Origin of the sequence: Actinoplanes sp. GCM10030250 (assembly GCF_042666575.1) — a bacterium.
Classification (GTDB): domain Bacteria; phylum Actinomycetota; class Actinomycetes; order Mycobacteriales; family Micromonosporaceae; genus Actinoplanes.
The window spans coordinates 1-45,163 of the sequence record NZ_JBHTDO010000056.1; the positions used below are offsets into that span (position 1 = coordinate 1).

Consider the following 45,163-nt stretch of genomic DNA (forward strand, 5'->3'; position numbering starts at 1 on the left):
GCCGTGCCGAGCAGGCGGTTGCCGGACGCCGACGCGGCCATCAGCGCCCTGGAAGCGGTGATGTTCGACCGGCTCGGCGACCGCGATGTCCTCGTCGCCACCAAGGACGGCCTGCTGGTGGTCATCGCGCCGGCGGAGATCCCGGCGGGTGGCCGGCCGCCGTCCGCGACGGGCGCGAGCAACGATCTGGGCCGGCTCATGCACCAGGAGCTGAGCCGGCTGCCCCGCGGACGGCCGTGGCGGGTCGCCGTCGGCCGTGCCCACCCCGGTCTGTACGGCATCGCGCGCTCCTACGAGGAGGCCCGCGAGGCTCTCACCATGGCCGACCGGCTGCACGCGGACAGCCCCGTCGTCAGCGCACAGGACCTGCTCATCTACCGGGTTCTGCTGCGTGACCAGCCGGCCATCGTCGATCTGGTCCAGGCCGTGCTGACGCCGCTGACCCAGGCTCGTGGCGGTGCCGCGCCGCTGCTCGACACCCTGGAGGCCTACTTCGCCACGGGCACGGTGGCCACCGAGTCGGCCAAGCGGCTGCACGTGTCGGTGCGCACCGTCACCTACCGGCTGGCCCGGGTCAAGTCGCTCACCGGATACGACCCGGCCGACCCCGCTCACCGTTTCACCCTGCAGGCGGCGGTGCTCGGCGCCAAGGTGCTCAACTGGCCGGCGGAGCCGCTGCCCATCCCGGGTTGATCAGCGGTCAGACCTTCTGCTTCACACTCCGGTCTCCGCCCAGGACCCGGGCGCGGATGGCGAGGACCGCGACGACGACTGTCGGGGCCAGTGTCAGATGGCACCGGGCCAGCGGGTCCACCTCGGCCGGCTCGCCCGCCGAGGTGAACCGGAAGCTGCCGCCCGCCGCGCGGCCGACGGCGTACACCGCCAGGTTGAGCGCCACGGCGGCGACCACGCTGATCCCGTTGGTCAATGCACAGTCCGGGTGCAGGGGTGACTGGGCCGATCATCGGCTCCACGATGGACGAACGGTCATATCCTTGTTGATCTTAATCGATCGATGGCTGCCGTCCGTGTTCGACGTGTGGTGGGGCGATGCTCACGCCCCGTACCCGAGGAGAAGAACGCATGCTTTCCACGACTCGTTCGCGGATCCGCGCGGTGGCGGCAGTGGGGATGGCCGCCGTGACGGTATCTGTCGCAGCCGTGACCTACCAGGCGTCGGCGGCGGAGGTGGCCGCGCCGGCGGCGGTCGGCCCGGAATCCCGCGCCGTCGCCATTCCGGGAATCCCCGCGGCGATCAAACCGCCGAATGGCTCGAAGCCCATCGGTGCCTACGTGGTGACCTCCGGAACGCAGACCTACACCTGCACCGGCGGCGTCTACACCGGCGCATCGGTCCCGGAGGCGCAGCTCAGCGGCACCGGCGGCCGCCTGCACCACTTCGCCGGCCCGAGCTGGCAGTCCAAGCGCGACGGCTCGCTCGTCACCGCCGCGAAGGTGGCCGAGAGTCCCCGCGCGGGCACCATCGCGGAGCTGCTGCTGCAGGTCAAGACCAGCACGGGCAAGGGCGTGCTGAGCCGGGCGACCTACATCAGCCGTCTGCTGACCTCGGGTGGCACCGCGCCGGGGGGCGCGTGCACCGACGGCAGCACCACGGCGGTCCCGTACGGCGCGGTCTACGTGTTCTGGACCAACTGACGGACCCTCTGAGGGACCGGCTGACGGACCAGCGCATGCACCACTGAAGGATCCACCGGCACGTCTGAGGGTGATCGCCAGCACCCTCAGGCGCCGGGGAGCACGTCACCCAGGCCGAGCACGTCACCCAGGCCGAGGAGAGCGACGAGGCCGGTCAGGTCCGGGCCCGCGCCGGTGATGACGAGCCGGCTGCCGAGCCGCCGGGCGGTCAGGGCAAGCCGGGTGAGCAGTTCGACGGTCACCATGTCCGGCCGGGTCACGGCGGTGACGTCACAGACGGCCACGACGCCGCTGTTGCCAGTGGTGCTGAGAAGGACGGCGAGGTCGGCGCAGAGCAGCGGAATGTCGGCGCGCGTGATGGCCGCGCCGACCGCGAGGGTGGCCGTCATGCACAGTAGGACCACCCGAAGCCCCGAAACTAATCGGCCGGCCGGGGAGATCAGGCGCCGAGGCCCGGCCGGGGAGATCAGGCGCCGAGGCCCGGCCGGGGAGATCAGGCGCCGAGGCCCGGCTGGGATGCGATCAGGCGGCGTGGCCCGTCTGGGCGGCGTGGGCGATCGCCCGCCGCAGGACCGCGACCGACACCGTGACGTCGCCGGCCATCTCGGTCAGGCCCAGCTCGATCCACTCGCGGACCAGTTGTGAATACGGAACGCCGGACTGCTCGGCGGCGGCACGCACCCGCTGGGCGAGCGCGGGCGGAACCCGGACACCCAGCGGCACCATCGGCTCGGCCTCCGGGGCGGGCGGCAGCAGGGCCGGCGCCGACGTGTCGTAGCGGACGTCACCGGCGGCGAAGGCGATGGCCGCCGCGGCCAATTGATTGTCGCTGTACTGCTGGGTCATGACCGCTCCCATGCTTCGAACCGCGCCAACTCTGCCGGGGTCATCGTGCGGGCGCCGATGATCTGCTGGTGGTACCCGCTGAGCAGCCGGACCGCGACGACAAGCGGGCGGCCGGTCTCGGTGCGCCCGCTGATCGTCAGGAAGTGCACTCCGGCGCTCTCGGCCGCCAGCGGCAGCCGCCGTTTCGCGGACAACACCTGAGTCACCTCCGACGTCTCGACGTCCCGGAGCGCGGCCAGCGCCTCGGTCAACCACTCGTACCCCACCCTGCCAGCGTATGACGTTCGTCAGACATCGTCGAGCGGCGGCCGACAGTGGATCGAGAGCGGATCCACAGCGATGGTCGTCAAGATCGCCTGACGCAACGATGTTGCGCGATGAAGGGGGACCCTTGCACCGATTCTTCACCCGCTGTCTCACAGCGGCGTTGATCCTGGTCACGGCGGCTCTCGTCCCGGTGGCACCGGCCGCCGCCGACGACGACGTCTCGATCATGATGGTTCGTCAGGCTGCTCCGATGTTCAACAAGAAGTCCGGCCAGGTGATGGCCATCCTGGGCGCCTCCAAGGACCACGGTGCCGCCGCCGTGCAGTTCGACTACACCGACGTCGACGTGTCGCCGAGCAACGACGTGATGATCGAGGAGATCGACGGCATCTACGTACGGCTCAAGCCGTGGCACACCTACACGTGGGAGACGCCGCTGAACCCGCACAACGACATGTGTCTCGCGGTGAAGGGCGCCTCGATGAAGAAGGGTGACCCGATCGTGCAGGCCAGGTGCACCTACGACTCGACCGACAACGATGTGTGGATCCGCACGCAGTTCGGGACATCCAGCTACTACCAGTACATGAACAAGGCGAGCACCTGGTGCCTCGTGGTGCAGTTCGCGTCGACCGAGCTGCGTCAGCCGCTGATCCAGCACGACTGCAACGGCACCGACAACGGCCGGTGGGCCCGGATGAAGGCCTTCGGGATCCCGGAGCTGCCCTTCTAGAGGAGCTGCCCTTCTAGAGCAGCTGCGGCACCGCGGCCGGTGCGGGCACGACGATCGAGCGCTCGACGTTGATGGCGTGCCAGAGGCAGAACATCGCTACGGTCCAGACCTTGCGGGACCGGTCGGCCTCGCCGCGGCGGTGTTCGGCCAGGAGGCCGCGGGCGTAGTTCAGGTCGATCAGGTGCCCTGCTTGCGAGCCCGCGAGCAGGGCGTCGACCCAGTCGCCGATCGGGCCGCGCAGCCACAGCCGGGTCGGGGTGGGGAAGCCGAGCTTGCGGTTGGAGCGTACGGACTCGGGGACGATGCCGCGCATGGCCTCGCGCAGGGCGTGTTTGGTGGTCTGCGTGCCGGAGGGCAGCTTGAGCTCGGTGGGCAGCCCGGCCGCGGCGGCGTAGACCTGCTGGTCGAGGAAGGGCACGCGCAGTTCCAGGCTGTGGGCCATCGACATCCGGTCGGCCTTGGCGAGGATGTCGCCGGGCAGCCAGGTGTGCAGGTCCACGTACTGCATGGAGGCGACGTCGTCGACGTCGGCGGTCTCGGCGTACAGATGCCCGGTTATATCGGTGTGCGGTTGCGCGGTGTAGCGCATCAGCCGGGCCTTCTCGTCGGCGGTGAAGATCCGGGCGTTGCCGTAGTAGCGCTGCTCGATCGGGGTGGTGCCGCGTTCCAGGAACGAGCGGCCCTTGACGCCCTCGGGCAGGACCTCGGCGAGGTGGCGCAGGCCGCGTTTGACGCCGACGGGTAGCCGGCCGACGCCGGCGAGGGAGTGCGGTTCGCGGTAGATGCGGTAGCCGCCGAACAGTTCGTCGGAACCCTCGCCGGACAGCACGACGGTGACGTGGCGGGCGGCGGTGCGGGACAGGAAGTAGAGCGGGATCAGCGAGGGGTCGGCGATCGGGTCGTCGAGGAGCTGGACGATCCGGGGCAGCGCGGCCAGGACGTCCTCATCCGTGACGACGGTGGGGGTCAGGCGTACGCCCAACTGGTCCGCCGTGTCCTGAGCGACCTCGATCTCGGAGTATCCCTGCGCGGCGAACCCGGCCGTGAAGGCGTGGATGTCCGGCCGTTCCCGGGCGGCGAGCGCGACGATCGCCGACGAGTCGACCCCGCTGGACAGGAACGTGCCGACCGGCACGTCGGCGTGCAGGTGGCGGCGCACGCTGGCGGTCAGGGCGTCCTGGATCGCCTGGTAGGCGGCTTCCGGCTGAACGTGCAGCGGCCGCAGCGACGGGCGGAACCAGCGGTACTCGCGGACCCCGCCGCCGGGCGTCCAGACGAGCCGGTGGCCCGGTGCCAGGCGGCGCACGTGCCGGTGCAGGGTGAGCGGCTCGGGCACGTACTGGAAGGTCAGATAGTGGGCGAGCGCGTCGGTGTCGAGGGCGCCGCCGGCGCTCGCGGCGAACGGGACGAGGGCCTTGCGCTCGCTGGCGAGGAACAGCCCGTCGGCGGTCTCCAGCAGGTAGAGCGGCTTGATGCCGAACGCGTCGCGGGCGGCGTGCAGGGTGCCGGTGCGGTGGTCGAACGCCACGAACGCGAACATGCCCCGCATCCGGGGCAGGGCCGCCTCGCCCCAGTAGTGGAACGCCGCGGCCAGGACCTCGGAGTCGCCCTCGGTGGTGAAGACCGCGTTGTGCTCGCGGATCAGGTCGGCCCGCAGCTCCCGGTAGTTGTAGATCTCGCCGTTGAAGACGACGGTCCACCGGTCGGCGTACCGGATAGGTTGCACCGAATGCTCGCGGTCGATGATCGCCAGGCGGTTGAAGCCGAACGCGTACCCGTCGCCGTACTCGATCTGGGTGTCGTCGGGGCCGCGGTGCCGCATGGTCTCCAGCGCGGCGGCGAAGGCCGCCGCCGTGTCGGCGTCGGGCGGACCGGCGTCGGGCCGGCTACTGACGAAAGCACTCAGACCACACATCGAAAAGCCTCCAGTACTGAGCGAGGGGAGGCTGACCGTAGAGCGCCGGTTGTGAAGAACCTGTGGGGTTCCGGCAGGGATCCCGGCGCCCACCGGAACCCGGACGGTTCTTCACCGGAACCTGACATTTCTTGGTGGGGTGGACACGCTGGGCGAGAATGCGAATCGTGACCGCCCGTATTCTGGTAGCCGACGACGATCCCAAGCATGCCCAGCTGATCCGCCTGTACCTGGAGCGGGAAGGCCATCAGGTGCTGACCGTCGGTGACGGGCGGGCGGCACTGGAGCAGGCCCGCTCGCGCAAGCCGGACCTGGTCGTGCTCGATGTGATGATGCCGCTCGTCGACGGGCTGGACGTGTGCCGGATCCTGCGCGCGGAGTCGGACGTGGCGATCGTGATGGTGACGGCCCGGTCGGCGGAGAACGACATGCTGCTGGGCCTGGACATCGGCGCCGACGACTATCTGAGCAAGCCGGTGAGCCCGCGCGAGCTGACCGCGCGGATCCGCGCGCTGCTGCGCCGCGTGCGCGGCGGTGAGACCGCCGAGGTGCTCCGGGTGGGCGAGCTGGAGGTGGATCCGGCGCGTTTCGAGGTACGGGTGGACGGCACCGCCATCAAGCTGACCGCCAAGGAGTTCGGGATCCTCGAGCTGCTCGCCCGCGATCCCGGCCGGGTGTTCACCCGCGGCCAGATCCTGGACAAGGTGTTCGGCTTCGAGAACGACGTGTCCGAGCGGACCGTCGACGCGCACGTGGTCAACCTGCGCCGCAAGGTCGAGCAGAACCCGGCCGAGCCGCGGTACGTGCAGACCGTCTACGGCCGCGGATACCGGATGGCCGAGCGGTGAGCTTCCGCCTGCGGATCTTCCTGCTGGTGCTGGTGGTCGCCGTCACGGCGATCGGCGCCACGGCGTGGCTGACGCTGAGCCTGACCTCGCGGGAGATGACCCAGGCGGATCAGGCCCGGGACCAGCACCAGGCCACCATCCTCGAGGAGATCCGCATGTTCGGCGTGCGGCAGGGCCGGTGGAGCGGCATCGACAAGGTGGTGGCGGAGCAGTCCGAGCGCACCGGCCTGCACATCCGGGTGGTGACCCGTGACGACGAGGTGCTGACCGACTCGGACGCGATGGCCGGCCGGAGTGTCGGCCCGGTGCAGATGGTGCCCGCCGGCGTGGCCCCGGTGCCGCGGCTCGACCCGTCGATCGTGCGCTGGGCGGAGCAGCAGGCGGACGTCATCGAGGTGAAGAGGAGGAGTGCCCAGGCCAGACTGGGGCGTGACCCGGCCGCCGCGTTGCGGGTGAAGATGCGCCCGTTCGATGAGGGAACACTGGCGGCGCCGGAGCTGCCGGCGAACCTGTTCGGGCCGATTCCGGCGGCGGGTGCGTTCACCGATCCGGTGGCGCGGGCGCTGTTCCAGATCGCGCAGTACCGGGCCGCCCTGGTGGCATCGCGGTGCATCGCCGAGACCGAGCCGGTCGAGCCGATGATGGGGCTCGACGTTCCGCCGTACCTCACCGGGCAGCAGCTGGCCTCGGATCGGTGCGTGCGCAACGCGGTGGTCAAGGTGCGCGGCGACGGCTACTGGCTGGACCTGACGTTCACCGAGCTGTCCGGCTGCATGCTGCCCGCCGCGCCGGAGCCGTTCCCCAGCTGTCTGAGCGGTGCGTTCTCGGAGACGGCGGCGAGCACGACAGCCGTACCGGTGGAGATCTATTTCGGTGCGCAGCCCCGTTCGGAGATGGATCAGCTGAGCCGGCCGGCGGTCTTCGGTGCTGCCGCGCTGCTGGTGGTGGCCGCGCTCGGGACGGCGTGGATCGCCCGGCGGGTCAGCCGGCCGGTGCGGCTGCTCACCGGTGCGTCGCTGCAGCTGGCGGCCGGCCGGCTGGACGTGCGGGTGCCCGCCGGCGGCGAGGACGAGCTGGCCCGGCTGGCGGCGTCGTTCAACACGATGGCGGAGGCGCTGCAGCGCAGCGAGGAGCAGCAGCGGCGGCTGATCGCCGACGTCGCGCACGAGTTGCGTACGCCGCTGTCGAACCTGCGCGGCTACCTGGAGGGCCTGGCCGACGGGGTGATCGAGCCGACGCCCGAGCTGTTCGCCTCGCTGCACGAGGAGACCCTGCTCCAGCGGCGCATCCTCGACGACCTCCAGGTGCTGGCGCTGGCCGAGGCCGGTGACCTGGCCTACTCCCGGATGCCGCTGGACCTTGCCGAACTGGCCGAGACCGGTGCGACAGCGCATCGTGCGGTGGCGGCCGCGGCGGGCATCGAGCTGGTGGTGGAGGCACCGCGGCCGGTGCGGGTGGAGGCCGACCCGGACCGCATCCGGCAGGTGCTGAGCAACCTGCTGAGCAACGCGATCCGGTACACCGACGCGGGTGGGCGGGTGGAGATCCGGGTGGAGCGCGTCGCGCATTCGGCCATGTTGAGCGTACGGGACTCCGGTGTCGGGATGACCCCGGAGGAGGTGGCTCGGGTGTTCGACAGGTTCTGGCGTGCGGACCCGGCCCGTCAGCGGGCGACCGGTGGTTCGGGGCTCGGCCTGACGATCGTCCAGCGCATCGTGGGAGACCACGGCGGGACGGTCGAGGCGGTGAGCGCTCCGGGTCTGGGCACGACCTTCACCGTACGATTCCCGTCCGCACCGGCGAATTCGGCGGCAACACTATCGGGTGTCCTGTCGAGCCGGGCCCGCCGTGAGATAAAGGGCAAGTAATCGGCGTCCCCGGTTGATGTGGGTGCGGCTGGCACCCGGGCCTCGACCCCTACTTCCGCGAGGTCAACGTCGGGCCCGGCCTGAACGCGGCCCCGAACGTCAACGACTGGTTCGAGCCGAACGCGATGCCGGGCGGGTTCGCCGGCGCGTCCAGCCGGGTGGTCGCGGAGGCGAAGTTCACGCCGGAGGTGCTGGCGAAGGTCTTCGGGCCGAACGGGTGCACGGCTGAGGGGTCGGGGCCCTTCACCATGGACCGGCTGAAGATGACCGGGCGGTGGGGGACGTGGGTGTGCGGTTACGGTGCGCGCTGGCGGTACACCTACGTGTGGCCGGCTGACCATCGGTACCTGGTCGCCCTGCAGATCAAGATGGTGCGGGCCGAGGACGAGGCCGTCTGGGAGCACATGCTGTCGTCACTCACCCTCCACGGACACTGGTGACGTCTTCCGTCAGTCCGGGGAGGGCTGGGCGTCGGCGAGACGGCGCGCCGCGGTGGCCGCGCCGGACTTGCCGGCGCTCTCGAGCTTGTCGGCCAGCCGCCGCAGGTCGCCGCCGCCGTCCCAGTCGGGGTGCACCTGGGACACCATGACATGGCCCTGCACCGCGAGCCGCCACCAGGCGGCGCTCTGCTCCGGCATGGTCAGATCGGCATAACGGTCGCCCACCAGTTCGCTGAGGGCCGGTTGGCTCCGCCGCATGGTGGGTGACATGCGCTGTGCCAGAGTGAGGATGGCGTCGAGGGCCTTCTCCGGATTCCCGGCGTTCCGGTACAGCTCGGACTGCAGTTTGACGGTTTCGATCCAGCCCGAGATGAGGGTGACCGGAGCGTCGTCGGCCAGAAGCATCATCAGATCCGTTGCCTCGGTGACCGCGTCGAGTGCGGGCTCCGCCAGGCCCATCACCGCCCGGACCCGGCCGAGAGCGACAAGGGCCGCCGCCAGCGTCTCCCGGGCCCATCGGTTGTCCGGCTCGGGTGTCCGCCGTGCGGCCTGGACGGCTTCGACGGCGACCCGCAACGAGTCGGGCCGCCGTTCAGCGGCCAGATAGCAGCTGCTGAGTACCACCAGCGCGTTGGCGAATGTCTTGCGGTGCCCGACCGGATCGGTTTTGACCAGCCGTCGGTAGACGGTCACCGCTTCCTCGGCCGCCTCGATCGCCTCGACTGTCCGGTCCAACTGCAGGTAGCACCCGCTCAGGTTGGTGAGACAGTCCGCCACGGCTGCGTGATCCGGGTTGCCGGCCGCGTCGGCCAGGCGATACAGGCGGAGGGCCTCCTCGGTCGGGCCGACCCCGTCGGCCCAACGGGTGGTGCGCAGCCAGCAGGAACCGAGGCTGTGCTGTACCGCGGCGAGCCGCCGGAGACAGCGGCGCTCGCCCGCGGCGAGAAGAGCCTCATAGATCGACACCGCTTCGCCGAGCACCGGGGCGGCCTCCTCCGGGTTGCCCAGCCGCGACCAGCTGTTGCCGAGCAGGTGCAGGCACACGGCAAGTTCGGCGCGGGTGTCCTCCGGCCCGGTGGTCCCCAGCCGCCGCAGTGTCGTAATCGCCTTGCTGAAGTGCTCGATCGCCGTTCGCGGCTCACCCAACTCCAGCAGGATCTCGCCGACCCGCGTCTGTGCCGTGACGTAGGTGTGCGCGTCACTGCCACTCGAGCCGGCGGCCGCCTCGAGCAACGACACGGACTCCCGGCCGGCCTCGAGTGCCTGCCTCGGCTGTTTGGCGTCGAGCAACAACAGCGTCAGCAACATCAGGCCCTGTGCCAAGTCGTCCGGGGGGTGGTTCCGGTCGTCGTCAGTGATCTGCCGGTGCACAGCGATCGCCTGGCGATACGACTGAATGGCCTGCGGGCGGCACCCGGCCAGCGTCTGGGCGGTGGCCAGCGCCGTCAGGGCGCGGGCGAGCAGCTTGCGGTGCACCGACGTCCCCCGGGCCGCCAGTTCGGTGCTGAGCCGGACAGCCTCCTCGGCAGCCGCCAGGCTGCCGCGCCGCCGTACCCTGCTCGTCAGGATCAGCGCGTCGATCAGGTCCGGGGCATACCGATGGGGGTTCGTGGCCATCAGGGACCGCACCAGCGTCAGCGCTCGATCGGCCACCCGGGCGGCTGAGCGTTCGTCGTCCAGCCGCAGGTGGCAGTGGGCCAGATTGTGGAGACATCCGGCCAGCTCGTCGCCGTCCCCGCCCGGTGCCGCGCCGAGAAGCTCGGCGGCCTCGGTGAGCGCCGTCAGCGCCTCGGCGTACCTCTGCATCGCGAAGTAGCAGCCACCGAGATTGTTGACAGCGGCGCCGAGCCTCCGGCGGTCGGTGACCGCCGCCGACCTGCGGATCGAGACCGCTTCCTCGGCCGCGAGCACCGCTGCGGGAAGCTGTTTCGACCGGGCCAGACACGCACCGAGGTTTCCCAGTCCGGTCGCCAGGCTCGGTGCCAGGCCGGGCTCGCGGGCGGCCAGGTCACGCAGGATGGCGACCGCCTGCTCGGATTCGCGCACCGCCTGCTCACTCTCGCCCGTGACGGAGAGGCTGGTGGACAACTTGAGCAGAGCCTGCGCGAACGCGAGACGAAACGCCGGGTTGTCCGGCTCGCCCGAGGTCCGCGTCAGCGCGCGGTAGCCACGGACGACCAGGTCGCTGAGGGTGACCCCGAGGGCGCCGAGCGTCGGATGCGAGTCGTCGACCTCGTCCAGCGCGGCGGCCGCGGCCCTCGCCAGCCTGGGCAAGCCCTCACGATGGGCTGTGCACAGCACGACCGCGGCGTTGAGGGCGCCGATGAGCTGGTGGTCGTCGAGATCCAGAGCGGCACCGACCATCCGGGTGAGGCCGGCGGCGAGGATCTGGACGAGCGCCGTGCGGCACGCGGCATGATGCTCGGCCGCGAGCCGCACCGTGTTCAGCAGGTGTGCCTGCCGGTCGGCGTCGAGGCCGGCCCGGTCGAGCACCACCTGGGCGATCTCGCCCAGATCGGGGAACCCGGCGAGGAAGGCGGACGCGACGAGGTCGGGGCCGATGCTTTCGAGCCGTCCGTCGCCGGCGAACACCCCGTCCAGCCACGCGGCGACGGCTTCCAGGCGTTCGTTGCCGGCATCGGCGAACGCGTCGAGCAGGCGCAGCAGCTCACGTGACCGCTCCCTGTCCGGGGCTGCCAGAAGGGCGATCAGGACGGCGCGTTCCGGCAGGCGGGTGAGTCTCGGCGTCACCCCGCCCGGGAAACCGCGGTACCAACTGTCTTTCTCACGCTTCAGCAGCACCGTCAGCAGCTGCGCCTGCAACTGGCCGGGCATCGCGTCGCCGACCGCCTCGCCGCGGACCGCGAGCAGGGCGGCGACCTGGACCAGCAGGACGTTGTCGTACTCGTCGGAGTCGACGCCGACCGGATCGGGAACCGGACGTCCGAGCCGCTGGGCGAACGCTGTAGCCGCCGCGGTGACGTGGGCCGAGCGCTCCGCGGGGCTGAAGGCATGGCTCTCCAGCTCCAGAACGAGCGCGTCACCTCGCCGGGTGCCGGCGATCACGGCCGGGTGGACCCAGTCCCACCAGGATCCGGCGTGCCGGGCGAGGAGCAGCAGGCGTACGGGGTCGCCGCCGGGCCGCTCCGACAGTCTGACGATCAGGTCCTGGAGGGCGTCGAGGTCCTGGTGCTCGGCGTAGTCGACGACCAGCAGGGTGCGTGCGCGCAGCCGATCGACGGCGACGCCGCGCGGGTCGTCCACTCGCCCGACGTCCCACTGATCGCGCCGCAGGCGCTCGCACAGCTCGATGGCCAGCCGTGTTTTCCCGGTGCCGCCGGCCCCGACGACGAGTGCCACGTCCAGCGGGTCGGCGCCCGAGGCCCAGTCGAGCAGTGCGGCGTCCGGCGCGGCCCGCTCGACATAGGGCACGATCCCGAACTTCGGCATCAGCAGATGGATGTCGGTCATCGTGGACGGTGGCAGCTGCGACATCGGCCGCAGGAACTCGTGCTCGGGCAGCACGGTGATCGTGCCCGGCCCAGCATCGAGCAGCTCCCGGAAGGCCGGCTCGCGGAGCAGGTAGGCGACCGGCACTGCCTCCAGGCGCGACGGTTCGAACGACGCCGGGTCCTCGATGAGCACACCGAGCAGGTACCGCCCGTCCTCGGTGAGCACCGCGGCGCCCGACATTCCGGCCCACAGCGAGGTGCGGGAATCCGGTTCCTTGGGCAGGGCGCTCGTCACGTTGATGCCGTACCGGGCGCTGCGCCGGCCGGTGCCCGGCATGATGAAGCCGGAGATGCTCTCCTCGACACACAGGCCGCCGGGCGAGATCTGCGCGTCCGGGTAACCGGTTGCCACACAGCGCACCGCACGGATGCCGGACAGCTCACCCCAGAGCGCCGGCGGTTCGGCGGTGTCCCACAACGGGGCCGGGAGCCGGATCAGGGCGGCGTCCAGGGTGTCGTGGCGCCAGACGACAGTGGCGGTCACGCTATCCGTGCCCCGGTCATGCGGCGTGACCTCGACCTCGGTGTCCTCGCCCACCACGTGCGCGGCGGTCAGGACGAGGTCGCTCGCCACCGCGTAACCCGAGCCGCGGTCGGCGGGGCGCCGTACCTCGACGACGCGAGAGAACATGATCGGCCCTCCGATGTGTACCGACACATCCTTGGGCCTGCGAGTGGTGCGCGGAAGTCCCCGATGAGTTTCGGTGTCAGAACCGTCCGGCGATGTCACCCGGACGAGTGGTCATGGTGTGCGGGTGCGCAGGGCGGTCAGGACCGCGGTGATCTCGGGGCGCGGGGTGGGTGAGCGGCGGGCGGCGGCGGTGATGCGGCGGGTGATGGGCGGGGTGAGGGTACGGGTGGCGACGCGGTAGCGGGGGTCGATGGCCAGGCGGGGGAGCAGTGCGATTGAGCGGCCGCCCTCCACGTGCTGCAGGGCGATCATGTAGTTGTTGAAGCGGCAGATCACCGCGGGTTCGAAGCCTGCCTCGCGGCAGAGGCGGGTGGCCAGCTCGGACATGTAGGAACCCGTGACGTCGAAGGTCCAGCGCTGGTCGGCGCAGGACTCCAGGGTGACCGATTCGTCGGCCGCCAGGGGGTGGCCGGGCGGCAGGACGAGCACGATTTCGTCGGAGGCGATCGGGACCAGGTCGATGGCCGGGTCGAGTTCGGCGCCGGTGAAGTCGGTGGTGGTGATGATGACGTCCACGTCGCCGTGGCGCAGGGCGGGCATGCTGTCGTGCGGCTCCAGCTCCAGCAGGACCACGGTGACGTCGGGATGGCGTACCGAAAGGCGTTTGATCGCGGGCTCGGCCAGCGCGTGCAGCGCGCTCTGGAAGGCAGCGAGGGTGACCGTGCCGGCGGGCTCGTCGGTCAGGCCGCGCAACTCCGCCTCGGCCGCGTCCATCGCGGCCAGGATCTCCCGGGCCCGGCCCGCCAGCAGGACGCCGGCGGCGGTGAGCCGGACCCGGCGGCCGGTGCGTTCGAGCAGGGCGGTGGCGGTCTCCCGCTCCAGGGTGGCCAGTTGCTGCGACACAGCGGACGGGCTGAGGTTGCCGCGGGCGGCGACGGCCCGGACGGTGCCATAGGTGGCCAGGTCGGCGAGAAGCCGCAGCCGCCACGGGTTGAGCGTCATCTGTGCAGTTTTGCTTAACAGGCGCGGTGCCAATGTGAGATGGACGTGATGCTCGGAGAGTTTCTACCGTCGGGGTATGACTTTCTGGTCCGACGCTGAGCGTCACCTGGTCCGCTACTCCGGCGCCGGCGGTTTCGTGCCGGAGATCATCGAGCGTGCCGAGGGCAGTTTCGTGCACACCGCCGGCGGGCGCCGGATCCTGGACTTCACGTCCGGGCAGATGAGCTGCATCCTCGGCCACTCCCACCCGGCGGTCGTCGCCACCGTCCAGCGGCAGGCCGCCACCCTCGACCACCTGTTCAGCGGCATGCTCAGCCGGCCCGTCGTCGACCTGGCCCGGCGGCTCGCCGAGGCGCTGCCCGAGCCGCTGAGCAAGGTGCTGCTGCTGACCACCGGCGCCGAGTCGAACGAGGCGGCCATCCGGATGGCGAAGCTGGTCACCGGAGGGCACGAGATCGTCTCGTTCGCCCGGTCGTGGCACGGCATGACCCAGGCGGCGGCGAGCGCCACCTACAGCACAGGGCGCAAAGGGTACGGTCCCGCGGCGCCCGGCAACTTCGCGATACCCACGCCGAACGCGTACCGGCCGGACTTCACCACCGCCGACGGTGAACTGGACTGGCGGCGGCAGCTGGACTACGCGTTCGAGATGTACGACGCGCAGTCCGTCGGCAGCCTGGCCGCCTGCATCGTCGAGCCGATCCTCAGCTCCGGCGGCGTGATCGACCTGCCACCGGGCTACCTGGCGGCGCTGCGCGACAAGTGTCACGAACGCGGTGGGCTGCTCATCCTCGACGAAGCGCAGACAGGCTTGTGCCGTACCGGAGACTGGTTCGCCTTTGATCGTGACGGTGTCGTCCCCGACATCCTGACGCTCTCCAAGACCCTCGGCGCGGGCCTCCCGCTGGCGGCGGTGGTGACCAGCGCGGAGATCGAACAGACCGCCCACGAGCGCGGCTATCTCTTCTTCACCACCCACGTCTCCGACCCGCTGGTGGCGGCGGTCGGCAACACGGTGCTCGATGTGCTGTACGCGGACAAGCTCGATCAGCGTGCGCGGGAGCTGGGGGCGCACCTGCGCGACGGGCTGCTGGAGCTGGCCGAACGGCATCCCGTGATCGGGGACGTCCGCGGCCGAGGGCTGCTGGTGGGTCTGGAGCTGGTCCTCGACCGGGAGACCAAACGGCCGGCGGATGAGCTGGGGTCTGCGGTCACGCGGCGGTGCCTGGAGCTCGGGCTGCACGTGAACGTGGTGCAGCTGCCGGGGATGGGCGGGGTGTTCCGGATCGCGCCACCACTGACGTCGACGCCGGAGGAGATCGACCTCGGACTGGAGATCCTGGACCAGGCGATCAGCGACACGGCGGCGTGAACGATCAGCGGACAGCGCGCCGGCGGCGTGCTCGGGCCGCCCACAGGGCCGCCGCGAAGGCCGCGGTGGCGATCGCCGCGGAGGTTGCCGCGGTGAGGGCGAACCAGGTGGTGGCGAACCCGTCGTACCAGGAGGCGACGTGGTCGTCGACCATCGACCAGGCGTCCGGGTCGCCGCCCCAGTTCGCCGTCACCGGGTCGAACACGAACTCGAACCAGGCCAGGCCCAGGGCGAGGACCGCGGTGACGCCGGCGCGCACGAAGGTGCCGGGGCGCATGGTGTGCAGTTGCCTGGCGGTCGGCATGAGGACCGCGATCAGCAGCAGGTTGAAGAACGCGAAGAAGCCGGCGATCGTACGGCCGGGCCCGTCGTAGTTGGAGATGAAATACCGGCCGTCGGCGTCACCCGGCGCAACCGCGGCATAGGCGGCGGTCGTGGTGTCGGCCACGCCGGCCCACCACAGCAGCGGGCCGGCCAGAACCATCAACGCCAGGAGCATCCATCGACCGACGGCCATCGCCGGAGTCTACGGAGCGGAACGGGCCCGCGGGGGGCACGGTCAGCGCGGGCAGGTCCCGAAGTGGGTCGGCCCGGTGAGGCGCAGCAGCCTCGTGGCGAGCACCTCGCCCGCCACCGAACGGCCGGCCTCGAGTCCCGCCTGGTTGCTGAACTCGAAATGCTGGCCGCCGAAAATGCGCGACCGGCCGGCCTCGGCGGCGGCCGCCGAGAAGCCGGGATAGGTACGCGGTGTGCCGCCCGGCGCCGAGTCGGTGGTGAGGGCGAACGGGATCGCGTCGGAGCAGAAGAACCCCTGCAGGGCCGCGGCGCCCGCACCGCTGTACGAGCTGTGCCCGGAGACGTACTCGGGTGTGCCGCCGACGCTGCCGGCGCGGGCTGACCAGGCCGGGTCGGGAGCCGTCCACGGGTTGCCGTCCGTGTCGGCCTCCCGGATCGCGGTGGTCGGGCGCCAGTGCCGGTACGCGTACTTGGCCGACACCGTCGTCACCGTGATGTCGGCGAGTGCCATCGTCAGCAGGGCGGTCATCCGGGCCTGCTCGCCGAGCGGCAGGTGCCGGCCGCCGGCGACGGTCAGCGCGACCTTCAGCCACTCGCCGGGCGGCTGGTCGGATCCGGCGGGCAGCGACCAGTACTGGTAGGTGGCGAGCAGGTCGGGTGCCGGGACGGCGGCGTTACCGAGCACCGCGACCTCGGCGAAGGCGCCCGCGTACCGGGCCGAGTCGAGGGCGGGCGGCGGTCCCGGAACGTAGCGGGCGGGATCGGTGACGGCGAACGGCCGGACGTTGCGGTACTGCGTTCCGGACCAGGCGGCGCGGAACACGCCCGGGCCGGAGCCGGCGGGCTGCGTCTCGACGGGTGTGGAGCCGTCGTCGGTGCGCGCGGTGACCACCCGCTCGCCGACACCGCGGCCCCAGGCGGCTCCGCTGGCGACCTTGCGGCTGTCACCGAGCCGGGCCAGGTCGGCGGCGAGCGTGGCGTCGTAGCCGGCGGCCCGGGCCGCGTCCAGCCGCACCAGAACGGCGTGTGCCGCCGCGGCCGCTGCCGCCTGCTCGTCGGCGTCGCGGGGACCCCGGTCCGGTACGAGCGCCGGCGCCCGGGATCGGCCGATGCCGTTGACGGCGTCGTAGATCGCGACGTTGACCATGGCGTAGAGGCGGGCGGCGTCCGCGTCGGTGGACCGGTTCGCGCGGACCGCGTCCAGGGCGAGCGCGTTCCAGCTCCGCACCGCTTCGATGTCGACCCGGCCTGATCCCGCGGTTGCGGGAACGCCGAGCCCGTTGACGGCAAGGCTGAGCACGACGGCGAAGAACAGCTTCATCGCTGTACCGTGCTCCCACCCGGCCCCCCACAGTGCCTCTCTGTAGGAAATCGGACCCGCCCTCGCCGGTCCGGTCGGCCCGAGCACTGTTTTCAGGGCCGTGTGGCACCGCTGAGGCCCAGCCGGTCGGGCCGGCTGGGCGTGAGCGTTGGTTTCGGGGCCGCGAGGCACCGCTGAGAGCCAGCTGGTTCGGTCAGCTGGTCGTGAGCGGTGCTTTTGGGGCCGCGAGGCACCGCTGAGAGCCAGCTGGTTCGGTCGGCTGGTCGTGAGCGGTGCTTTTGGGGCCGCGAGGCACCGCTGACGGCCAGCCGGGCGGGGTTGGCCCGGGACTGGAGGGGTTAAGGGCGGTGGGCTACGACCAGCTCGGTGGCTGGGTCGTGGGGGATGTGGGCGGGGCCGGCGACGATCAGCGTGGCGCGTGACCACGGCTGTTCGCGGAGGAGGAACGGTAGTTCCTCACGGAGCCAGTTCGCCACGTGTTCCCGCTGCTCGGCGGAGTCGCCGTCGCGGGCGGTGAGCAGGCGTTCCTGCGCGTCCAGATCGCCCTGCATCCAGACCGAGGCGTCCAGCCACGGGGCCAGCTCCTCGCGGATCACGCCGGTGCCCTCGACCCAGACGACGCTCGCGCCGGCGGGAATGGTGATCGAGCCGGGCCGGTTGTGGGCGATCCAGGCGGCGGGGCGGAAGTCCACCGCGGCACCGCGGTGCAGGGGTTGCAGAATGTGCTCGGCGAGGAGGCCGCCCCAGTCGAAGTAGGCGTGGTTCCACGCGACGTCGTCGGTGTGCACGACGGCGGAGCCGGGCACCGCCGCGCGTAGCCGCTCGGCCAGGGTGGTCTTACCGGCCCCACCCCGCCCGTCGATCGCGATCACCCGAGGGCGCCCGGTTACGGCAGCCGAGAGCAGCTGCCGCACAACCTCGGGCACGGTTGTCACCCGCCAGCCGACGGCCTCAACCTCGCCGGGATGCAACCGCATCGGGATCAGTGCGGGCCGACGTCGGTCACCGTGATGGCGGCGGTTCCGGCCTCGTCGGATGCCGCCAGATCCACCGTCGCCTCGATGCCCCAGTCGTGGTCGCCGTCCGGGTCCTCGAAGACCTGGCGTACGAGCCACACCGCGGGCCCCTGCTCGATGTGCAGGAACGCCGGCCCCCGCGCCGCGGGCCCGGTGCCCAGGGTGCCGTACTCCTCGAAGTATTCCTGGATCGCCTTCTGCCAGCGTTCGGACGTCCAGCCGTGCTCGGCGTCCATCTCGCCGAGCAGGTCCCAGCGGCGCAGAGCGGCCAGCTCGACCCGGCGGAACATGGCGTTGCGGACCAGGACGCGGAAGGCACGGGTGTTGCGGGTGACTGCCGGCGGCTTGTCGTCGATGCGGACCTCTTCGACCTCGGCGCCGGGGTTCTGCAGGCGGGCCCACTCGTCGAGGAGGCTGGAGTCGACCTGGCGGACCAGCTCGCCGAGCCATTCGATCAGGTCGGTGAGTTCCTCGGTGCGGGCGTCCTCGGGGACGGTCTGCCGCAGGGCCCGGTAGGCGTCGGCGAGGTAGCGCAGCACCAGGCCCTCGGAGCGGGACAGGCCGTAGAAGGAGATGTACTCGGTGAAGGTCATGGCCCGCTCGTACATGTCGCGGACCACGGACTTCGGCTTCAGTTCGTAGTCGGCGACCCACGGGTGCCCGCCACGGTAGGTCTCGTAGGCGGCCTCGAGCAGCTCTTTCAGCGGCATCGGCCAGGTGACGTCTTCGAGGAGTTGCATCCGCTCCTCGTACTCGATGCCCTCGGACTTCATCGCGTTGACCGCCTCGCCGCGCGCTTTCTGGCGCTGCGCCGAGACCACCTGGCGCGGGTCCTCGAGGGTCGACTCGATCACCGAGACGACGTCCAGGGGGTATTCCGGCGATTCCTTGTCGAGCAGTTCCAGGCTGGCCAGAGCAAAGGGGGACAGGGCCTGATTCAGCGCGAAATCGAGCTGGAGATCCTCGACGAGACGGTAGGTCGGCAGGCCGTCGGCATTGGTGACCCGCTCGATGACCCCGCCGGCGATCAGGGCCCGGGCGATCGCGATCGCACGGCGGATATGGCGGCGTTGTGCGGGCCGCTCCTCGTGGTTCTCCGTGAGCAGGTGCTTCATCGCGACGAAGGGGTCACCGCCGCGGTTCATGACGTTGAGCAGCATCGCGTGCGACACCTGGAACGACGACGTCAGCGGCTCCGGCTCGGCGTCCACCAGGCGGTCGAACGTGGGCCGGCCCCAGCCGATCGAACCCTCCGGGGGCTTCTTGCGGACGACCTTGCGGCGCTTCTTCGGGTCGTCTCCGGCTTTGGCCAGCGCCCGCTCGTTGTCGATCACATGCTCGGGCGCCTGCACCAGAACGGTGCCGATGGTGTCGAACCCGGCGCGCCCCGCCCGTCCGGCGATCTGGTGGAACTCGCGGGCCTTGAGCAGGCGCGTCTTCACGCCGTCGTACTTCGACAGTCCGGTGAACAGCACGGTGCGGATCGGCACGTTGATGCCGACACCGAGCGTGTCGGTGCCGCAGATGACCTTCAGGAGGCCGGCCTGGGCGAGGGTCTCCACCAGGCGGCGGTACTTCGGGAGCATCCCGGCGTGGTGCACGCCGATGCCGTGACGGACGAGCCGGGACAGCGTACGCCCGAAGCCCGCGGTGAAGCGGAAGTTACCGATCGCCGTGGCGATGGCGTCCTTCTCCGCCCGCGTGCTCATGTTGATGCTCATCAGCGACTGCGCCCGTTCCAGGGCCGCGGCCTGGGTGAAGTGCACGATGTAGACCGGGGCCTGCTTGGTCTTCAGCAGCTCCTCGATCGTCTCGTGCATGGGCGTCATCGCGTACTCGAAGATCAGCGGAACGGGCCGATCCACGCTGCTGACCACCGCTGTCGCGCGCCCGGTGCGCCGGCTGAGGTCGTCGACGAAGCGGGTCGTGTCACCGAGGGTCGCCGACATCAGGATGAACTGGGCCTGCGGCAGCTCGATCAGCGGCACCTGCCACGCCCAGCCGCGGTCCGGCTCGGCGTAGAAGTGGAACTCGTCCATCACCACCTGGCCGACGTCGGCGTCGGTGCCCTCGCGCAGTGCCAGGTTCGCCAGGATCTCCGCGGTGCAGCAGATGATCGGGGCGTCCGCGTTGACGCTGGCGTCACCGGTGAGCATGCCGACGTTCTGCGCGCCGAAGGTCGCGCACAGGGCGAAGAACTTCTCGCTGACCAGTGCCTTGATCGGCGCGGTGTAGAAGGTGGTGCGGTTCGACGCCAGCGCGGCGAAGTGCGCACCGGTCGCGACCAGGCTCTTCCCCGAGCCGGTCGGGGTGTTCAGGATGACGTTGGCGCCGGTCGCGATCTCGATGAGCGCCTCCTCCTGGTGCGAGTACAGGGTCAGGCCCTGCTCCGTCACCCAGGTCTGGAAGGCATCGAAGACAGCATCGGGTTCGGCGTTACCGGGCAGGCGATCGGTCAGCGTCATGATCCTGCAAGTCTGTCAGCTCGCCACGAACACCGCGTACAGGGGACCGGCAAGTCCACCGGCCAGCCCGAGGACGCCCGCCACGACAGCCAGTGTTGCTCCGATGCGAGCGCGCACAGCCCGTACCCCCATGTCTTGATCTTGTTGGGGAGAATCTTCCGGACAGCGGTTGCGGCGACGGTGGGTGCAGGGTTGCCGTTGGGTTGCGGCCGTCGCTGATGCACCGACCGTGACCGGCGGTCAGCCGGCCCTGCCGAACGGGTGGTCGAAACCGCGCTCGGACATCTGCTGCGCCATCTGCCGCAGGTCGGCGGCGAACTCGGCCACCCGCTCCGGGGTGAAGCGGATCGACGGGCCGCTCAGCGCCAGGGCGGCGACCACCCCTCCGGAGCGGCCGAGAACCGGTGCGGCGACGGCGGACAGCCCGTCCTCGCGTTCACCGTGGCTTTCGCCGTACCCCTTGCGGGTGGCCTCGTCGATCCACTGCCGCATGACCGTCGCGTGGTCCGGGCCGTGCGGGGAGTCCTTGGCGATGCGGTCGAGCAGGTTCGGCCCGGCGTCGCGCAGCAGCACCTTCGACGAGGCGCCGGCCCACATCGGCAGTTCGTCGCCGACACGGACCACGTGCCGCAGGGGCTGCGGGCTCTCCTGCTGGGCCACGCACACCCGGTAGATGTCGCGCGAGACGTAGAGGTTGACGGTCTCGCGCTGGGTCGCGGCCAGCTCCCGCATGCCGCGCTGGGTCTCCGGCGGCAGCTCCCAGCTGCGCCGAGCCAGGTGCGCCCACCGCCACAGGCCCGGACCGGCCATGTATCCGCCGGTGGTGGCCCAGAGCAGACCGTTCTGCTCGAGTGTCGAGACCAGACGCAGCACCGTGGTCTTGGCGAGGCCGGTGGATTCGACGATCTGGCGCACCGTGACGATCGGCCGGTCGTCGGTCAGCAGGCCGAGGATGCCCAGCGCGCGCTGGACACTGCGCACTCCCTGCTGATCGGTGGTTTCCGACTCCAAGGTTCCCACTCTCCTCGTGTCCCGGTGCGCACGGCCTGCCGACCATCGTGCCTGTCGCGCCGTGATGTGCGTGCGCCGGGGACCGGATTCGCAGATCCGTAACGGACTCCATCGAGCCCCTTGCCAGAACGGAAGGAGACTCGTACGTTACAGCAGTCCGCTACATGGTCCACATGGTCCGGCTAGTGGGCGCCCCCGACGATTGAGGTGAGACGCTCATGCTTCGACACCGCGCCACCGCCATAACTCTTCTCGCCCTGTTCGCCGCCGGTTGCAGCGCGCCGGGCTCCGACAACGAGTCGTCCGGCGACAACTCCGGGCCCGTCAAGATCGCTGTGGTCGACGCCCAGAGCGGCCAGCTCAGCTCGCTCGGCGCCTGGGAGCTCAAGGGCGCCCGGCTGGCCGTCGACGAGTGGAACGCCCAGGGTGGTGTCAACGGCCGGCAGATCCAGCTGGACGTCTTCGATGACCAGGGCGACCCGACCGTCGGCACCAACCTGGCCCGCAAGATCGACAGCGAGGGCTACATCGCCATGATCGGCACCGCGGAGAGCGCCGTGACGATCGCCATGGCGCCGATCCTCAAGCAGGCCGAGATCCCCAACATCACCTCCGGTCAGTCACCCGGCCTGGTTGCCGTCGGCAGCGAGTTCCTCTTCCTCAACGGCCCGACCAGCACGACCTACGACGAGACCCTCGCCAAGCACGTGGTGGACCAGCAGGGGATGAAGAAGATCGCGCTGATCACCAACAACGGCTCGTACGGCAAGGGTGAGCACGACGCCTTCCTCAAGGCCCTCCAGCAGCGCGGCGTCACCCCGGTGGCCGACCAGGTCGTCACCACCGATCAGAAGGACTTCAGCGCGGTGCTCACCGGCATCCGCCAGAAGAGCCCCGAGCTGATCTTCCTCGGCGCCGAGGAGGTCGAGTCCGGGCTGATCGTCAAGCAGGCACGCGACCTCGGCATCACCGCGCCCTTCGCCGGAGCGGCACCGCAGGGCACCCCGGTGTTCCTGGACACCGCGGGCGCCAAGAACGCCGAGGGCACCATCGTCAGCTCGCCCTACCTCAGCAACGACATCGACGAGGCCTCCAAGAAGTTCGCCGCCGCCTACCAGGCGAAGTTCGGTGAGGAGGCGGAGATGCACGGCGCCAAGGCGTACGACGGCGCCCAGATCCTGCTCACCGCGCTGAAGACCAGCAACGTGGCCACCGGAAAAGCCCTCGCGGACGCCATCCGCGCCACCAAGCACCAGGGCCTGCTCGGCGACTTCGCGTTCGACAAGACCGGCGTCGGCATCTTCGCGACCTCCATCGGCACCATCAAGAACGGGAAACTCGTCTCCGCCGCGAGCTGACCGGTGATCCCGGTGCCCATCCCGGGCGCCGGGATCCGCCAACCAAGGAGAACGATGCAGGTCTTTCTGCAGACAATCGTCGGCGGCGTCAGCCTCGGAGCCGTGTACGCCCTGGTGGCACTGGGCTTCTCCCTCGTCTACCGCACCATGGGCCTGGTCAACTTCGCGCACGGCAACGTGGTGACCGTGGGCGCCTATCTCGCCTCCACCTTCTACCTCTCGACCAGGCTGCCGTTCGCCCTGGCCATGGTGATCGCGATCGTCGTCACCGGCGCCATCGGCCTGGTCATCGAGCGGGTGCTGCGCCCGCTGGAGAACCGCGACTTCGACCTCATGCTGATCGGCACGATCGGGTTCGGCATCGTCCTGGACGCGCTGGTCATCATGATCTGGGGCGCCACCGGCCGGGCGGTGCCATCACCCGTGCCCTCCGCGCCGCTCGACGTCTTCGGCCTGCGCATCCGCACCTACGACCTGGTCGTGCTGGCCATCGCCGCCCTCGCCACGGTGCTGCTGGTGCTCTTCCTGTCGCGGACCAAACGCGGCGCCGCCATGCAGGCCGTCGCGATGGACCACGAGGCGGCCACCGCCGTCGGCATCCACGTCGGGCGTAGCAACGCGATCGCGTTCATGATCGGCGCGGGCCTCGCCGCCCTGGCCGGTGGCCTGGTCGGCCCGCTGCTCTACGTCAGCCCCGCGCTCGGCGGGGCGCTCGGCATCAAGGGCTTCGCCGCCGCGATCCTCGGCGGTTTCGGCAGCATCCCCGGCGCGATCGTCGGCGGGCTCGCCATCGGCATCCTCGACTCCTTCACGGCGGGGACCTTCCAGGGCTACTCCGAGCTGGTCACCTTCCTGGTCTTCACGGTGATCATCATGGTGCGCCCGACTGGCATCTTCGGCGAGCGGACGGTGAACCGGGCATGAGATATCGCATCGCAGCGATCGCGGTGATCGGTGTCGCCGCCTGGCTGCTGCCGTACGGCCTCGACTCCTACGCCATCCACGTCGTCAACGTCATCCTGATCTTCGCCGTCCTCGCCGTCGGCCTCGGCCTGTGCATGGGCGTCGGCGGACAGGTCAACCTCGCCCAGATCGCGTTCTTCGGCGTCGGTGCCTATGCCACCGCCATCCTCACCACCAGGGCCGGCCTCGGCTTCTGGGTCGCCGCCCTGCTCGCGATCGGCGTGACAGTCGCCGTCGGGCTGGTGGTCGGCACACCGGCGTTGCGGGTCCAGTCGCACTATCTCGGCATCGTCACGCTCGGCCTGGCACTGGCCTTCACCAACTGGGTCACCAACGCCCACATCAGCGGCGGCGCGGAAGGCATCTCCGCCATCCCCGTCCCCGAGCTGCCGGGCATCGACCTGTCCAACCAGTACCTCTACTACTACCTCGAACTGATCGTCTTCGCGCTCTCACTCGCGTTCGGCCTGTTCGTCGTCCGTACCGGCCTCGGCCGGCGGATGCGGGCCATGCGCGACGACGCCCTCGCCGCCGGTGCTCTCGGCGCCGAGGTACCCCAGCTGCGGATGATCGCGTTCCTGCTGGCCAGCGTCTACGGTGGACTGGGCGGTGTGCTCTACGCCGGGCTGATCCGCTACGTCGCACCGGAGTCGTTCGGCATCGCCAACATGTTCCTGCTGCTCGGCATGGTCATCATCGGCGGCCGGCAGAGCCTGATCGGCTGCGTCGTCGGCGCGGTCGGCCTGTCCCTCGTCCGCGAGCTGCTTGTCGACCACCCCACGGTCGCCCAGATCGGATACGGCGCGGTGGTCGTCCTCGTGGTGGTCTTCGCACCCACCGGCCTCGCCGGTCTGCCGGTCCGCCTCCGAGCCGCGCTCGATCAGCGCCGCGGGCGGCAGGGCTCGGCGGCCCGCTTGCGCCCCTTTCAGCCGTACGACGTCGCGCCCACACCTGCCACCGCGAGCGAGACCGTCCTGGAGGTGGCGGCGGTCAGCATGCACTTCCGCGGGCTGAAGGCCCTCGACGACGTGTCGCTGACCGTCGGCGCGGGGGAGATCCGGGGCGTCGTCGGCCCCAACGGCTCCGGCAAGACCACCCTGTTCAACGTGGTGAGCGGCCTCTACCGGCCGACCCGGGGCCGGGTGCGGTTCCGCGGCCGGGACCTGACCGGACAGGCGCCGTACCGGCTGGCTCGCGCCGGCATCTCCCGCACCTTCCAGAACCTGCGGCTCTTCGGTGACCTCACCGTCGAGGAGAACCTGCTCGTCGCCCTCGACCGCAGCGCCACCGGTCAAAGCTGGCGGTACCTGCTCCGGCCTCTCAGCGTCCTGCGCAAGGACCGCGACCTGCACCGGCGGGCTGCCTCCGTGCTCGACCGGTACGGCCTGACCGAGTTCGCCGCCCTGCCGCCCAAGTCCCTGCCCTACGGCATCCAGCGGCGCGTCGAGATCGCCCGCGCCGTGGCCGCCGCACCGGTCCTGCTGCTGCTCGACGAGCCCGCCGCCGGCCTCAACGGCGACGAGGTCCGGCAGCTCAGCGAGATCGTCCGCTCGGTCCGCGACAGCGGCATCACCGTCGTCATCATCGAACACAACATGGGCCTGGTCATGTCCCTCTGCGAACGGGTGACCGTGCTGGCCGGCGGCCGTGTCATCGCCGAGGGCACCCCGGCCGAGGTGGCCGGCACCCCCGCGGTGATCGAGGCGTATCTCGGCGATTCCATGAACACCGACGACCTCCCCTCGATCCCGGAGGCAACGCGATGACCGCGACCCTGACCGTCGAAGGGCTCACCGTCCATTACGGGGGCGTCTGTGCCGTACGCGATCTGAGCTTCTCCGTTCCTGGCGGCGACGCCGTCGGTGTGATCGGCGCGAACGGTGCCGGCAAGACCTCGACCCTGAAAGCGGTCCTGGGCCTGATCCCGCGCAAGGTCGGCACGCTGCGCTTCGGCGACACCGACCTGACCGGCGTCAACGCCCGCAACATGGTGCGGCACGGCATCGGCTACGTACCGGAGGGCCGGCACGTCTTCCCCGGCCTGCCGGTCGAGAAGAACCTGCTGCTCGGCGCCTACGCCCGCAAGTGGGACGCCTCGACCCGCACCACCCTGACCGAGGTCTACGACCTGTTCCCGGTGCTGGGGGAGATGCGCGGTCGCCTGGCCGGCGCGCTGTCCGGCGGCCAGCAGCAGATGCTGGCGATCGGCCGGGCGCTGATGTCCCAGCCCCGCCTGCTTCTGCTGGACGAGCCGTCCATGGGCCTGTCCCCGAAGCTGGTGGAGGACATCCTTGCCGTGTTGCTGCGGCTGCGCGCCGAGGGTCTGACCCTGCTCCTGGTCGAGCAGAACGCCAAACTCACCTTCGAGGCGACGAGCAGCTGCCTGGTGGTGGAGAACGGGGAGGTGGCGATGACCGGAACCTCCGCCCAGCTGCGCCACGACCCCCAGGTCCGCCGCATCTATCTCGGGCTGTGACCTCCTGCTCAGGGGGCGCCCACCCGCCTGGTACTCCACAGCCGGGGATCGTCTTCAGATCACTGAGCCTTTTTCAACGTGGCGAGGGCCTCGGCCGCCGGCGCCGGACAACGGCCCGGCAGCGTCAGGCCCGATGCCAGGTTGAAAATTGCTCACTGTGGAGGCGGTGCCATGGCCAGTCCCGCGACCTCCCGTGGGCAGGGGAAGTGGATGCAGTACCGTCGCGCGTATGACCAGGTCGACCCGCCCCGCTGGACGCCAGCGTCCCGGTGGCGCTTTTGGGCCTGTCCGTGACGAGACGCGGAATGCTCGCATCATCGACGCGGTTCTGGACCTGATCGTGGAGAGCGGGTACGCGGATCTGACCATGGGTGCGGTGGCCGCGCGCGCTGAGGTGGCCAAGGCCACCGTCTACCGTCGCTGGGCCTCGCGCGAGGACCTGGTCGCCGACGCCTTGGAAAGCATCATGCTTCCCGCCGTCCCGGCCGAGGTGCCGGCCGCGGGGACACTGCGTGAGGACCTGATCACCACACTGACCCACAGTTCCGCGTGCCTGCACCCCCGAGAGCGTCGCTTCTCGGCTGTGCTGGCCGCCGCCACCGCCTCTCACCCCCAGATTGCCGACACCCTGCGAGAGCGGTACATCGACGGGCAGCGCGGGGGAATCATCTCCTGCCTTCGCCGCGCGCAGGAGCGTGGTGAGCTCACTGCGGAGAAGGTCGATCTTCTGCTGGCGCCGGGCCGGCTGGAGATCGCCGCAGTCGTCGGGGTGCTGGTCCTGCAGGAGGACCTGCTCGGTGCCGTTCTCGACGTCGACGGGATAGCTCGCCTGGTGGACCAGGTGCTGTTGCCCCTGATCGCCGCCACCCCCACCAGCTGAAGCCCGTCCGGCCGGCTCTCGATTCCGCTCCATGTCTGCTTGGCCGGCCGCCGGCCGCAGTCACGCAGATCACGAACTAGGTACGCCCCAGACTCGATACTGTATGGTCTCTAGTTGACGGGTCATCTGGCCCGTATGCTGACAAAACAGGACCGACCGAAGGTAGGGCGTGCTGTGACATCCAACGACAAGGCGAAAGTGCTGGTCACCGGGGCAACCGGGATGCAGGGCGGCGCCGCCGTCAAAGCACTTCTCCGTGCGGGTCACCCCGTGACCGCGTTCGTGCGCAACCCGTCATCGGCTGCCGCTCAGGCGCTCGCCGGACAGGGTGTCGCCCTCGCGACCGGAGACTTGGACGACGTCGCAGCCCTTGAAGCTGCCGGCACCGGACACGACGCGGTCTTCTCCGTACAACCGGCGGGCGTCGACCCGGCCGATCCCGGCGCCGAACAGCGCCAGGCCCGCAACATCGCCACCGCCGCCAAACGAGCCGGCGTCACTCAGATCATCCACACGTCCGTGTCGTCGACCGGATGGCGCAGCCGGCACCCGGACGTCGAGGAAACCGACACCGTGATGAAGACGTACTGGGACGAGAAGGAGGCCGCGGAGGAGGCGATCCGGCAGTCGGGCCTCGACCACTGGACCATTCTCAAGCCCGCCTCCTACATGGAGAACTACCTCCCGCCCAAGCTGGACTACCAGTTCCCCGACCTGCCCCAGGGCAAGCTGGTCACCGCTACGAGCCCGCGGACCGTGCTGGCGCTCATCTGCGCCGACGACTTCGGAGCAGCTGTGGCCGCCGCCGTGGCCGAGCCCGGCAAGTTCCACGAAGCCGAGATCGACCTTGCCGGCGACGCGCTGACACACACCGAAATCGCCGACACCCTCGCGAAGGCCGCCGGCCGCGAGATCACTGCTGTCTTCGTCTCCCCGGAGGAGCAGGCGCAGCGCCTTGGTGCACCCTCGGCGTACTCCCAGATCTGGAACGACCTCGTCGGCTACCCCGCACGCCCCCACCACGCCGCCCGCTACGGCCTGACCACGACAACCCTCGAACAGTGGGCAGCGCGGCAGGACTGGCACACCCCGGCCGCCTGAACTCAGGCCGCCCGCGCGTGATCACGATCGCCGGCTGGATTACTGAGGGGCGGGCGGGTCACCCGCGAAGCCCGCGCCGCACCCGCCCCCTGAGCCGCACCAGGCGCGCCTGGTAGCTGTGATCGACCTGACGACTCAACTCGTCAGCGTGCCCGAGCATCCCGATGATCGCCTCGATCGCCGCTTTCAGAACAGCGCCATCGTCGAGTTCATCAGGAGTAGGCACCTGTTTCATGCCCACCGGCCGCAATTCCGCGAGATCTCCCACAACCTCACAGGGATATTCGGACAGCTCTTTTATCTGCTGCTCGGCCAGATCCGCAACCCATTCCGCCCGCTCCATCCCGACACCGAAACGCAGCTCGTTGCCACCTTGTTTGAGGACGGCGTTCACCAGGTGCCGCTGCACCACTCGCTGGTAGGGCGTCCGATGCGGATATCGATCACCGAGAGCCTGATTGACCCGTCGCAGCACCTCGATCTCCGCCGCACCCAGCGACGAGTTCGCCGCCGGCCCCGCCAGCTCGCACACGCCGGCGGGAATCCCGAAGACCCCGGCGAACCGATTCCACAGGGTGTCGTGCGGGACACCCGCCGGCGGCACCGTGATCAGATGCCGGCGCTCGGCCGGGACCAGGTCACCCCACCGGCGCAGCATCCGGTTACCGGTGTGCATCTCCCAGAACGTCTCGAACTTTCCCTGTTCGACGGCGGTGACGAACGACGAGAACGTCCAGATGTTGCGAGACCGGATGCTCTGCTGCCACATCGACGGAAACGTGCGCCACAGATCGCGGGTGGCCACCACGATGTGCACCTCGGCCGGCTCGAAAGCGGAAACCGCGCGGGCCGCCTGCTCCGCGGTGGCGCCGCCGAGGGCCTCGTTGCTGATGATGACGTCGCCGGGCCACCTGGCGGCTCGGGTGGCGAGGTGGTCCCAGGTCCAGGTGGCGGCCGGGTCACGCCAGGACACCGCGCGCAGGTCGGTCATCGCCTGGTCCTGCTGGGTGGCGCTGCCCGGTAACAGGATTCCGGCGCGTTTCAGGGCGCCGGAGTTGCTCCAGAGAACATTTTGCACATAGGTGCTGCCGGTCTTCGGTGCGCCGATGTGGAGGAAAACGCGTCGCGCCATGGTGCCTTCCCTGCCGAGGGCCTCAAGAATGGCATATGGCGATCCATTCCAAAAGGCCGGTACAGGTCATTCCGAATTAAGTATTACGACACCTTGAATTAACCCCACCCTCCCACGGAAGCCGACTGACGTGTGTCGGCGCGCACACAACCCGACCGTGTGGGCCTGCGCTCGTCATAGGCGCGTCAAAGGCCCAACCAGCTCGCACGCAACCCGACCGTGTGCGCCCGTGCACGTCATAGAGCAGGCCCACCACCTCACCGTGTGCGCTGGTTCGTGGCGGTGACCGGACGCAATGGCGTGAGGTGCCGAGCCGGGCCGAGTTCCGCAGGTGTCCCCGCTCGAGGCGGGACAGTTCCTGCGTACGATATCGATGTTGATCGAAAGATCGGCCACCTCGAATCAGGCAGCGAAAGATCAGCGAAGATCGGCTCGGGTGCATTCGGTTATGTAGGGGAGGTCGTACTCGGCGCGGCCGAGCAGGGCCGGGTGGGTGGCCATCAGTTGGCGGACCTGGGCGAGGACGGCGGCGCGCTCGTCGGCGGGCAGCAGGATGATGCGGCTGCGGGAGGCGACCAGGTCGAGGAGTTCGTCCGGTTTGACGCGGTGGGTCCAGTCGAAGGTGGTGGCCTCGGGCGGGCCGAACGGTGCGGTGATCCGGTTGCCGCGGTCGGTCTCGGCGCTGCCGACGATCGCGCCGAGGCGGCTGACCCAGTCGGTGCGTTCGTCGCGGACGTTCCAGATCAGGCCCAGCCGGCCGCCGGGAGTGAGGACGCGGGCGATCTCCGGCAGGGCGCGTGCGGCATCCACCCAGTGCCAGGCCTGGGCGACGAGCACGACGTCGACGCTGCGGTCGGGGAGCGGGATGCTCTCGGCGCTGCCCAGGTGGCCGGGCACGCCGGGCACGACCCGGTTGAGTTCGGTCAGCATGCCCGGCGACGGGTCGACGGCGACGACGTCCAGCCCGCGGTCGCGGACCTGCCGGGTGAGCTTGCCGGTTCCGGCGCCGAGGTCGAGCACGCGCGGTTCGCCGGGGGGCAGGAGCCAATCAAGAGCCTCTGAGGGGTACGGCGGACGGCCGCGCTCGTAGGCGTCGGCGGCCGCCCCGAAGGACGACGCGTGTTCATTCACGGTGATCATCGTATTCGGCGATGCCCGGGAATTCCGGACCTGAGGTGCGACGGAATGTCGTTTCGAATCCGCGCCCATCGGGAACCTCAGTGATCGTCAGGCACGAAGACGCGTCGAGAACGACGACGAGTCAGGCACGAAGACGAGACCACGGAGGGTTGCGATGAGCATCGCCGACAAGGCCAAGAACAAGGCTGAGGAACTCGCCGGCAAGGCCAAGCAGGGCATCGGCGAGGCGACGGACAACGAGCGTCTCTACGCCGAGGGCCAGGCGCAGGAGGCGTCCGCGCACGCCAAGCAGGCGGGCGAGCACGTCAAGGACGCCGGGCGCGACGTACGCGACGCCCTCAGCTGATCTTTCGCACCACCGAAGCCTGAGGCTTCGGCACCACGAAAAGGGGCCCCGGTTCGGGGCCCCTTTTCCTATGCCTCGTCCTGCTGCTTGCGCCACCACTTCTGCCCACTCTCGGGCAGCGTGTCGATCGGGTCGTAGTAGGCGTGCAGCTTGCTCAGCGCCTCGCTGTCCTCCGCCTCGATCGAGGTGCGGTAGTTCTTGGTCCAGTACGAGATGCCGTGCTCCCGGTCATATTCGGAGACCATGTGCACCCAGCGCTTGCCGACGAACGGGACGTCGCAGACGATCCGCGGTGTCGCGTAACCGGGCAGGTAGCCCATCATGTCGTGCTGGAGTTGCTGGGCGTACCAGACCGGCACCCGCCAGTGCTCCGCGTTCGGGATCATGTCGCACATGTAGAAGTAGTACGGCAGGATGCCCGCCTCGCCCTGCAGCGCGAAGCAGAGGTCGAGCAGGTCCTCGGTGGTGGCGTTGACACCCCGCATCAGCACACCTTGGTTGCGCACGTCACGCACGCCGACCTCGAGCATCGTCCGGACGGCGCGGGCCACCAGCGGCGTCAGCGAGTTCACATGGTTGACGTGGGTGTGCACGGCCAGGTTCACCCCGCGCCGCTCGGCGGTGACCGCGACCCGGTGCATGCCCTCGACGACGTCGTCCTGCAGCCAGTGCTGGGGCAGGCCCATCAGGGCCTTGGTCGCGAGGCGGATGTCACGCACGGTGGGCACCGAGAGCAACCCCATGAGGTACGCCTCGAGCTGTTTCCACGGCACGTTGGCCACATCGCCGCCCGAGACGACCACGTCCCGCACGCCGGGGTGCGTCTTGAGGTAGTCGAGGTGTGCCGCATACCGATCGACCGGTTTCTGCAGCAGTTTGAGTTTGGAGACGACCGGCGTGCTGTTGCCGACGAGGTCCATCCGGGTGCAGTGACCACAATACTGCGGGCAGGTGGAGAGCAGCTCGGCGAGCACCTTGGTGGGGTAGCGGTGGGTGAGGCCCTCGGCCACCCACATGTCGTGCTCGTGCAGGGAGTCGCGGCTGGCGTTGGGGTGTGACGGCCAGTCGGTCTGCCGGTCGGAGGCGATCGGGAGCATGTAGTTGCGGATCGGGTCGGCCCGGAACGAGGCCGTGTCGGGTGCCCGGTCGGGGACCATGGTGTTGAGCATCTGCGGCGGGATCAGCATCGACATGGTGGCCAGGCGCTGCTGGTCGGCCGCAAGGCTCGTGTAGAAGCTGTCGTCGACCAGGTCGCCGAGGACGGCGCGCAGCTGCTTGACGTTCTTCACGCAGTTGACCCGCTGCCACTGGGCCGACTGCCACTGTGCGGCGGTCACGTCACGCCAACCGGGGAACCGGGTCCAGTCGGGCTCGATCAGCTCACGCCGCTGGTACTCGTAGGGCTGCACCGGTCCTCCTCCTGTAGCTTGTGGCTTCGATCAACGTACCGGAGAATTTCCGGTCTAGAAACTCTACCCACGTAACATTTACGGTGGTGGGGCGCTCGGCAAGAGATGTTTCGGCAGTGGAGGTGGGGATGTCCGGATCTGTGGGGCTGGCGAGGGTGCTCGAGCCGGCCGGTGTGCTGCCACAAGCGGCCTGGCGACTCGACGCGTCACCCGAGATCGGCCCGGACGAGGTCCGCATCCGGGTGCGGCGGCTCAACCTCGACGCCGCCAGCTATCGGCAGCTGGCGGAGAAGCATGCGGGTGACGGTGCCGCGATCCGCGCCGAGGTGCTCGGCATCGTCGAGACCCGCGGGAAGATGCACAACCCGGTCACCGGATCCGGCGGAATGCTGATCGGTGTCGTCGAGGAGGTCGGGCCGGAGTCGCCGCTGCCGGTCAAACCGGGCGATCGGGTCGCCACCCTGGTGTCGCTGACCCTCACTCCGCTGCGGATCACCGACGGGCTGGCCGGCTGGGACGGGCTGAGCGAGCAGGTCCCGGCCGAGGGTACGGCGATCCTGTTCGGCCGCTCGGTGGTCGGCGTGCTGCCGGATGATCTTCCGCCGGAGCTGGCCCTGGCGGTCTACGACGTGTGTGGTGCTCCGGCGCTCACCGACCGGATCGTGCGCGGATACGACCGGCCGACAGTGGTGGTGCTCGGCGGGGCCGGCAAGAGCGGGTCCCTGTCGCTGGCGGCGGCGAAGCGCGCGAATGCCCGTACAGTCGCTGTGGTCGTCTCCGAAACGGAGCGGGCCACGCTGCAGAAAGCCGGCCTGGCCGACCGGATCGCGATCGCTGACGCCCGGGACCCGGTCGCTGTCGCCGAGGCCGTCGGCGAACCGGCGGACGTGACCGTGGTGTGCGTGGACGTGCCCGGCTGCGAGCACGGTGCGATCCTGGCGACGGCACCCGGCGGCACCGTGATCTTCTTCTCGATGGCGACCAGCTTCCCGGCCGCCGCCCTCGGCGCCGAGGGCCTCGCCGCGGACGTGACGATGCTGGTCGGCAACGGGTATGTGCCGGGCCACGCCGAGTTCGCGGTCGGACTGCTGCGCGAGGTGCCCGCGGTGCGTGCCTTGTTCGAAGCCCGGATCGCGGCAGACTGACGCGCATGACTCAGATTCCCCTGGTCCGTTACCTGAACGGTCGTATCTACTCGCCCGCTGACCCGCGCGCCACCGCGATGCTGGTCCGGGGCGGCACCATCGAGTGGCTCGGCGCTGACACGGAGGCCCCCGCGGCCGACCGCACCGTCGACCTGGACGGCGCGCTGGTGACCCCGGCGTTCGTCGACTCGCACCTGCACGCCACCGACACCGGCCTGGCCTTCGACGGCCTCGACCTGTCAGCGGTGCGCTCGCCGGGCGAGCTGCTCGACCAGGTGGCGGCGTTCGCGGCGACCCGCCCGGCGGACGGTGTGGTGCACGGGCACGGCTGGGACGAGTCCACCTGGGCGGATCAGGTACCACCGCTCGCGGCCGAGCTGGAACGCGCCGGTGGCGGGCGCCGGGTCTACCTGTCACAGGCGTCGGTGCACTCCGCGCTGGTGTCGTCGTCGCTGCTGCCGGCGGCTGAGGGAGTCGACGGCTACGACGAGTCCGGCTGGGTGCGCGAGCAGGCCCACCATGCGGTGCGCGCGGTGGCGCTCGGCGCGCTGACCCCCGCGCAGCGGACTGCCGCGCAGACCACCGCGCTGCGCCGGGCGGCGGCGATGGGTATCGCCGCGGTGCACGAGTGCGCCGGGCCCGGCACGTCCAGCGAGGAGGACTTCCACTCGGTGCTGCGGTTGTCCGAGCAGGGGCTGCCGAAGGTCTTCGGCTACTGGGGCGAGCTGGGCGGTGCCGACCGGGCCCGTGAGCTGGGCGCGCACGGCGCCGCCGGCGACCTGTACGCGGACGGGGCCCTCGGATCCCGGACCGCGTCGGTGCGCTCGCCCTACCTGGACGGCGACCACGGCTGCGGTGAGGCGTTCCTGACCGCCGACCAGGCTGCCGACCACCTCCTGGACTGCATCCGGGTCGGCTTCCAGGGCGGCTTCCACGCCATCGGTGACGCGGCGATCGAGACTGTCCTGGAGGGTTTCGCGATCGCGGCCAAGACCGTGGGCGTGGACCGGTTGCGCGAGGGCCGGCACCGGATCGAGCACGTCGAGCTGATCGACAAGGCGATGATCGCCCGGATGGTCGAGTTCGGTGTGGTGGCCTCGGTGCAGCCGGTCTTCGACGCGCTGTGGGGCGGCACCGACCGGATGTACGCGCAGCGCCTCGGCGCCGACCGCGCCCTGGCCAGCAACCCGATCGGGGCGATGCACGCGACCGGGGTGGCCCTGGCGTTCGGCTCGGACTCGCCGGTGACCGCCCTGGACCCGTGGGCGATGGTCGTCGCGGCGGCGGCACCGCGCAACCCGCGGTTCCGGATGAGCGTGCGGTCGGCGTTCGCGGCGAGCAGCCGGGGCGGCTGGCGTGCGGCCGGCATCAACGAGCGGATCGGCGTGCTGGCACCGGGTCACTCGGCGACGTTCGCGGCGTGGGAGACACCGGGCGGGCTGGTCGACGGGCTGCCCGCCCTGCTGCCGGACATCGACGGCGTGACACCGGCCCCGCCGGTCTGCCGTCGCACCGTGCTGCACGGCGAGACGATTCATCAGGAGTAGGAGAGATAGTGGCCGGGAAGCTAGACCTTGATCCGCAGCTCGTGGCGCGGGCGCGTTCGCTCGCGGCACGGGCCGGGCAGCCCGTCGTCGACCTGGCGCGCTCGCACACCACCGTCTCGGTGGAGCGTGCGGTGCTGCGCCTGGCCGGCGTGCACGGCGCCGACACCGACGGCATCCCCTGGGTGAACCGCCTGGTCGACGCCGTGCGGGCGGATGTCGGCCTGGGGCACGGGGTGGCGGTCCCGGTGTTCCACGCCCTCGCCGAGTCGGGCGTCGAGGACGTGACAGTGCTGGCCCAGAAGGCGGCGGCCGGCGCGGTCCGGTTCTCGGTGCCGTCCCGGAAGGGCGAGCTCACGGCGGCCCGCCGGGCGGCCTCCCGGGCGGCGCGGGCCGGCCTCAAGCTCGTCGACCGGCGCCGGGCCGAGCGCGACCGGCTGATCAAGAGGTACGGCGACCCGAAGCAGCGCCCGTGGATCTACCTGATCGTTGCCACCGGCGACATCTACGAGGACATCCCGCAGGCGCAGGCGGCGGCCCGGGCAGGAGCGGACATCATCGCGGTGATCCGCTCCACCGGGCAGTCGCTGCTGGACTACGTGCCGGAGGGCGCCACCCGGGAGGGGTTCGCCGGCACCTACGCCACGCAGGAGAACTTCCGGCTGATGCGGGCGGCGCTCGACGAGACGTCCAGGGAGCTGGGCCGCTACATCCGGCTCACCAACTACGCCTCCGGGCTGTGCATGCCGGAGATCGCCGCGCTGGCCGGCATGGAACGCCTCGACATGATGCTCAACGACTCGATGTACGGCATCCTGTTCCGCGACATCAACCCGATCCGCACCTTCGTCGACCAGCGGTTCTCCCGCCAGGTGCACGCCCGCGCCGGGATCGTCATCAACACCGGCGAGGACAACTACCTGACCACCGCGGACGCGGTCGACGCGGCTCACACGGTGACGGTCTCGCAGCTGCTCAACGAGTACTTCGCCCATGAGGCGGGCCTCGAGGACTGGCAGCTCGGCCTGGGACACGCCTTCGAGATCAACCCCGACCTGCCGGACTCGTTCCGCCTGGAGCTGGCGCATGCGCTGCTGGCCCGCGAGCTGTTCCCGGAGGCGCCGCTGAAGTGGATGCCGCCCACCAAGCACATGACCGGGGACGTGTTCCGCGGCAACCTCCTGGACGGCTTCTTCAACCTGGCCGGCGCGCTGACCGGCCAGGGCATCCTGCTGGTCGGCATGATGACCGAGGCCGTCGTGACGCCGTGGCTGTCCGACCGGGACATCGCCCTGCAGAACGTGCGCTACGTGCTGAACGGCGCGGGCAACCTCCACGAGGACTTCGTGCCGGGCCCGTTCATCCGCGGCCGGGCGAACCAGGTGCTGAACGAGGCCATCACCCTGCTGGAACGCATCGTCGACGACACCCTGCTCGACGCGATCGCCGACGGGACCTTCGGCATCATGAAGCGGCCAGCGGACCGCGGCAAGGGCTTGGACGGCGTCGCCAAGCAGTCGCCCGACTACTTCAACCCCGTCTCTTCGTTCCTGGAGGGCTCCGCATGACCATCGTCCGGCCCTATGGAGACACCACCGGGGACGGGATGGTGCAGCTGTCGTTCACCCTGCCGATCTCGCATGACAAGCGCGCCGAGGGTGCCGCTGTTCAGCTCGCGAACAGGATGGGCATGGACCCAGCGCTGCTTGTGCACGCCAAGCCGATGGGCGACGGCTACACCTTCTTCGTCGTCTACGGCAAGGTCAGCCACCTCGTCGACACCGACAAGGTGCAGGTCGTCGACCGTGACTTCCCGCTGCTCAGCGCGAAAGAGGTGAACGCGGCCGTCAAGCGCGGGCTTCGGCGGCGGCTCAACGTGGTCGGTGCGTGCATCGGGACCGACGCGCACACCGTCGGCATCGACGCGATCCTCAACCTCAAGGGCATCGCGGGGGAGAAGGGCCTGGAGTACTACTCCGAGCTGTCGGTGACCAACATGGGCGCGCAGGTGTCGGTGCCCGAGCTGGTCGAGACGGCCCGTGAGCGCAAGGCCGACGCCGTACTGGTCTCGCAGGTGGTCACCCAGCGCGACGCCCACCTGCAGAACACCCGGGCCATGTCGGCGGCGTTCCGCGAGGCGCTGCCGGCCGGGAAACGGCCGCTGCTGATCGTCGGCGGGCCCCGGTTCGACGAGCTGATGGCCGGTGAGCTGGGCGTCGACCGGATCTTCAGCCGCGGCACCACACCCCGGGAAGTCGCCTCCTACCTCGTACACGCCCTGATCGGGAGCAACTCATGATCACTGTCACGCACCGCCGGTACGTCCCCTACTCGCACGCCCACTACGCCGGGAACCTGGTCGACGGGGCGTACTCGCTCGGCCTCTTCGGCGACGTGGCCACCGAGGTCTGCATCCAGCTGGACGGTGACGAGGGGCTGTTCGCGTCGTACGACGACGTGCAGTTCAAGGCCCCGGTGCAGGCCGGCGACGTCCTGGAGATCACGGCGACGGTGGTGCGGATGGGCACCCGGTCGAGGAAGATCAACTTCGAGAGCCGGGTCGTGTGCCGCGGCACCGGTGGGTCGGCGGCGGCGGTGCTGGACGAGCCGATCACCGCGGTCACGGCGGTCGGAACCGTGGTGGTGCCGTCCAAGTGAGCTTCGCGGTCTGCGTGGACGTCGGTTCCACGTACACCAAAGCCGCCCGGATCGACCTGGACGGAGCGCGACTGGTCCGCCGGGCCGAGGTTCCCACCACGTCCGGAACGGACGTCCTGCACGGCCTGGACGCCGCTGTGGCCGCGGTGGGCGGCGCGGACCAGCTCTACGTCTGCTCCTCCGCCGGCGGTGGCCTGAGGCTCGCCGTGGTGGGCTACGAGGCGCTGGTGACCGCTGAGGCCGGGCACCGGGTGGGTCTCTCCGCGGGTGCGCAGGTGGTGCACGTGGCCGCCGGGCCGATGAGCGGGCCGGACGTGACCGCGTTGCGCGCCGCCCGGCCGGACGTGGTGCTGCTCGTCGGCGGAACCGACGGCGGGGACAGCGAGGTGCTGCTGCACAACGCCCGGCGGCTCGCCAATGCCCGGATCCGGATTCCGATCGTGCTGGCCGGCAACGCCGACGCGCGCGCCGACGCCGAGGAGATCCTGCGGGGCCGGGCCACGGCCACCGCCAACGTGCTGCCGCGCATCGGTGTGCTCGACCCGCTACCGGCCCGCGCGGCCATCCGCGAGGTGTTCCTGCGGCACGTCATCGGCGGCAAGCGGCTGTCGCGCGGCCCCCGCTTCCCGTCGCTGGTGCGGGCGGCCACCCCGGACGCGGTGCTGGCCGGGGTGGAGCTGCTCGCCGACCTGACCGGCTCCGGTGTCCTCGTCGTGGACGTCGGCGGAGCCACCACCGACGTGTACTCGGCGCTGGTGCCGGACGCGGAGGCCGAGACCGGGCCGCGGCGGGACGTGGCCGGGACGTTGTGGCGGGCGCGGACGGTGGAGGGCGATCTGGGCGTTGCGGTGGGCGCGCCCTCGACCAGGACGGCCGCCGCTGCCGAGAAGCTGCCGGCTCCGGGGGACGACCGGGAGCTGGCCGTGGCCGCGGCGGTGATCGCGCTGCGGCGGCACGCGCGGGGGCACTCCGCCGGGCCGGGGCAGCCGCGCACCGGGGGACGGGACCTGCGTGACGTACGCCTCGTTGTCGGCTCCGGCGGCGTCCTGCGGCACGGCGGCGGCACCCGGGTCCTCGACGCGGTCCTCGGCGACATCGGGGGCGGCTGGGTGCCACCCGAACGTGCCAAAGCTCTCGTCGACGAGCAGTACGTCCTCGCCGCCGCCGGGCTCCTCGCAGTCGATCATCCGCAGGTCGCGGCGGGGCTGCTCGGTCACTCGTTCCGGTAGATACCGAGACACGCCGATGTACGCGACACGCCGGGACGCGGAACTCGCTGTTGACAGGTGGCCGGGGCCCGGACCTATCGTCTTCAGGTCGAGTTAACGGATAGCGGTCGTGATCCGCTTCGCTCCTCCGCCAACTGGCCGCAGTCCTCGCAGGGGTCGCGCGTTCAGCCAGGTCCAGGGGGTGGGGGTGCGCGGGCGGCGCGGACCGGGCCGCGTACAGGTGGTTCCTCCGGTTATCGGGCGATGGCCAGTAGACAACGGCACGAAGCGAGCAGCCGGCTCGCGGCGGGTCGGTCCGAAGGTCATGGCGAGATAACCGGGCCCACCGGCCGGGAACAGACGGAAGCACCGAGGGGCGTGGCCGAAACGTGGCCGCGCCCCTCCGTCGTCGCAGGCCACGGGCGGGTAGCGTTGCGACCCGTGGAAATGACGATGCCGCCGCCCGCCCTCGCCGACCCCGGTGCCTCCGCCGCCCCCGCGCGGCGGCCGCTGCGCCTGCCGGTCGCCGTGGCGCTGGCGGTGGCCGCCGGTCTCGCGGTGCTGGCCGCGCTCCCGCCGTGGGATCTGTGGTGGCTCGCCCCGGCCGGTGTCGCTCTGCTCGCGGCCGCGGTGCACCGGCGCCGCCTGCGGGCCGGGTTCGGCCTCGGCATGCTCGCCGGGCTCGTCCTGTTCGTGCCGCTGCTCGAGTGGACCACCATCGGCGCCGGCTGGCTGCCGTGGATCATCCTGTCCATCTCCCAGGCCGTGTCGCTGGGTCTGCTCGGCCTCGCCACGGCCTGGGTGTCGCCGCTCGCCGACCGATGGCCGGCGCTGTGGCCGCTGGTCACCGGCCTGCTCTGGACCAGCCAGGAGGCGCTGCGCGACCGCGCCCCGTTCGGTGGGTTCCCGTGGGGGCGGCTCGCGTTCAGCCAGGGTGACGCGCCCTCGCTGCGGCTCGCGGTGTGGGGCGGCGCGCCGCTCGTGACGTTCGTGGTCGCCGCCGCGGGCGGGGCGCTGGTTGCCGTGCTCTTCAAGAGGCACGTGCTTCCGATGATCGCCGTGGCGGTCGCTTTGATGGCCGCACCGGCCGCCGTTCCGCTCACCCAGCCCGCCGGCGAGACCAGCACCATCGCCCTCGTGCAGGGCAACGTGCCCCGCCTCGGCCTCGACTTCAACGCCCAGCGCCGGGCCGTGCTCGACAACCACGTCAACGCCACCCGGCAGCTCGCCGCGGACGTCGCCGCCGGCCGGCAGAAACAGCCCGACCTGGTCGTCTGGCCGGAGAACTCCAGCGACATCGACCCGCTGCGCAACCAGGACGCCGCCGACGCCATCTCCTCGGCCGCCGACGCGATCGGCGCGCCCATCCTGGTCGGCACCCTGCAGCGCACCGAGGTGCCCGGCGACATCTACAACGTCGCCATCCTGTGGCGCCCCGGCACCGGCCCCGACCACCCCCAGCAGTACGAGAAACGCCACCCCGTCCCATTCGCCGAGTACATGCCGCTCCGCTCGATCGCCCGCCTCGTGACCGACAAGGTCGACCTGGTCCGCAACATGCTCCCGGGTGACAAGCCCGGAGTGGTGGACACCGGCGGCGGGATCGTCGGCGACGTCATCTGCTTCGAGGTCGCCTACGACGGCATCGTCCGCGACACGGTGAACGGCGGGGCGCAACTGCTCGCCGTGCAGACCAACAACGCCACCTTCAACGAGGCGGAGGCCCTCCAGCAGCTCGCCATGGTGCGGCTGCGGGCCGTGGAGCACGGCCGCAACGGCCTGATGGTCTCCACTGTCGGAGTGTCCGGTTTCGTGGATGCCGAAGGACATGTACATGGTTCGACCGGTTTCAACACCGGTGCGGTGGTGGTCCGTGACATCCACCTAGGTGGACCGCGTACGCTGGCGACTCGTTCGGGCATCTGGCCCGAGGTGGCGGCTGTCCTCCTGACGGTCGCCGCCCTCGCCGCCGTGCTGCCCCTGCGCCGTCGGCGCGAGAGCGGAAGCAGTAACGGCGAGCAGGCTACGGAGGAACGGTGAGCGCGGCGGAAGGCTACCCGGGAGTGGGACGTGTCCTCGTGATCATCCCGACGTACAACGAGGCGGACAACGTCCGGCAGATCACCGAGCGGACCCGCAAGGCGGTGCCCGACGTGGACATCCTCGTCACCGACGACAACTCGCCCGACGGCACCGGCGCGATCGCCGACGAGCTGGCCGTCCAGGACGACCACATCTTCGTGCTGCACCGGGCCGGCAAGGAGGGGCTCGGCGCGGCGTACAAGGCGGGCTTCGCCTGGGCCAAGGACAAGGGGTACGACGCCGTCGTCGAAATGGACGCGGACGGCTCGCACGCCCCCGAGGAGCTGTCGGCACTGCTCGACGCCCTCAGGGACCACGACGTGGTGCTCGGCACCCGCTACATCCCCGGCGGCAGCGTCCACAACTGGCCGGTCCACCGGCTGCTGCTCTCCCGCGGCGGCAACATCTACATCCGGATGGCCCTCGGCATGCCGTTCAAGGACGCGACCGGCGGCTACCGGGCGTACCGCATCGGCGTCCTGGACAAGATCGACGTCGCAACGATCGCCTCCACCGGCTATTCGTTCCAGGTGGAGATGGCCTGGCGGTCGTACCGCCAGGGATATCGCATCGTCGAGGTGCCCATCACGTTCACCGAGCGCGAACACGGCGTCAGCAAGATGAGCGGCAACATCTTCAAGGAACAGCTGCTCAGGGTCACCCTGTGGGGTGCGCAGGCCCGCAAGGAGAGCCTCCTGAGCCTCCTCAACCGCAAACCTCGGCAGGGCTCCACCTGGCCGTGAGGTGGCATGCTTGACCCGGGCCCGTTCACGTTTCGCGGGCCCGGATCCGGAGGACGAACCATGCGGCGAAGCAGACTGGCCTATCTACCGATCGCGTTCCCGCTGCTGGCGTTCGCGGAAATCATGACCTTCCTGCTGGTGGCCCACGCCATCGGCACCGGCTGGGCGGTCCTCATCCTGGTCGTCGCCACCCTCGCCGGCTTCGCGCTGCTGCGCCGCGAGGGCATCCGCGGCTGGCACGCCTTCCAGGACGCCGCCAACGCCGGCCGCCCGCCCGGCACCGAGGTCTCCAGCTCCCTGATCGGCCTCGCCGGCGCCCTGCTGCTGGCCATCCCCGGCTACATCACCGGCGTCCTGGGCCTGCTCCTTCTCCTCCCGCCCGGCCGCACCCTCGCCCGCCGTGGCGTCGAGCGATTCGCCCAGCGCAACCTCGGCAGCGCCGTAACCGGCAACCTCTTCGGCCCGCGCCGCGTCAAAGTCCACCCAGGCGCGCCCGTCACGGTCGTCGTCCCCGACGACGACCCCCGCCCACCCGCCGCCGCCATCGAAGGCGAAATCATCCGCTGACCAGGCCGCCCTGCATGGTCCTCCCGCAGGGCTGTGGGCGTCTCGTTTCGGCGGGCGTCTCGCGCTGGCGGGCTTTGCACGCTGCGCGTCTGCCGTAGCCGCGGTGTCTTTCTCCCGGTCTTTTTGACGTACGACCCACGGGGCTCTCAAAACCAACTACGTGTCCCCGAGCTACACCGCGACCCACCTGCGCCGTCCAGGCCGCAGCGCGCCCGCCGGGCTGATCTGCGCCCTCACCGCCGATGTCCCCACGGTCGGCACGCGGCCGGGTGCCGCAGGTCCGTGCCGGACGTCGGTGCGTAGGTCGGTGCGTAGGTCGGTGCGCTTACCGGAATCCGAATGCGTTTTCCGGATGACCCGGAAGTGTCAATCGGCCGGCCGCTGAGTCCGGCAGCGCGCCCCGCGGTGCGTGGGGTGTTCCGGGGCTTGTCCGAGAATCATCATGCGAAAGGGCCGCCTCGGGAGTCCGGGGCGGCCCTTCGATCAGTACTGCGGTCAGCGGCCGCGGCGGGTACGAACCTCCTGCAGCCGCTCGTTGAGGATGTCCTCGAGCTCGGCGATCGAACGCCGCTCGAGCAGCATGTCCCAGTGGGTGCGCGGCGGCTTGGCCTTCTTCTGCTCCGGCTCGTTGCCGTCGACCAGACGGGCCACGCTGCCGTCGAACTTGCACTCCCAGGTGACCGGCACCTCGGCGTCGACGGCGAACGGAACCTCGAACTGGTGACCCTTGACGCACAGGTACTCACGGGTCTGTCGGGGCGCCAGCTCGGTGTTACGGTCGGACTCGTAGCTGACTGCGCCAAGACGGCTGCCGCGCAGCATGCGTTCGCCCATGATCGGCTTTCCCCTCGCTCGTGGTGCTGCTCTCGTTGGTGTAACGAAAGGGGCGGCCGCTGGATTCCTGCTACCAACGTGGATCCGGCGCCCGCCGAGTTGTCTGTCGGAACCGCCTGTATCGGCGGTGTTAACGCTATGAGCGTAACCGGCCGCACCCGTTACCCCGCAAACCGAACCGGCGTTCGAGTGGACCTTGGTCCACTTTACGACCGTTTGCCTCATGTACGGGTGGTGCGATGTCGGTCACTCACTCTGATTCACCTGTAATTAACCCGCACCTGGGTTAGCAGCCGGTCAGCCGACGGTAGCGATCTGGTAGCAGAACCCGCCCCATCCGCCGGTATTGCCCGTGTGTGCACCGCTCATATACGTGAGAAATCTCGCCCTGTCGAGAGTCAGACTCACCACTCGCACGATGCCGCCCCCACCCGCAGGCGACAACTCGGCCACACGCAGCCTCCCCGGTAGGGCTGCCCGGCGCGCAATGAGCCGCGCCCGCACGCGCCGCGCCCCGCAGGCCCCGCACGCGACCGCGCCCCGCACGCGCCGCGCCCCGCAGGCCCCGCACGCGCCGCGCCCCGCAGGCCCCGCACGCGCCGCGCCCCGCAGGCCCCGCACGCGACCGCGCCCCGCAGGCCCCGCACGTGCCGCCGCCCGCACGCGCCGCATGCGCCCGGCGGGCCGTGGGTGGGGCGGTGGGTGCGGCGCCGTGGTCAGCTGGCGCTGGGCGCGGTGGACTGTGCGGGTGCGGATGGCTGGGTGGGTGCCGGCGGCTGCGCGGGCGGCGGTTGGGGTGGGGCGGGGCGGGTGCCCAGGGAAGCGAGGGCCGAGGCGAGGTCGCTGACCTGGGAGGTCAGTTGCGCGGCGCGTTGCTGGGCGGCCTCGGCGTCGGCGCGGGCTGCGACCAGGCGGCGCTCGAGGTCGGTGCGTTCGTGGGCGGCGCGTTCAAGAGCTTCCACGGTACGGCGTAGAGCATCCCTCTCCGCCACGACCTCGGTGAGCTCCTGGCGGGTGGCGGTCACCGATGCCGCGGACCGCTGTGCCTCGGCTGCCGACTCGTCGCGAGCCTGTTCGGCGGCTTCGGCACGACGGGTGACCTGGGTGACGGCTGCTTCGAGGGAGGCGATCTGTTCCCCGGCAGCCGTCAACTCGCTGTCGGAGCGTTGTTGGGCGGCTTCGGTCGTACGGCGAAGTTCTTGAATGTCCTTGAGGGCCGCTGCCAGGTCTCGCTCAGCGGTGTCGCGCTGCCCGCGCAGCTCGGTGAGATCGCGGCGCGCCTCGTTCAGTTCCGCGGCCGCGGTGTCGCGCTCGGCCTCGGCTCGCTCGCGCAGCGCTACCGCTGCCGTGGCCGCGCGGCCCGCCTCGTCACGCGCTGTGTCCGCCTCCTGGGCCCGCTTGCCGGCGGCCTCGGCGACTCTCTCGGCGTCCGCGGCGCGTTGACGGGCCTCATCGCGTTCCGCGGTAGCTGCCGCGGCGACCTGCTGCGCCGCCGCCGTCGCGTCCGCGGCCTGCTCGGCGTCACGGCGGGCGTCGTCACGTTCGGCGTGGGCGGCAGCTACCTGGCGGGACGTCTCCGCGCGGACCTCGGCGACCTGGCGCTCCACGCCCGCCGGGGACATCTCCGAGTGCAGGGCCTCGGTCAGCGTGCCCATCAGGGTGTCGAGGCGGTCGACAACCTCCCAGGTCCGCGCTACCGAACCGGCCAGACCGGGGGAGGAGCGGTGCCGCATCCGCACGTTGCGGGAGGCGCGCTGGCACTCGCCGTCGTTGTCACGGCAGTAGCGGAAGGGGCGTCCCGCGGAAGCGCGCTGCGGCACGGGGCGTCCGCAGTGGCCGCAGGGGCGGGTCTCGGATTCGGATTCTGGCGCAGTCATAGCGCCCTAACACTAGGCGCGAGACCCGCCGGCGCCCGTCAACCACACCGGCAAGGTCATTCCCGCGCTCCCCGGATGGACGCACACGTTGGAGTTTTGTGCGCGTCCACCCCCGTCAGGGAGCCTGTTGCTTTTTGGTTTGGCTCAGTTGTTAGGCAGCGGTTGGGGATTTGGTTGGGTGGGGTGGGTGGCCCGCGGGGCCGTGGAGCGGCCCTGGGGGCCACTGTTTGGGGTTATCCGGTGGCGAGGCGGGTGGTGGTGACGCCGAGTTGGTGGAGTCG

General features: G+C 70.5%; 40 protein-coding genes. 23 read left to right on the forward strand and 17 right to left on the reverse strand.

All coding sequences use genetic code 11. The features are described from left to right. On the forward strand, positions 1–693 hold a 693-nt coding region (locus ACFQV6_RS41525), incomplete at its 5' end, for a PucR family transcriptional regulator (protein WP_378033230.1). A 7-nt stretch (positions 694–700) separates the two neighbouring features. Here the strand turns inward: ACFQV6_RS41525 and ACFQV6_RS41530 are convergent. Next, positions 701–928 (reverse strand): DUF6069 family protein, encoded by a 228-nt coding sequence (locus ACFQV6_RS41530; RefSeq protein ID WP_378033231.1) that lies wholly within the window; start codon positions 926–928, stop codon positions 701–703. 203 nt (positions 929–1,131) lie between these two features. Here ACFQV6_RS41530 and ACFQV6_RS41535 point away from each other — a divergent pair, with 203 nt between their 5' ends. After that, the gene (locus ACFQV6_RS41535; RefSeq protein ID WP_378033267.1) at positions 1,132–1,656 is read left to right on the forward strand and encodes a DUF3455 domain-containing protein; all 525 of its coding nucleotides are present in this window, start codon (positions 1,132–1,134) and stop codon (positions 1,654–1,656) included. A gap of 86 nt (positions 1,657–1,742) precedes the next feature. On the opposite strand, the gene ACFQV6_RS41540 is transcribed toward ACFQV6_RS41535, so the two are convergent. From ACFQV6_RS41540 to ACFQV6_RS41550, 3 genes are all read right to left on the reverse strand, one after another. Then, complete coding sequence (locus ACFQV6_RS41540) at positions 1,743–2,045, reverse strand: STAS domain-containing protein (RefSeq protein ID WP_378033232.1); 303 nt, start codon at positions 2,043–2,045, stop codon at positions 1,743–1,745. Between the two features lie 133 nt (positions 2,046–2,178). Then, positions 2,179–2,502 (reverse strand): hypothetical protein, encoded by a 324-nt coding sequence (locus ACFQV6_RS41545; RefSeq protein WP_378033233.1) that lies wholly within the window; start codon positions 2,500–2,502, stop codon positions 2,179–2,181. Further along, positions 2,499–2,768 carry a hypothetical protein gene (locus ACFQV6_RS41550; protein ID WP_378033234.1) on the reverse strand — a complete coding sequence of 90 codons (270 nt, stop codon included), beginning with the start codon at positions 2,766–2,768 and terminating at the stop codon, positions 2,499–2,501. The genes ACFQV6_RS41545 and ACFQV6_RS41550 overlap by 4 nt, the downstream gene beginning before the upstream one ends. A gap of 125 nt (positions 2,769–2,893) precedes the next feature. Here ACFQV6_RS41550 and ACFQV6_RS41555 point away from each other — a divergent pair, with 125 nt between their 5' ends. Then, positions 2,894–3,502 (forward strand): RICIN domain-containing protein, encoded by a 609-nt coding sequence (locus ACFQV6_RS41555; RefSeq protein WP_378033235.1) that lies wholly within the window; start codon positions 2,894–2,896, stop codon positions 3,500–3,502. A 13-nt stretch (positions 3,503–3,515) separates the two neighbouring features. Here the strand turns inward: ACFQV6_RS41555 and asnB are convergent, their stop codons facing one another. Further along, a complete protein-coding gene (gene asnB, locus ACFQV6_RS41560; protein ID WP_378033236.1) occupies positions 3,516–5,417 on the reverse strand; it encodes an asparagine synthase (glutamine-hydrolyzing) in 1,902 nt (633 codons plus the stop codon). Between the two features lie 158 nt (positions 5,418–5,575). Here asnB and ACFQV6_RS41565 point away from each other — a divergent pair, with 158 nt between their 5' ends. From ACFQV6_RS41565 to ACFQV6_RS41575, 3 genes are all read left to right on the forward strand, one after another. Continuing rightward, positions 5,576–6,265 carry a response regulator transcription factor gene (locus ACFQV6_RS41565; RefSeq protein WP_378033237.1) on the forward strand — a complete coding sequence of 230 codons (690 nt, stop codon included), beginning with the start codon at positions 5,576–5,578 and terminating at the stop codon, positions 6,263–6,265. Further along, positions 6,262–8,133, forward strand: coding sequence for a sensor histidine kinase (locus ACFQV6_RS41570; RefSeq protein ID WP_378033238.1), 1,872 nt, complete (start codon positions 6,262–6,264; stop codon positions 8,131–8,133). The genes ACFQV6_RS41565 and ACFQV6_RS41570 overlap by 4 nt, the downstream gene beginning before the upstream one ends. Positions 8,134–8,258: 125 nt before the next feature. Next, complete coding sequence (locus ACFQV6_RS41575; protein WP_378033239.1) at positions 8,259–8,573, forward strand: hypothetical protein; 315 nt, start codon at positions 8,259–8,261, stop codon at positions 8,571–8,573. Positions 8,574–8,582: 9 nt separating this feature from the next. Here ACFQV6_RS41575 and ACFQV6_RS41580 read toward each other — a convergent pair whose 3' ends face one another. Beyond that, the gene (locus tag ACFQV6_RS41580; protein WP_378033240.1) at positions 8,583–12,716 is read right to left on the reverse strand and encodes a tetratricopeptide repeat protein; all 4,134 of its coding nucleotides are present in this window, start codon (positions 12,714–12,716) and stop codon (positions 8,583–8,585) included. 111 nt (positions 12,717–12,827) lie between these two features. Continuing rightward, complete coding sequence (locus ACFQV6_RS41585; RefSeq protein WP_378033241.1) at positions 12,828–13,718, reverse strand: LysR family transcriptional regulator; 891 nt, start codon at positions 13,716–13,718, stop codon at positions 12,828–12,830. Positions 13,719–13,794: 76 nt separating this feature from the next. On the opposite strand from ACFQV6_RS41585, the gene ACFQV6_RS41590 reads away from it, so the two are divergent. Continuing rightward, the gene (locus tag ACFQV6_RS41590; protein ID WP_378033242.1) at positions 13,795–15,090 is read left to right on the forward strand and encodes an aspartate aminotransferase family protein; all 1,296 of its coding nucleotides are present in this window, start codon (positions 13,795–13,797) and stop codon (positions 15,088–15,090) included. 4 nt (positions 15,091–15,094) lie between these two features. Here the strand turns inward: ACFQV6_RS41590 and ACFQV6_RS41595 are convergent, their stop codons facing one another. From ACFQV6_RS41595 to ACFQV6_RS41615, 5 genes are all read right to left on the reverse strand, one after another. Further along, positions 15,095–15,607, reverse strand: coding sequence for a hypothetical protein (locus tag ACFQV6_RS41595; protein WP_378033243.1), 513 nt, complete (start codon positions 15,605–15,607; stop codon positions 15,095–15,097). 42 nt (positions 15,608–15,649) lie between these two features. Further along, entirely contained in the window at positions 15,650–16,927 is a 1,278-nt protein-coding gene (locus tag ACFQV6_RS41600) for a vanadium-dependent haloperoxidase (RefSeq protein ID WP_378033244.1), read from the reverse strand. A 338-nt stretch (positions 16,928–17,265) separates the two neighbouring features. Next, positions 17,266–17,904, reverse strand: coding sequence for a uridine kinase (locus ACFQV6_RS41605; RefSeq protein WP_378033245.1), 639 nt, complete (start codon positions 17,902–17,904; stop codon positions 17,266–17,268). 5 nt (positions 17,905–17,909) lie between these two features. Beyond that, positions 17,910–20,408 carry a DEAD/DEAH box helicase gene (locus tag ACFQV6_RS41610; protein ID WP_378033246.1) on the reverse strand — a complete coding sequence of 833 codons (2,499 nt, stop codon included), beginning with the start codon at positions 20,406–20,408 and terminating at the stop codon, positions 17,910–17,912. Between the two features lie 240 nt (positions 20,409–20,648). Continuing rightward, positions 20,649–21,419 (reverse strand): IclR family transcriptional regulator, encoded by a 771-nt coding sequence (locus tag ACFQV6_RS41615; protein ID WP_378033247.1) that lies wholly within the window; start codon positions 21,417–21,419, stop codon positions 20,649–20,651. Between the two features lie 218 nt (positions 21,420–21,637). Here ACFQV6_RS41615 and ACFQV6_RS41620 point away from each other — a divergent pair, with 218 nt between their 5' ends. The 6 genes from ACFQV6_RS41620 (at position 21,638) to ACFQV6_RS41645 (ending at position 28,197) form a co-directional block, all read left to right on the forward strand. Then, positions 21,638–22,777: an ABC transporter substrate-binding protein gene (locus tag ACFQV6_RS41620; RefSeq protein ID WP_378033248.1), complete on the forward strand. Its 1,140-nt coding sequence runs from the start codon at positions 21,638–21,640 to the stop codon at positions 22,775–22,777. A 54-nt stretch (positions 22,778–22,831) separates the two neighbouring features. Beyond that, the gene (locus ACFQV6_RS41625) at positions 22,832–23,701 is read left to right on the forward strand and encodes a branched-chain amino acid ABC transporter permease (RefSeq protein WP_378033249.1); all 870 of its coding nucleotides are present in this window, start codon (positions 22,832–22,834) and stop codon (positions 23,699–23,701) included. Further along, positions 23,698–25,506: an ATP-binding cassette domain-containing protein gene (locus ACFQV6_RS41630; protein ID WP_378033250.1), complete on the forward strand. Its 1,809-nt coding sequence runs from the start codon at positions 23,698–23,700 to the stop codon at positions 25,504–25,506. Before ACFQV6_RS41625 ends, ACFQV6_RS41630 begins: the two co-directional genes overlap by 4 nt. Further along, positions 25,503–26,216 (forward strand): ABC transporter ATP-binding protein, encoded by a 714-nt coding sequence (locus ACFQV6_RS41635; protein WP_378033251.1) that lies wholly within the window; start codon positions 25,503–25,505, stop codon positions 26,214–26,216. Before ACFQV6_RS41630 ends, ACFQV6_RS41635 begins: the two co-directional genes overlap by 4 nt. A gap of 229 nt (positions 26,217–26,445) precedes the next feature. Next, positions 26,446–27,096, forward strand: a complete 651-nt coding sequence (locus ACFQV6_RS41640; protein ID WP_378033252.1) for a TetR/AcrR family transcriptional regulator — start codon at positions 26,446–26,448, stop codon at positions 27,094–27,096. 174 nt (positions 27,097–27,270) lie between these two features. Continuing rightward, positions 27,271–28,197, forward strand: coding sequence for an NmrA family NAD(P)-binding protein (locus ACFQV6_RS41645; RefSeq protein ID WP_378033253.1), 927 nt, complete (start codon positions 27,271–27,273; stop codon positions 28,195–28,197). Positions 28,198–28,255: 58 nt separating this feature from the next. On the opposite strand, the gene ACFQV6_RS41650 is transcribed toward ACFQV6_RS41645, so the two are convergent. Both ACFQV6_RS41650 and ACFQV6_RS41655 read right to left on the reverse strand, forming a co-directional pair. Continuing rightward, a complete protein-coding gene (locus tag ACFQV6_RS41650) occupies positions 28,256–29,329 on the reverse strand; it encodes a hypothetical protein (RefSeq protein ID WP_378033254.1) in 1,074 nt (357 codons plus the stop codon). Positions 29,330–29,746: 417 nt separating this feature from the next. Beyond that, positions 29,747–30,469 carry a class I SAM-dependent methyltransferase gene (locus tag ACFQV6_RS41655; protein ID WP_378033255.1) on the reverse strand — a complete coding sequence of 241 codons (723 nt, stop codon included), beginning with the start codon at positions 30,467–30,469 and terminating at the stop codon, positions 29,747–29,749. A gap of 154 nt (positions 30,470–30,623) precedes the next feature. Between ACFQV6_RS41655 and ACFQV6_RS41660 the strand changes: the two genes are divergently transcribed. Further along, on the forward strand, positions 30,624–30,815 hold the full coding sequence (locus tag ACFQV6_RS41660; protein ID WP_378033256.1) for a CsbD family protein: 192 nt from the start codon (positions 30,624–30,626) through the stop codon (positions 30,813–30,815). 68 nt (positions 30,816–30,883) lie between these two features. Here the strand turns inward: ACFQV6_RS41660 and ACFQV6_RS41665 are convergent, their stop codons facing one another. Continuing rightward, entirely contained in the window at positions 30,884–32,224 is a 1,341-nt protein-coding gene (locus tag ACFQV6_RS41665; RefSeq protein ID WP_378033257.1) for a KamA family radical SAM protein, read from the reverse strand. Positions 32,225–32,352: 128 nt separating this feature from the next. Here ACFQV6_RS41665 and ACFQV6_RS41670 point away from each other — a divergent pair, with 128 nt between their 5' ends. The 9 genes from ACFQV6_RS41670 to ACFQV6_RS41710 all read left to right on the forward strand — a co-directional run bounded on the left by ACFQV6_RS41670 (position 32,353) and on the right by ACFQV6_RS41710 (position 42,171). Further along, a complete protein-coding gene (locus ACFQV6_RS41670) occupies positions 32,353–33,369 on the forward strand; it encodes an L-erythro-3,5-diaminohexanoate dehydrogenase (RefSeq protein WP_378033258.1) in 1,017 nt (338 codons plus the stop codon). Between the two features lie 5 nt (positions 33,370–33,374). Beyond that, entirely contained in the window at positions 33,375–34,916 is a 1,542-nt protein-coding gene (locus ACFQV6_RS41675) for an amidohydrolase (RefSeq protein ID WP_378033259.1), read from the forward strand. An 8-nt stretch (positions 34,917–34,924) separates the two neighbouring features. Next, positions 34,925–36,481: a lysine 5,6-aminomutase subunit alpha gene (locus ACFQV6_RS41680; protein WP_378033260.1), complete on the forward strand. Its 1,557-nt coding sequence runs from the start codon at positions 34,925–34,927 to the stop codon at positions 36,479–36,481. Further along, on the forward strand, positions 36,478–37,212 hold the full coding sequence (locus ACFQV6_RS41685) for an OAM dimerization domain-containing protein (protein ID WP_378033261.1): 735 nt from the start codon (positions 36,478–36,480) through the stop codon (positions 37,210–37,212). The genes ACFQV6_RS41680 and ACFQV6_RS41685 overlap by 4 nt, the downstream gene beginning before the upstream one ends. Then, positions 37,209–37,571, forward strand: coding sequence for a hotdog domain-containing protein (locus ACFQV6_RS41690; RefSeq protein WP_378033262.1), 363 nt, complete (start codon positions 37,209–37,211; stop codon positions 37,569–37,571). Before ACFQV6_RS41685 ends, ACFQV6_RS41690 begins: the two co-directional genes overlap by 4 nt. Continuing rightward, the gene (locus tag ACFQV6_RS41695) at positions 37,568–38,800 is read left to right on the forward strand and encodes a glutamate mutase L (protein ID WP_378033263.1); all 1,233 of its coding nucleotides are present in this window, start codon (positions 37,568–37,570) and stop codon (positions 38,798–38,800) included. Before ACFQV6_RS41690 ends, ACFQV6_RS41695 begins: the two co-directional genes overlap by 4 nt. Before the next feature lie 426 nt (positions 38,801–39,226). Next, entirely contained in the window at positions 39,227–40,819 is a 1,593-nt protein-coding gene (gene lnt / locus ACFQV6_RS41700; protein ID WP_378033268.1) for an apolipoprotein N-acyltransferase, read from the forward strand. Further along, positions 40,816–41,604, forward strand: a complete 789-nt coding sequence (locus tag ACFQV6_RS41705) for a polyprenol monophosphomannose synthase (protein WP_378033264.1) — start codon at positions 40,816–40,818, stop codon at positions 41,602–41,604. Before lnt ends, ACFQV6_RS41705 begins: the two co-directional genes overlap by 4 nt. Positions 41,605–41,664: 60 nt before the next feature. After that, positions 41,665–42,171, forward strand: a complete 507-nt coding sequence (locus ACFQV6_RS41710; protein WP_378033265.1) for an FxsA family protein — start codon at positions 41,665–41,667, stop codon at positions 42,169–42,171. A 495-nt stretch (positions 42,172–42,666) separates the two neighbouring features. On the opposite strand, the gene ACFQV6_RS41715 is transcribed toward ACFQV6_RS41710, so the two are convergent. Both ACFQV6_RS41715 and ACFQV6_RS41720 read right to left on the reverse strand, forming a co-directional pair. Next, positions 42,667–43,005, reverse strand: a complete 339-nt coding sequence (locus ACFQV6_RS41715; RefSeq protein ID WP_111651245.1) for an RNA polymerase-binding protein RbpA — start codon at positions 43,003–43,005, stop codon at positions 42,667–42,669. A 716-nt stretch (positions 43,006–43,721) separates the two neighbouring features. Further along, on the reverse strand, positions 43,722–44,825 hold the full coding sequence (locus ACFQV6_RS41720) for a serine/threonine protein kinase (RefSeq protein ID WP_378033266.1): 1,104 nt from the start codon (positions 44,823–44,825) through the stop codon (positions 43,722–43,724). Between the last annotated feature and the right edge of the window lie 338 nt (positions 44,826–45,163).

Excerpts from the sequence above, each read along its gene's own strand:
- ACFQV6_RS41535 (WP_378033267.1), top strand. The coding sequence starts at position 1,132 with ATGGCCGCCGTGACGGTATCTGTCGCAGCCGTGACCTACCAGGCGTCG.
- ACFQV6_RS41540 (WP_378033232.1), bottom strand. The coding sequence starts at position 2,045 with ATGACGGCCACCCTCGCGGTCGGCGCGGCCATCACGCGCGCCGACATT.
- ACFQV6_RS41545 (WP_378033233.1), bottom strand. The coding sequence starts at position 2,502 with ATGACCCAGCAGTACAGCGACAATCAATTGGCCGCGGCGGCCATCGCC.
- asnB (WP_378033236.1), bottom strand. The coding sequence starts at position 5,417 with ATGTGTGGTCTGAGTGCTTTCGTCAGTAGCCGGCCCGACGCCGGTCCG.
- ACFQV6_RS41565 (WP_378033237.1), top strand. The coding sequence starts at position 5,576 with ATGCGAATCGTGACCGCCCGTATTCTGGTAGCCGACGACGATCCCAAG.
- ACFQV6_RS41575 (WP_378033239.1), top strand. The coding sequence starts at position 8,259 with ATGCCGGGCGGGTTCGCCGGCGCGTCCAGCCGGGTGGTCGCGGAGGCG.
- ACFQV6_RS41580 (WP_378033240.1), bottom strand. The coding sequence starts at position 12,716 with ATGTTCTCTCGCGTCGTCGAGGTACGGCGCCCCGCCGACCGCGGCTCG.
- ACFQV6_RS41585 (WP_378033241.1), bottom strand. The coding sequence starts at position 13,718 with ATGACGCTCAACCCGTGGCGGCTGCGGCTTCTCGCCGACCTGGCCACC.
- ACFQV6_RS41590 (WP_378033242.1), top strand. The coding sequence starts at position 13,795 with ATGACTTTCTGGTCCGACGCTGAGCGTCACCTGGTCCGCTACTCCGGC.
- ACFQV6_RS41595 (WP_378033243.1), bottom strand. The coding sequence starts at position 15,607 with ATGGCCGTCGGTCGATGGATGCTCCTGGCGTTGATGGTTCTGGCCGGC.
- ACFQV6_RS41600 (WP_378033244.1), bottom strand. The coding sequence starts at position 16,927 with ATGAAGCTGTTCTTCGCCGTCGTGCTCAGCCTTGCCGTCAACGGGCTC.
- ACFQV6_RS41605 (WP_378033245.1), bottom strand. The coding sequence starts at position 17,904 with ATGCGGTTGCATCCCGGCGAGGTTGAGGCCGTCGGCTGGCGGGTGACA.
- ACFQV6_RS41610 (WP_378033246.1), bottom strand. The coding sequence starts at position 20,408 with ATGACGCTGACCGATCGCCTGCCCGGTAACGCCGAACCCGATGCTGTC.
- ACFQV6_RS41620 (WP_378033248.1), top strand. The coding sequence starts at position 21,638 with ATGCTTCGACACCGCGCCACCGCCATAACTCTTCTCGCCCTGTTCGCC.
- ACFQV6_RS41625 (WP_378033249.1), top strand. The coding sequence starts at position 22,832 with ATGCAGGTCTTTCTGCAGACAATCGTCGGCGGCGTCAGCCTCGGAGCC.
- ACFQV6_RS41630 (WP_378033250.1), top strand. The coding sequence starts at position 23,698 with ATGAGATATCGCATCGCAGCGATCGCGGTGATCGGTGTCGCCGCCTGG.
- ACFQV6_RS41635 (WP_378033251.1), top strand. The coding sequence starts at position 25,503 with ATGACCGCGACCCTGACCGTCGAAGGGCTCACCGTCCATTACGGGGGC.
- ACFQV6_RS41640 (WP_378033252.1), top strand. The coding sequence starts at position 26,446 with ATGACCAGGTCGACCCGCCCCGCTGGACGCCAGCGTCCCGGTGGCGCT.
- ACFQV6_RS41650 (WP_378033254.1), bottom strand. The coding sequence starts at position 29,329 with ATGGCGCGACGCGTTTTCCTCCACATCGGCGCACCGAAGACCGGCAGC.
- ACFQV6_RS41655 (WP_378033255.1), bottom strand. The coding sequence starts at position 30,469 with ATGATCACCGTGAATGAACACGCGTCGTCCTTCGGGGCGGCCGCCGAC.
- ACFQV6_RS41660 (WP_378033256.1), top strand. The coding sequence starts at position 30,624 with ATGAGCATCGCCGACAAGGCCAAGAACAAGGCTGAGGAACTCGCCGGC.
- ACFQV6_RS41670 (WP_378033258.1), top strand. The coding sequence starts at position 32,353 with ATGTCCGGATCTGTGGGGCTGGCGAGGGTGCTCGAGCCGGCCGGTGTG.
- ACFQV6_RS41675 (WP_378033259.1), top strand. The coding sequence starts at position 33,375 with ATGACTCAGATTCCCCTGGTCCGTTACCTGAACGGTCGTATCTACTCG.
- ACFQV6_RS41685 (WP_378033261.1), top strand. The coding sequence starts at position 36,478 with ATGACCATCGTCCGGCCCTATGGAGACACCACCGGGGACGGGATGGTG.
- ACFQV6_RS41690 (WP_378033262.1), top strand. The coding sequence starts at position 37,209 with ATGATCACTGTCACGCACCGCCGGTACGTCCCCTACTCGCACGCCCAC.
- lnt (WP_378033268.1), top strand. The coding sequence starts at position 39,227 with ATGACGATGCCGCCGCCCGCCCTCGCCGACCCCGGTGCCTCCGCCGCC.
- ACFQV6_RS41710 (WP_378033265.1), top strand. The coding sequence starts at position 41,665 with ATGCGGCGAAGCAGACTGGCCTATCTACCGATCGCGTTCCCGCTGCTG.
- ACFQV6_RS41715 (WP_111651245.1), bottom strand. The coding sequence starts at position 43,005 with ATGGGCGAACGCATGCTGCGCGGCAGCCGTCTTGGCGCAGTCAGCTAC.